Origin of the sequence: Kitasatospora sp. NPDC001527, from assembly GCF_040298605.1 — a bacterium.
GTDB lineage: Bacteria > Actinomycetota > Actinomycetes > Streptomycetales > Streptomycetaceae > Kitasatospora.
In genome coordinates, this window is the sequence record NZ_JBEPAM010000014.1 from 57,672 (window position 1) to 113,128 (window position 55,457).

General features: G+C 74.2%; 51 protein-coding genes, 1 tRNA gene, 2 pseudogenes and 1 riboswitch (2 of these 55 cut by a window edge). Of the genes and pseudogenes, 38 read left to right on the plus strand and 16 right to left on the minus strand.

From position 1 onward, the window contains the following. The 3 genes and pseudogenes from ABT238_RS16550 to ABT238_RS16560 all read left to right on the plus strand — a co-directional run. Positions 1-143: the 3' end of an FAD binding domain-containing protein gene (locus ABT238_RS16550; RefSeq protein ID WP_350545037.1), read on the plus strand. 724 nt of this gene lie to the left of the window's left edge; 143 of the gene's 867 nt are visible here — the last part of the coding sequence; its start codon lies off the left edge, out of view; it ends in the stop codon at positions 141-143. Positions 144-229: 86 nt separating this feature from the next. Continuing rightward, a pseudogene (locus ABT238_RS16555) lies at positions 230-686 on the plus strand ((2Fe-2S)-binding protein); the annotation flags it as partial. 736 nt (positions 687-1,422) lie between these two features. Beyond that, positions 1,423-3,750 (plus strand): xanthine dehydrogenase family protein molybdopterin-binding subunit, encoded by a 2,328-nt coding sequence (locus ABT238_RS16560; RefSeq protein ID WP_350760713.1) that lies wholly within the window; start codon positions 1,423-1,425, stop codon positions 3,748-3,750. 104 nt (positions 3,751-3,854) lie between these two features. Here the strand turns inward: ABT238_RS16560 and ABT238_RS16565 are convergent. After that, positions 3,855-3,926: transfer RNA gene (locus tag ABT238_RS16565), tRNA-Cys, on the minus strand. Between the two features lie 256 nt (positions 3,927-4,182). Beyond that, a riboswitch (guanidine-III (ykkC-III) riboswitch) is annotated at positions 4,183-4,248 on the plus strand. Positions 4,249-4,293: 45 nt separating this feature from the next. Between ABT238_RS16565 and ABT238_RS16570 the strand changes: the two genes are divergently transcribed. Both ABT238_RS16570 and ABT238_RS16575 read left to right on the plus strand, forming a co-directional pair. After that, complete coding sequence (locus tag ABT238_RS16570; protein WP_350564115.1) at positions 4,294-4,608, plus strand: DMT family transporter; 315 nt, start codon at positions 4,294-4,296, stop codon at positions 4,606-4,608. Positions 4,609-4,690: 82 nt separating this feature from the next. Then, positions 4,691-6,130, plus strand: coding sequence for an MFS transporter (locus ABT238_RS16575; protein ID WP_350564117.1), 1,440 nt, complete (start codon positions 4,691-4,693; stop codon positions 6,128-6,130). Between the two features lie 30 nt (positions 6,131-6,160). Here the strand turns inward: ABT238_RS16575 and ABT238_RS16580 are convergent, their stop codons facing one another. Continuing rightward, a complete protein-coding gene (locus ABT238_RS16580; RefSeq protein ID WP_350760742.1) occupies positions 6,161-7,465 on the minus strand; it encodes a polysaccharide deacetylase family protein in 1,305 nt (434 codons plus the stop codon). A 438-nt stretch (positions 7,466-7,903) separates the two neighbouring features. Between ABT238_RS16580 and ABT238_RS16585 the strand changes: the two genes are divergently transcribed. Genes ABT238_RS16585 through ABT238_RS16595 form a run of 3 tightly spaced genes read left to right on the plus strand, consistent with a single transcriptional unit; the run spans position 7,904 to position 12,494 of the window. Continuing rightward, on the plus strand, positions 7,904-8,548 hold the full coding sequence (locus ABT238_RS16585; RefSeq protein WP_350760754.1) for a class F sortase: 645 nt from the start codon (positions 7,904-7,906) through the stop codon (positions 8,546-8,548). Next, positions 8,545-9,873, plus strand: a complete 1,329-nt coding sequence (locus ABT238_RS16590; RefSeq protein ID WP_350564121.1) for an alpha/beta hydrolase — start codon at positions 8,545-8,547, stop codon at positions 9,871-9,873. Before ABT238_RS16585 ends, ABT238_RS16590 begins: the two co-directional genes overlap by 4 nt. Continuing rightward, positions 9,870-12,494 carry a bifunctional lysylphosphatidylglycerol flippase/synthetase MprF gene (locus ABT238_RS16595; RefSeq protein ID WP_350564123.1) on the plus strand — a complete coding sequence of 875 codons (2,625 nt, stop codon included), beginning with the start codon at positions 9,870-9,872 and terminating at the stop codon, positions 12,492-12,494. Before ABT238_RS16590 ends, ABT238_RS16595 begins: the two co-directional genes overlap by 4 nt. A 227-nt stretch (positions 12,495-12,721) precedes the next feature. Here ABT238_RS16595 and ABT238_RS16600 read toward each other — a convergent pair whose 3' ends face one another. Further along, on the minus strand, positions 12,722-13,156 hold the full coding sequence (locus ABT238_RS16600; protein ID WP_350760775.1) for an SsgA family sporulation/cell division regulator: 435 nt from the start codon (positions 13,154-13,156) through the stop codon (positions 12,722-12,724). 320 nt (positions 13,157-13,476) lie between these two features. On the opposite strand from ABT238_RS16600, the gene ABT238_RS16605 reads away from it, so the two are divergent. The 5 genes and pseudogenes from ABT238_RS16605 to ABT238_RS16625 all read left to right on the plus strand — a co-directional run bounded on the left by ABT238_RS16605 (position 13,477) and on the right by ABT238_RS16625 (position 18,172). Next, positions 13,477-15,309 carry a DEAD/DEAH box helicase gene (locus ABT238_RS16605; protein WP_350564252.1) on the plus strand — a complete coding sequence of 611 codons (1,833 nt, stop codon included), beginning with the start codon at positions 13,477-13,479 and terminating at the stop codon, positions 15,307-15,309. Positions 15,310-15,612: 303 nt separating this feature from the next. Beyond that, positions 15,613-15,822 (plus strand): annotated as a pseudogene (locus ABT238_RS16610) (TM2 domain-containing protein); the annotation flags it as partial. A gap of 3 nt (positions 15,823-15,825) precedes the next feature. Continuing rightward, positions 15,826-16,269: a DUF2752 domain-containing protein gene (locus tag ABT238_RS16615; RefSeq protein WP_502891437.1), complete on the plus strand. Its 444-nt coding sequence runs from the start codon at positions 15,826-15,828 to the stop codon at positions 16,267-16,269. A 367-nt stretch (positions 16,270-16,636) separates the two neighbouring features. Then, positions 16,637-17,287 carry an IclR family transcriptional regulator gene (locus ABT238_RS16620; RefSeq protein ID WP_350564128.1) on the plus strand — a complete coding sequence of 217 codons (651 nt, stop codon included), beginning with the start codon at positions 16,637-16,639 and terminating at the stop codon, positions 17,285-17,287. 78 nt (positions 17,288-17,365) lie between these two features. After that, on the plus strand, positions 17,366-18,172 hold the full coding sequence (locus tag ABT238_RS16625) for a S16 family serine protease (protein WP_350564130.1): 807 nt from the start codon (positions 17,366-17,368) through the stop codon (positions 18,170-18,172). A 43-nt stretch (positions 18,173-18,215) separates the two neighbouring features. On the opposite strand, the gene ABT238_RS16630 is transcribed toward ABT238_RS16625, so the two are convergent. Then, positions 18,216-18,791 (minus strand): Lrp/AsnC family transcriptional regulator, encoded by a 576-nt coding sequence (locus tag ABT238_RS16630; RefSeq protein ID WP_350564132.1) that lies wholly within the window; start codon positions 18,789-18,791, stop codon positions 18,216-18,218. Between the two features lie 202 nt (positions 18,792-18,993). On the opposite strand from ABT238_RS16630, the gene ABT238_RS16635 reads away from it, so the two are divergent. Then, positions 18,994-19,587, plus strand: a complete 594-nt coding sequence (locus tag ABT238_RS16635) for a VOC family protein (protein ID WP_502891438.1) — start codon at positions 18,994-18,996, stop codon at positions 19,585-19,587. A gap of 10 nt (positions 19,588-19,597) precedes the next feature. On the opposite strand, the gene ABT238_RS16640 is transcribed toward ABT238_RS16635, so the two are convergent. Continuing rightward, entirely contained in the window at positions 19,598-20,158 is a 561-nt protein-coding gene (locus tag ABT238_RS16640; protein ID WP_350564133.1) for a hypothetical protein, read from the minus strand. A gap of 154 nt (positions 20,159-20,312) precedes the next feature. On the opposite strand from ABT238_RS16640, the gene ABT238_RS16645 reads away from it, so the two are divergent. The 4 genes from ABT238_RS16645 (at position 20,313) to ABT238_RS16660 (ending at position 26,041) form a co-directional block, all read left to right on the plus strand. After that, the gene (locus ABT238_RS16645; protein WP_350564135.1) at positions 20,313-21,032 is read left to right on the plus strand and encodes a response regulator transcription factor; all 720 of its coding nucleotides are present in this window, start codon (positions 20,313-20,315) and stop codon (positions 21,030-21,032) included. Further along, positions 21,029-22,594 carry a sensor histidine kinase gene (locus ABT238_RS16650; protein WP_350564137.1) on the plus strand — a complete coding sequence of 522 codons (1,566 nt, stop codon included), beginning with the start codon at positions 21,029-21,031 and terminating at the stop codon, positions 22,592-22,594. The genes ABT238_RS16645 and ABT238_RS16650 overlap by 4 nt, the downstream gene beginning before the upstream one ends. Positions 22,595-22,828: 234 nt before the next feature. Next, the gene (locus ABT238_RS16655) at positions 22,829-24,481 is read left to right on the plus strand and encodes a glycoside hydrolase family 18 protein (RefSeq protein WP_350564138.1); all 1,653 of its coding nucleotides are present in this window, start codon (positions 22,829-22,831) and stop codon (positions 24,479-24,481) included. Between the two features lie 162 nt (positions 24,482-24,643). Then, positions 24,644-26,041: a glycosyltransferase 87 family protein gene (locus tag ABT238_RS16660; RefSeq protein ID WP_350564140.1), complete on the plus strand. Its 1,398-nt coding sequence runs from the start codon at positions 24,644-24,646 to the stop codon at positions 26,039-26,041. Between the two features lie 41 nt (positions 26,042-26,082). On the opposite strand, the gene ABT238_RS16665 is transcribed toward ABT238_RS16660, so the two are convergent. Beyond that, the gene (locus ABT238_RS16665; protein WP_350564141.1) at positions 26,083-26,499 is read right to left on the minus strand and encodes an SsgA family sporulation/cell division regulator; all 417 of its coding nucleotides are present in this window, start codon (positions 26,497-26,499) and stop codon (positions 26,083-26,085) included. A gap of 407 nt (positions 26,500-26,906) precedes the next feature. Between ABT238_RS16665 and ABT238_RS16670 the strand changes: the two genes are divergently transcribed. The 6 genes from ABT238_RS16670 to mycP all read left to right on the plus strand — a co-directional run bounded on the left by ABT238_RS16670 (position 26,907) and on the right by mycP (position 33,502). Beyond that, positions 26,907-28,367, plus strand: a complete 1,461-nt coding sequence (locus ABT238_RS16670; RefSeq protein ID WP_350760842.1) for an RDD family protein — start codon at positions 26,907-26,909, stop codon at positions 28,365-28,367. 89 nt (positions 28,368-28,456) lie between these two features. After that, entirely contained in the window at positions 28,457-29,182 is a 726-nt protein-coding gene (locus ABT238_RS16675; RefSeq protein WP_350564145.1) for an RDD family protein, read from the plus strand. A gap of 150 nt (positions 29,183-29,332) precedes the next feature. After that, positions 29,333-30,058 carry an endonuclease V gene (locus ABT238_RS16680; protein ID WP_350564146.1) on the plus strand — a complete coding sequence of 242 codons (726 nt, stop codon included), beginning with the start codon at positions 29,333-29,335 and terminating at the stop codon, positions 30,056-30,058. Between the two features lie 95 nt (positions 30,059-30,153). After that, positions 30,154-30,606, plus strand: a complete 453-nt coding sequence (locus ABT238_RS16685) for a DUF2563 family protein (RefSeq protein WP_350564148.1) — start codon at positions 30,154-30,156, stop codon at positions 30,604-30,606. A gap of 44 nt (positions 30,607-30,650) precedes the next feature. Continuing rightward, the gene (locus ABT238_RS16690; RefSeq protein WP_350760868.1) at positions 30,651-32,138 is read left to right on the plus strand and encodes a WXG100 family type VII secretion target; all 1,488 of its coding nucleotides are present in this window, start codon (positions 30,651-30,653) and stop codon (positions 32,136-32,138) included. 131 nt (positions 32,139-32,269) lie between these two features. Then, positions 32,270-33,502 carry a type VII secretion-associated serine protease mycosin gene (mycP, locus tag ABT238_RS16695; RefSeq protein ID WP_350760881.1) on the plus strand — a complete coding sequence of 411 codons (1,233 nt, stop codon included), beginning with the start codon at positions 32,270-32,272 and terminating at the stop codon, positions 33,500-33,502. Here the strand turns inward: mycP and ABT238_RS16700 are convergent. Further along, positions 33,493-34,086: a GNAT family N-acetyltransferase gene (locus ABT238_RS16700; protein ID WP_350564153.1), complete on the minus strand. Its 594-nt coding sequence runs from the start codon at positions 34,084-34,086 to the stop codon at positions 33,493-33,495. The genes mycP and ABT238_RS16700 overlap by 10 nt on opposite strands. 273 nt (positions 34,087-34,359) lie before the next feature. Between ABT238_RS16700 and ABT238_RS16705 the strand changes: the two genes are divergently transcribed. Next, positions 34,360-34,932, plus strand: a complete 573-nt coding sequence (locus ABT238_RS16705; RefSeq protein WP_350564155.1) for a DinB family protein — start codon at positions 34,360-34,362, stop codon at positions 34,930-34,932. Positions 34,933-34,981: 49 nt separating this feature from the next. Here ABT238_RS16705 and ABT238_RS16710 read toward each other — a convergent pair whose 3' ends face one another. Then, positions 34,982-35,443 carry an RNA polymerase sigma factor gene (locus ABT238_RS16710; protein WP_350564156.1) on the minus strand — a complete coding sequence of 154 codons (462 nt, stop codon included), beginning with the start codon at positions 35,441-35,443 and terminating at the stop codon, positions 34,982-34,984. 552 nt (positions 35,444-35,995) lie between these two features. After that, a complete protein-coding gene (locus ABT238_RS16715) occupies positions 35,996-36,769 on the minus strand; it encodes a hypothetical protein (protein ID WP_350564158.1) in 774 nt (257 codons plus the stop codon). A gap of 256 nt (positions 36,770-37,025) precedes the next feature. Between ABT238_RS16715 and ABT238_RS16720 the strand changes: the two genes are divergently transcribed. After that, a complete protein-coding gene (locus ABT238_RS16720; protein ID WP_350564160.1) occupies positions 37,026-38,042 on the plus strand; it encodes a hypothetical protein in 1,017 nt (338 codons plus the stop codon). Positions 38,043-38,089: 47 nt separating this feature from the next. Here ABT238_RS16720 and ABT238_RS16725 read toward each other — a convergent pair whose 3' ends face one another. After that, positions 38,090-38,680 carry an isochorismatase family protein gene (locus ABT238_RS16725; RefSeq protein ID WP_350564162.1) on the minus strand — a complete coding sequence of 197 codons (591 nt, stop codon included), beginning with the start codon at positions 38,678-38,680 and terminating at the stop codon, positions 38,090-38,092. A gap of 182 nt (positions 38,681-38,862) precedes the next feature. After that, positions 38,863-40,179: a nicotinate phosphoribosyltransferase gene (locus ABT238_RS16730; protein WP_350564163.1), complete on the minus strand. Its 1,317-nt coding sequence runs from the start codon at positions 40,177-40,179 to the stop codon at positions 38,863-38,865. 201 nt (positions 40,180-40,380) lie between these two features. Here ABT238_RS16730 and clpS point away from each other — a divergent pair, with 201 nt between their 5' ends. From clpS to ABT238_RS16775, 9 genes are all read left to right on the plus strand, one after another. Then, positions 40,381-40,674 (plus strand): ATP-dependent Clp protease adapter ClpS, encoded by a 294-nt coding sequence (gene clpS, locus ABT238_RS16735; RefSeq protein ID WP_350564165.1) that lies wholly within the window; start codon positions 40,381-40,383, stop codon positions 40,672-40,674. Between the two features lie 81 nt (positions 40,675-40,755). Further along, the gene (locus tag ABT238_RS16740; protein WP_350760932.1) at positions 40,756-41,340 is read left to right on the plus strand and encodes a DUF2017 domain-containing protein; all 585 of its coding nucleotides are present in this window, start codon (positions 40,756-40,758) and stop codon (positions 41,338-41,340) included. A 223-nt stretch (positions 41,341-41,563) separates the two neighbouring features. After that, entirely contained in the window at positions 41,564-43,021 is a 1,458-nt protein-coding gene (locus tag ABT238_RS16745) for an amino acid permease (protein ID WP_350564169.1), read from the plus strand. Between the two features lie 54 nt (positions 43,022-43,075). Next, complete coding sequence (locus ABT238_RS16750) at positions 43,076-43,507, plus strand: M67 family metallopeptidase (protein WP_350564170.1); 432 nt, start codon at positions 43,076-43,078, stop codon at positions 43,505-43,507. Positions 43,508-43,657: 150 nt separating this feature from the next. Continuing rightward, positions 43,658-43,777, plus strand: coding sequence for a putative leader peptide (locus ABT238_RS16755; protein WP_326846449.1), 120 nt, complete (start codon positions 43,658-43,660; stop codon positions 43,775-43,777). A 103-nt stretch (positions 43,778-43,880) separates the two neighbouring features. Further along, a complete protein-coding gene (locus ABT238_RS16760; protein ID WP_218200404.1) occupies positions 43,881-44,159 on the plus strand; it encodes a MoaD/ThiS family protein in 279 nt (92 codons plus the stop codon). Positions 44,160-44,256: 97 nt separating this feature from the next. Further along, positions 44,257-45,225, plus strand: a complete 969-nt coding sequence (locus tag ABT238_RS16765) for a PLP-dependent cysteine synthase family protein (protein WP_350564172.1) — start codon at positions 44,257-44,259, stop codon at positions 45,223-45,225. A gap of 152 nt (positions 45,226-45,377) precedes the next feature. After that, the gene (locus ABT238_RS16770; protein WP_350760972.1) at positions 45,378-45,569 is read left to right on the plus strand and encodes a MerR family transcriptional regulator; all 192 of its coding nucleotides are present in this window, start codon (positions 45,378-45,380) and stop codon (positions 45,567-45,569) included. 198 nt (positions 45,570-45,767) lie between these two features. After that, a complete protein-coding gene (locus tag ABT238_RS16775) occupies positions 45,768-46,514 on the plus strand; it encodes an MBL fold metallo-hydrolase (protein ID WP_350564175.1) in 747 nt (248 codons plus the stop codon). Between the two features lie 4 nt (positions 46,515-46,518). On the opposite strand, the gene ABT238_RS16780 is transcribed toward ABT238_RS16775, so the two are convergent. Next, entirely contained in the window at positions 46,519-47,436 is a 918-nt protein-coding gene (locus ABT238_RS16780) for a branched-chain amino acid transaminase (RefSeq protein ID WP_350760991.1), read from the minus strand. A 142-nt stretch (positions 47,437-47,578) separates the two neighbouring features. Between ABT238_RS16780 and ABT238_RS16785 the strand changes: the two genes are divergently transcribed. After that, positions 47,579-48,595, plus strand: coding sequence for a LuxR C-terminal-related transcriptional regulator (locus tag ABT238_RS16785; RefSeq protein ID WP_350564179.1), 1,017 nt, complete (start codon positions 47,579-47,581; stop codon positions 48,593-48,595). 37 nt (positions 48,596-48,632) lie between these two features. Here ABT238_RS16785 and ABT238_RS16790 read toward each other — a convergent pair whose 3' ends face one another. The 4 genes from ABT238_RS16790 to ABT238_RS16805 all read right to left on the minus strand — a co-directional run bounded on the left by ABT238_RS16790 (position 48,633) and on the right by ABT238_RS16805 (position 54,392). Beyond that, a complete protein-coding gene (locus ABT238_RS16790; RefSeq protein ID WP_350564181.1) occupies positions 48,633-49,922 on the minus strand; it encodes an LLM class flavin-dependent oxidoreductase in 1,290 nt (429 codons plus the stop codon). Then, positions 49,919-50,965, minus strand: coding sequence for an LLM class flavin-dependent oxidoreductase (locus tag ABT238_RS16795; protein ID WP_350564182.1), 1,047 nt, complete (start codon positions 50,963-50,965; stop codon positions 49,919-49,921). The genes ABT238_RS16790 and ABT238_RS16795 overlap by 4 nt, the downstream gene beginning before the upstream one ends. A 459-nt stretch (positions 50,966-51,424) precedes the next feature. Then, positions 51,425-52,696 (minus strand): PTS transporter subunit EIIC, encoded by a 1,272-nt coding sequence (locus tag ABT238_RS16800; RefSeq protein WP_350564183.1) that lies wholly within the window; start codon positions 52,694-52,696, stop codon positions 51,425-51,427. A 406-nt stretch (positions 52,697-53,102) separates the two neighbouring features. Further along, positions 53,103-54,392, minus strand: a complete 1,290-nt coding sequence (locus ABT238_RS16805; protein WP_350564184.1) for a PTS transporter subunit EIIC — start codon at positions 54,390-54,392, stop codon at positions 53,103-53,105. 379 nt (positions 54,393-54,771) lie between these two features. Between ABT238_RS16805 and ABT238_RS16810 the strand changes: the two genes are divergently transcribed. Continuing rightward, a complete protein-coding gene (locus ABT238_RS16810) occupies positions 54,772-55,005 on the plus strand; it encodes a PTS sugar transporter subunit IIB (RefSeq protein ID WP_063349220.1) in 234 nt (77 codons plus the stop codon). Between the two features lie 174 nt (positions 55,006-55,179). Further along, positions 55,180-55,457 carry the 5' portion of a ribonuclease PH gene (gene rph / locus ABT238_RS16815; protein ID WP_350564186.1) on the plus strand. 457 nt of this gene lie beyond the right edge of the window, so the window shows 278 of its 735 coding nt (coding positions 1-278); it begins with the start codon at positions 55,180-55,182; its stop codon lies off the right edge, out of view.

Genomic DNA, 55,457 nt, shown 5'->3' on the forward strand with positions numbered 1-55,457 from the left:
TGGCCGCCGCCTGCGTCCCCGACGGCTACGGCGCGGAGGGCGCCTGGGAGGCCGTCACCGAGGGGCCGAGCGCGGCTGCCGTCCGCTTGCGGCGTACCGTAGCCGTGCTGGCCCGCCGGGCACTGGGAAGGGCGCTCAAGTGACCACAGACCACCCCATCGAGGCCCTCGACGCGGGGCTGCTCGACCACGCGCACGACCACGCGCCGCAGGTCAGCCGCGAGCTGCGGCCGACCACCTCGTACAGCCTGCGGGTCAACGGCTTCGAACGGCCCGTCACCGACGCCTGGATCGGCGAGAGCCTGCTCTACGTGCTGCGCGAGCGGCTCGGCCTGGCCGGTGCCAAGGACGGCTGCGAGCAGGGCGAGTGCGGGGCCTGCTCGGTGCAGGTCGACGGACAGCTGGTGGCCGGCTGCCTGGTCCCCGCCGCGCTGGCGCAGGACAGCGAGATCAACACCGTCGAGGGCCTGTCGGCCGGCGGCGGCGCCAGCGACGTCCAGCAGGCGCTGGCCGAGTCCGGCGCGGTGCAGTGCGGTTACTGCGTGCCCGGCCTGGCGATGGCCGTGCACGACCTGCTCCAGCGCAACCACCGGCCCACCGAGGTCGAGGCGCGGCAGGCGCTGTGCGGCAACCTCTGCCGGTGCACCGGCTACCGGGGCGCGCTGGCCGCCGTGCAGAGCGTCGCCGACGCGCGCGCGGCACAGGCCGGGGCGGCGGACGAGGCGGCCGCCGCCGAGGAGACCGCCAAGGCCGCGTCTGCACCCGCCCCGGAGGCGGCCCCGGCGCCGGTGAGCGAGCCGGTGACCGAACCCGCGCCCGCGCCCGTCGCGGACCCCGTGGACCCGGTGAACGACACCGCCGCCGACCTGCCGGTGTACACCGACGGCGACGCCTGGACCGAGCACGTCCCGCAGCCGCCCGCCGCGCCGTACGGCGCCCCCGACGGCGCGGGCGGCTACGACAGCGGCGTGTACGACACCACCGTGCTGGCCCCGATCCGGGACGTCCCGGCCCAGCCGGCCGACGGCTCCACCGGCTTCCACCCGGTCCAGGGCCACCCCGGCGGGCAGCCGTACCCGGAGACCACCCCGGCGCACGGCACCTACCCGCCCGCGGCCGCCGGGTACCCCGACGCGGCCGGCTACCCGCAGCAGAACGGCTACGCCCCCGCGCCGGCCTACGACGGCGCGGGGTACGACGGCCCGGTGTACGAGACCCCGGCCGCCGGCACCCCGCTCCCGGGCTACGGCACCGCCGGCTACCCGCAGCAGTCCGGCCACGACGGCGGCACCCCCGCGCACGGCACGCCGTACGTCCCCACGCCCCCGCACGGCGTCCCGGCCGGGGGCACCGCCCCCGCCGGTGTCCCGTACGGCGCCACCCCCGCCCACGGCATCCGGCTCCCCGAGGACGACCACGCATCATGACGTCGCCTACCGACATCGGCGCAGCACTCCAGCAGGACGGCGACGCGGGCGGCACGACGGAGCCGTTCGGGCTGGGCAGCTCCCCGCTGCGCAGCGACGCCCTGCCCAAGGCGCTCGGCATCTACCCGTACGCCGCCGACCTGTGGGCCGAGGGCCTGCTGTGGGGCGCGGTGCTGCGCTCGCCGCACCCGCACGCGCGGATCCGCGGCATCGACACCTCGGCCGCGCTGGCCCTGCCCGGCGTGCACGCCGTGGTCACCGCCGCCGACCTGCCGGCCGGCCCGGACGGCCTGCCGGACGGCGCGCCGTCCGGACCGATCGTCGCCGACCGGCCGGTCCTCGCCGCCGGCGTGGTCCGCCACCACGGCGAGCCGGTGGCCGCGGTCGCCGCCGACCACCCCGACACCGCCCGGCTGGCGGTCGGCCTGATCACCGTCGACTACGAGGCGCTGGACGCCGTCACCGACCCCGAGCAGTCCTTCACCGCCCCGCCGCTGCACCCGGACGGCAACCTCTTCCGCCACCTGCCGCTGCGCACCGGCGACCCGGAGGCGGCCGGCGAGGTCGTCGTCGAGGGCCTGTACCAGGTGGGTCGGCAGGACCCGGCGCCGCTCGGCGCGGAGGCGGGCCTGGCCGTGCCGCGCCCGGACGGCGGGGTCGAGCTGCACCTGTCCTCCACCGACCCGCACGGGGACCGCGACCGCACCGCCGCCTGCCTGGGCCTGGAGCCGGACCGGGTCCGGCTGGTGGTCACCGGTGTGCCCGGGGCCACCGCCGACCGCGAGGACCCCTCCTTCCAGGTCACCCTGGCGCTGCTGGCGCTGCGCACCGGGCGCCCGGTGAAGATGACGCTCACCCGCGAGGAGTCCTTCCACACCCACGCCTCGCGGCACCCCGCGCTGCTGCGCTACCGTCACCACGCGGACGCCGAGGGCCGGCTGGTGAAGGTCGAGGCGCAGATCCTGCTGGACGGCGGCGCCTACGCGGACGTCTCGGCCGAGGCGCTGGCCGCCGCCACCGCCTTCTCGGTCGGCCCGTACAACTGCCCCAACGTCTTCGTGGACGCCTGGGCGGTGCGCACCAACAACCCGCCGGCCGGCCGGATGCGCGGCGAGGGCGCGCTGCAGGCGTGCTTCGCCTACGAGTCTCAGCTGGACCAGCTGGCCGCCCGGGTCGGCGTCGACCCGGTGGAGATCCGCCGCCGCAACGTGATGGCGACCGGCGACCCGCTGCCCACCGGACAGGCCGTCACCTGTCCGGCCCCGGTGAGCGCGCTGCTGGAGGCCGTCGCCGGGGAGCCGCTGCCGGCCCTGCCGGTGGACGACCCGGACGCCGAGTGGCTGCTGCCGGGCGGGCCCGGCGGCGCCGGTGACCCGGGCGCGGTGCGGCGCGGCATCGGCTACGCGCTGGGCATGGTGCACATGCTGGGCGCCGAGGGCGAGGACGAGGTCGCCACCGCGACGGTGCGGGTCAGCGGCGACCACGCCACGGTGATCTGCGCCGCGGTCGACGCCGGCCAGGGCTTCGCCACGCTGGCCCGGCAGATCGTGCAGAGCGTCCTGGGCGTCAGCGAGGTGTACATCGCCCCGGCCGACAGCGACCAGTCGGTGGCCGGTCCGTCCGCCCGGGGCCGGCACACCTGGGTCTCCGGCGGCGCGATCGAGCGGGCCGCGCTGATGGTCCGCCACCAGCTGCTCCAGCCGATCGCGGCCAACTTCGGGATGTCGGCGGAGCTGCTGCAGATCGCCGACGGCAAGATCACCTCGTACGACGGGGTGCTCGGCATGCCGGTGGCCGAGGCGCTGGAGGGCAAGGAGCTGTGGGCGACCGCGCAGTGCCGCCCGCACCCGACCGAGCCGCTGGACGAGGCGGGGCAGGGCGACGCCTTCGTCTCCATCGCGTTCTGCGCGATGCGCGCGGTGGTGGACGTGGACATCGAGCTGGGCGCCGTGCGGGTGGTCGAGGTGACGGTCGCCCAGGAGGTCGGCCGGGCGCTGAACCCGCGGCAGATCGAGGACCGGATCGAGGCCGGGGTCGCCCAGGGCGTCGGCCTGGCGCTGCTGGAGGACCTTCGCACCGAGGGCGGCCTGCTGGCCAACCCCTCGCTCACCGGCTACCGGCTGCCGACCGCGCTGGACACCCCGGAGATCCGGGTGGCCGCCCTGCTGGAGGAACGCGACGTGGTGGCTCCGTTCGGGGCCAAGGCGGTCAGCGCGGTGCCGGCGGTGACCGCGCCGGCGGCGGTGGCCGCGGCGGTCCGCGCCGCCACCGGTCTGCCGGTGGGCCGGCTGCCGATCCGCCCGGAGGACGCCGTCACCGGCTGAGCACCGGCCGGGGAATTCGGCGGGAGGGTCCGCCGAATTCCCCGGCAAATGCATGACGAATTGCCGGGCGGCGCTTTTCGCGCCGACCGGCAATTCGCTTTCGGAGGCCATGACGGGAATCGAACCCGTGTACACCGCTTTGCAGGCGGTTCCCTCAACCACTCGGGCACACGGCCATGGGGGCGGAACTGGTGACAGGCTGGACTGCGGGGGCGCCTCAGGCGCAGCGGCAGCAGCGACAGGCGCGACAACACAGGGGAGCGGGGGCGCAGGTACGGGGCGCGCGGGCCGCCGTCTTCCTGTCCATGTCCGACTCCTGTCGTCGTTCGCCGTGTTGGTGAATTCAGTTTGGCCCGGCACCCGGCGGAACGTCAATATCCTTTTGTAAATTCCGTGTGGCGGGATTTCCGGTGGGGTGTGCTACGGTCGGGGGCAGGTGGTCCCTCGTGGCCGCCCCGGACGAGCGCGTCGTACCCGGTGACGACAAGACGGCGCAGTGACAGCGGCAACCCGGCCGCTGCCGACTGCGGAGGTACGACCGTCATGGCCTGGCTCGTTCTGATCGTTTCCGGTGTCCTGGAGACCGTGTGGGCGGTGGCCCTGGAGGCCTCCAGGGGTTTCTCCCGCCTCGTCCCGACCGTGGTGTTCGGCGTGGCGCTGGCGCTCTCGATGGGCGGCCTGGCGTACGCGATGCGCTCCATCCCGATCGGCACCGGCTACGCGGTGTGGGTGGGCATCGGCGCGGTGGGCACCGCGCTGTACGGCATGGCGGTCCTGGGGGACGCGGTGACCGCGGCCCGGATCGGCTGCCTGCTGCTGATCGTCTCCGGCGTGGTGGGCCTCAAGGTGCTGCACTGACCCGGTCCTAGGTCCGGAGTCGGAGAGGAGCAGCGACCCGGGTCAGGGGCCAACGGGCCAGATGCGCCTTACGATCATACGTATGACCACAGCCTCCCCCGCCTCGGCCGACACCGCCTCCGTTCCGATACCGACCGACCCCGGGGGAGGGGTGCTGGGCGACCGCTTCCGGGCCCTCACCCTGGGGATCGTCTCGGTGGTCCTGGTGATCGCCTTCGAGGCGACGGCGGTCAACACCGCGATGCCGGTGGCCGCCCGCGAACTGGACGGGCTCGGGCTCTACGCCTTCGCCTTCTCCGGCTACTTCACCACCACGCTGTTCGCGCTGGTCGTCTCCGGCCAGTGGTGCGACCGCAGCGGCCCGCTGCAACCGCTGTTCGCCGGCATCGCGGTGTTCGGCGTGGGACTGCTGGTGGCCGGCTCGGCCCCCGGAATGTGGATCTTCGTGGGCGGCCGGGCGATCCAGGGCCTCGGTGGCGGCCTGGTGATCGTCGCGCTCTACGTGGTGGTCGGCCGGGCCTATCCCGAACGGCTGCGGCCGTCGGTGTTCGCCGCCTTCTCCTCGGCCTGGGTGCTGCCCTCGATCATCGGCCCGGTGGTCTCCGGGGCCGTCACCCAGCACCTCGGCTGGCGCTGGGTCTTCCTCGCCGTGCCGCTGCTGATCCTGCTGCCGCTCGCGGTGATGGGCCCGGCGCTGCGCCGCTCGGAGAAGGAGCAGCCGGTGCTCAGGGGCGCCGCCTTCGACCGCCGCCGCACCGGGCTGGCCGCGATGGCCGCGCTCGGCGCCGGCCTGCTGCAGTACGCGGGCCAGCGGCTGGACCTGCTCGGACTGCTGCCGGCCGTCGCCGGGGCGGCGCTGCTGGTCCCGGCGGTGCTCGGGCTGCTGCCGGCCGGGACGCTGCGGGCCGGGCGCGGGCTGCCGACGGTGATCCTGCTGCGCGGCGTCGCGGCGGGGGCGTTCTTCGCGGCCGAGGCGTTCATCCCGCTGATGATGGTGACCGAGCGCGGCCTGTCGCCGACGCTGGCCGGTCTCACCCTGACCAGCGGCGGTCTGAGCTGGGCGCTCGGCTCCTGGATCCAGGGCCGGCCGGGGGCCGAGCGGTACCGCGAGGTGATGATCCGCGGCGGCTTCGTGCTGACCGCGGTGGCCATCGCGGGGGCGGCGCTGGTACTCGTCCCGGCGGTGCCGGCCTGGGTGGCGGCGGTGGCCTGGGGCGTCGGCGGCATCGGCATGGGCCTGACGATCGCGAGCGTCAGCGTGCTGATGATGCGGCTGTCGACGCCGGAGGACGCCGGGGCGAACTCGGCCTCGCTCCAGGTGAGCGACGCGCTGGGCAACGTGCTGCTGGTGGGCCTGTCCGGGGTGCTGTTCGCGGCGCTGGGCGGCGGCTCGGTCACCGCCGCCCACGAGGGCACCGCCGGCACCGGGTCGACCGGCGCGTTCACGGTGATCTTCCTGACCATGACCGGCGTCGCCCTGCTCGGCGCCCTGGTCTCGGGCCGGGTCCGGAAGGCCGCCTGAGGTCCGGAGGGCTGCCTGAACGGGCAGGCTTCAGCCGGCGGCGCCGGGTCGGAGCGCCTCGGAGGCGAGCGGGCGGGTCTCAGTGCCGAGGAAGGTCTCCCAGCCGCCGGCGGGGGCCTGGCCGGGGCCGAGGGTCTGCAGCTTGCGCAGCACCGCCGGGTCCTGGGCGTCCAGCCAGTCGACCAGCTGGCGGAAGGACACCAGCCGCACCTCGGGCCGCCCGGCGATCTCCTTGAGCACCTCCTCGACGGCGTTCATGTAGATGCCGCCGTTCCACTCCTCGAAGTGGTTGCCGATGACGAACGGCGCGCGGTTGGTGGTGTAGGCGCGTTCGAAGCCCATCAGGTAGGAGTCCCGGGCCTGGGTCTGGAAACCGGGGCGCAGCGCCGGGTCGACCTTGGTGTTGCTGCCGCACTGGTTGAACATGATGTTGTAGTCCATCGACAGCACCTGGAAGGTGTGCCCGGGGAAGGGGATGGACTGCAGCGGGAGGTCCCAGAGCGCGCCGCCCTGGATCTTCTGCGGCCAGGTCTGGGTGCCGTTGCCGCTGCTGTCGTAGCGCCAGCCGCGCTTGACCGCGGTGGGCAGCAGGTTGCGCTGGCCCTCCAGGCAGGGGGTGCGGCTGCCGATCAGCTCCTTGCGGTAGTCGAAGGGCAGCGCCGGCAGGTCGGTGAAGCCGGTGTTGGTCCGCCAGTTCGTCACGAAGTCCATCGCCTGCTGGATCTCGCTGTCCCACTCCTCCGGCGACCACCGGCCGACGCCGGTGGCGCCGCAGAAGTGGCCGTTGAAGTGGGTGCCGATCTCGTGGCCTTCGAGCCACGCGGCGTGCACGTTCTCCAGCGTGTCGCGGATGTGCTGGTCGCTCAGGTAGCCGATGTCGGAGGCGCCGGCCTTGTGCTGCGGCGGGCGGTAGAGGTCCTTGCGGGACTCCGGCAGCAGGTAGAGGCCGCTGAGGAAGAAGGTCATCGAGGCGTTGTGCTCCCGGGCGAGCCGGCGGAAGCGCGCGAACAGGCCGTTGTCGAGCTCGCCGGCGCCGTCCCAGGAGAAGACCACGAACTGCGGGGGCCGCCCGCCGGGCCGCAGCGCGTCGGGCGCGAGCCGGCCCGGCTGCGGGCCGGTGTCGGAGGTGGAGCCGTCGCCGATCAGGGTGACCGGGGGCTTGGCCGCCTCGGTCACCGGGGCGGGCGCGTGGTCCTCGGCCGGGGTGGCCGGTGCCAGCGCCGGGGTGGTCGCCTGCCCGACGCCCGGGTCGGTCCGGGCCCCGCAGCCCGCGGCGAGGGCGGCGGCGCCGGCGGCACCCGCGGCCAACAGGGTGCGGCGGGAGAGAGCGTCCATGGTCACTCCGTTCGTGGGGCGTGCGCGGGGCGGGGCACGGCAGGCGCGGCGCACGGCCGTCCGGGCGGACCGGGGCCCGGTGGGACAAGTGCGGTGATAGGCCTGTGAACGGGGTCAGCATGGCACGCGATCGGGATCGGTCGTTGCTCCACCACGAACGGTCGGAACTCATCGCCCGAAGGATGCAACCAGGACGGTGTTCCTGAGTGTCCGATGAAGAGATCGTCGCCATTCCTGGGAACCGCCAGGTGACCGGAGGGTGGCGTGACGGTGACGTCTCACCCCATCGGACCAGGGTGTGCCCCAAGGACCCTGCCGATCGGGGGGAGTGAGTACGACCAGCGTATGAATGTGGCATAGGGTCCGATCCGGTTGCATGGTTCTCAGGAAGTTCCCAGGAACCGGCAGCGGTCGGACCGTCAGCAGAGGGGAGCGCCCGTGGGCGCCCAGCAGAGCAGGAGCCCGTGGCCGGGCACCTTGGCGGTCGGCGCCGCGCTCGTGCTGGGGGCGTGGCTGCTGCACGACGGCACGGCCGCCGTGCTCCCCCCGGCCCCCGGCACCGGGCAGGCCCTCAGCGGCTTCGCCCCGGTCTCCGTGGTGCCGCCGCTCGGACCCTCCCGGCCGACCCGGATCCGCATCCCCGCCGTCCGGCTCGACGCCCCGGTCACCGGCCTCGGCCTCGACCGGGACGGCCGCCTCCAGGCCCCGCCGCAGGAGGACCGCAACCTCGCGGGCTGGTACCGGGACGGCGCCGCCCCCGGCCAGCGCGGGACCGCGATCATCGCCGGACACGTCGACAACGACAGCGGGCCCGCCGTTTTCTACCATCTGGGCGCGCTGCACCGCGGCGACCGGATCGAGATCCTCCGCGAGGACGGCCGCACCGCCGTCTACCAGCTCTACGCCATCGAAGTGCACGACCGAAAGGACTTCCCGGACGACCGGGTGTACCGCCAGGCCGCCGACGCCCAACTCCGGGTGATCACCTGCGGCGGCGGCTACAGCGAGGAGCGCGGCTACGACGGCAACGTCGTCGCCTACGGCTTCCTCGCCGACACCACGCGGCCGGGGAAACCCGTATGACCACCCTCGCCACCACCACCGAGCTCGCCGTCCGCTGGAACCCGCTGGACTGGCCGCTCACCCACGGACCGATCCCGTACGCCGTGCTCGCCGCCGGCTGGGCCGCGCTCGCGCTGCTCGTCCTCTCCCGCGACCGGCGCTGGCTCGGCCTGCGCCCGCTCGGCGCGGTGCTGCTCGCCGCCGCCCTCACCGGCGCGGTCAAGATCGTCGTGGACGGGTGGTGGCACCCCTTCCCCGAGGGCACCCCCGACTACGTGCTCGGCTGGGTCGCCCTCGCCGTCCTCGCGCTGACCCTGGCCGGCTTCCGCGCCCCGCTGCTGCCCGGGCGGCAGCGGTTCCTGGCGGCCGGCGGCGCGGTCCTGGTGGTGCTGATGGCGGCCTCGCAGGTCAACCGCGGCTTCGACCAGTACCCGACGGCCCGCGTCATGCTGGCGCCGAGGACCCAGGCGCTGACCACCGGCAAGGCGCCCGAGGTGGTGAGCGCGCCGCCCGGCAAGGTGCTGGAGGAGGTCTGGCACGCCCCGCCCGGCCTGCCGGAGAAGGGCACCGTCTCGACCGCCCCGATCCCCGGGACCAAGTCCGGTTTCGACGCCCGCGACGCCTACGTCTACCTGCCCCCCGCCTACCAGGCGGCCCCCCGGCCGCTGCTGCCGGTGCTGGTCCTGATGGCCGGCCAGCCCGGCAACCCGTCCGACTGGGTCAACTCCGGCGGCATGCAGGAGCGGCTGGACGCCTTCGCCGCCGAGCACCAGGGGCTCGCCCCGATCGTGGTGATGGTCGACCAGATCGCGACCATGTGGGGCAACAGCCTCTGCATGGACTCCAACGTCGCCCGGGCCCAGACCTACCTGGCCGAGGACGTCCCGGACTGGATCCGCGGCCACCTCCAGACCGCCACCGGCCGCACCTCCCTCGCCATCGGCGGAGCCTCGCTCGGCGGCACCTGCGCGCTCCAACTGGCCGTCAACGCGCCGCAGGTCTACGGCTCGTTCATCGACATCTCCGGCCAGGACGAGCCCACCCTGGGCAGCCACGGCGAGACCGTCGACAAGGCCTTCGACGGGGACGAGAAGGCCTTCGAGGCCGTCGACCCGGCGCACCTGATGGCCACCCGCCAGTACCCGGACACCGCCGGCATCTTCGCCGTCGGCGCCGGCGACGGCGACTTCCGCCCGCAGCAGGAGACCATGTACGCCGCCGCGCAGAAGGCAGGGATGAAGGTGGAGTTCCAACCGATCCCCGGTGGCCACAGCTGGACGGTGTTCCGCGAGGCCCTCGACCGCAACCTGCCCTGGCTCGGCCGGCAGACCGGGATGATCCGGTGATCCGGCTCGGCGCCGCGCCCGCCCGGGCCCTGGTGGGCGAACGCGACCGGGTGGGGGAGGGCGAGCGGCCGCCGCGGCGCGACGGCGAGCAGCCGCGCCCGCGGGTGCCCGAACAGTCCCGCGGCGGGTCCGCGCCCGCCCCCGGCGCACCCGCGCCGCGCCCCCCGCAGCGCCTCGCCCGCGCCGCCCTCCTCGGCACCCGGCTGGCCGCCCGGCTCGGCGAGGCCCCGCTCACCCTGGTGCTGCTGCTGGGCCTGTGGGCCGTCGGCGCCGCCACCGGCAGCCTCGCCCGCGGCCCGTCCGCCGCCCTGCTGGAGCGGATCGGCGTCGGCACCCCGACCCTCGGCGAGGGCCGCTGGTGGACGCCCCTCACCTCGCTGTTCTGGTGCTCCGGCATCGGCGCCTACGTCTTCACCAGCCTGCTGCTGCTCCTGGTCGCTCCGGCCGCCGAGCGCCGGCTCGGCCCGCTGCGGACCCTGGGGGTGCTGGTCGCCGGGCAACTGGCCGGCACCCTGGTCGGCACCGGCCTGGTCGCGGCCGGCGCCGGGCTCGGCGAGCAGTGGACGGCCTCGATCGTCGACCAGACCGCGGTCGGCCCCGGCGTCGGCCTGTTCGCGCTGGCCGGCGTGCTCGGCTACCGGCTCACCGTGCTCTGGCGCCGCCGGCTGCACCTGCTGGTGGTGCTGGTGCCGCTGGTGATGACGCTGTACGTGGGGCACCTGCAGAGCGTGCAGCGCTTCTCCGGGGCCCTGGTGGGCCTGGCCGCCGGCGCGCTGCTCGCGCGCGGACGCCCGCACCTGCGCTCGCACCGCTCCTCGCACACCGAGACCCGGGTGCTGGTGGCGCTCTGCCTGGTCGCCGCCGCGCTCGGCCCGCTGATCGCCTCGCTGTACGACAACGCGGCCGGTCCGTTCAACACCTTCTCGGAGATCTACCTCTCGCACCGGCTCAGCCCGGAGGAGGTCGCCGACTTCTGCGCGGTCTCGGCCCACGACTGCGCCCGCGCGCACGCCGTCGAGCGGATCTTCGACACCCCGGCCCGGCTGATGGCCGCGCTCTTCCCGGCGCTGCTGCTGGTCCTCGCCGAGGGCCTGCGCCGGGGTCTGCGGCTCGCCTGGCGGATCACCGTCGCCACCGAACTGCTCTGGACCGCCATGCTGGTCTGGCTGTTCACCGAGACCGGCACCGGCTCCGGCGGGGTCGTCCAGTACTTCGTCGAGGCGCTGCTGCTGCCGCTGGTCACCGGCGGCCTGCTGCTGGTCACCCGCAAGCGCTTCCCGCTGCTGCTGCCGCGCGCGCTGCTCGGCCGGCTGGCCGCCGTGCTCGGCGGCGCGCTGGTCCTCGCGAGCGCCGCGTACACCGGGCTGGGCGTGCTGGTCGCCCGGCAGTTCGAGCCGGGCGCGACCTTCGGCGGGCTGGTCGCCGGGCTGCCGGCCCAGTTCCTGCCGCCCGCCTACAACGACCTGCTGCCCGACTACCCGGTCGCGGTCGGGCCGTTCGCCCGCGTCCTGGAGACGTACTGCGGGCTGCTCTTCTGGGCGGTCGCGCTGGGCGCGCTGCTGGTGGTCTTCCGCCGCCCGGTGGTGCACGTCGACGCCGAGGACGCCGAGCGGGCCCGCACGCTGCTCACCGAGCACGGCGGCGGGACGCTCTCCTTCCTCACCACCTGGGACGGCAACCACTACTGGTTCGACGAGGAGGGCCGGGCGGCCGTCGCCTACCGGGTGCTGAACACCGTGGCGCTGACCACCGGCGACCCGTTCGGCGACCCGCAGGCGCGCGCCCGCGCGGTGGCCGGCTTCGCCCGGTACTGCGACGCGCGCGGCTGGACGCCCTGCTTCTACAGCGTCACCCCGGAGACCCGGGCCGCCGCCGGACAGCTCGGCTGGCGCTCGCTGCAGGTCGCCGAGGACACCGTGGTCGCGCTGCCGGGCCTCGCCTTCACCGGCCGCAAGTGGCAGGACATCCGCACCGCGCTCAACAAGGCCGGCAAGCAGGGCATCACCGCCGAGTGGTGGTCCTACCACGAGGCGCCGCTCGCGCTGAAGGAGCAGATCCGGGCCATCTCGGAGGAGTGGGTCTCGGAGAAGGGGCTGCCCGAGATGGGCTTCACCCTCGGTGGCCTGGAGGAGCTCGACGACCCGGCGGTGCGGCTGCTGCTCGCCGTCGACGGGGACCGCACGGTGCACGGCCTGACCAGCTGGATGCCGGTCTACGAGAACGGCGAGCCGGTCGGCTGGACGCTGGACTTCATGCGCCGGCGCTCGGACGGCTTCCGCGGCGTGACCGAGTTCCTGATCGCCTCCGCGGCGCTCGGCTTCAAGCAGGAGGGCGCGCGCTTCGTCTCGCTCTCCGGCGCGCCGCTGGCCCGCTCGGAGCAGGAGCCGCCGACCGGGCTGCAGAAGACCCTGGACTGGCTGGGCCGGGCGCTGGAGCCGGTGTACGGCTTCCGCTCCCTGCTCGCGTTCAAGGCGAAGTTCCAGCCGGAGTACCGGCCGATGTACATGGCCTACCCCGACCCGGCCGCGCTGCCCAGCATCACCCGGGCGATCGGCAAGGCGTACCTGCCGCACCTCACGCCGGCCCAGGGCGTGCGGCTGATGCGCAAGCTCTCGGCGTAGGCGGCCCCCGCCCCGGGCCCAGCCCGCCGCGGCACGGGCCGAAGGCCCCCGCCCCGAGCCGAAGGGGCGCGCCGGTGCCGAGAGGGAGTAGCGAGGACGCCGTGACGAAGTCGCGGCGTTGGAGCGCCGACCGTCGGCGCCGGATCGGAGCGCCCTGGAGGCGAGCGGGCGACAACACGGCGCCTGCCGGGCCCGGGCGGCCGCCGACGCGTGCCCCGCCGGGGCGCTCAGCCGAGCAGCTGGGCGAGGGCGCGGTCGGCGTCCAGGTGCAGGTGCTCCTCGCCCTCGGGGACGAGCAGACGGCTGCGCCACAGGAAGCGCCGCAGGTCGGCGGTGTCGAACTGGACCATCGCGGTGCCCTCGGGCGCGCGCAGCTCGACCAGGGTGCGCCGGCCGAGCGAGGGCCGGACGTGGACGTCGCCGATGCCGGAGGGAACCTCCAGACCGGAGGCGAGCAGCCGGCGGGCGAAGACCCAGATGATGTCGGCGGCCTGCGGGCCGGTCCCGTCGCCCGGTTCGTCCAGCGAGAACTCGGCGGGGAAGCCCATCCGGACGGCCAGCGGGTCGTCCGGGAGGTAGGTCAGGGTGACCCGCAGCCGGACGGAGCGGTGGGGGGAGAGGACCAGACGGGCCTGGACGGTCTCTTCGGCGATGGCGTGCACGGCGGTTCCCTTCTCTGGGGGTGCGAGGCCGGTGACGGCTGTGGAGGGTTGGGGCGGCCTCACCCGGAAGAGAGGCGGTCGAGGGGGTTCCGCTTACCGCGTTTTCGCGACTTTTCCGCGTGATCCACGTCACATCGATTTCCGGCCGCACCCGCCGTACACAGGGCCGGTCCGGGCCTGCCGCCGCCGCCGGATCACCCCCGGGCCCGGTACGCTGGGCGGGTTGTCCGAACGCCGTCCGACCGCGGGGCGAGGCCGAAAGACCGCCTCTGACCTGCGATGATCCCCCCTCGGAGACCGTGAGTACCGCCGCCGCCTCGATGCCGCTCTTCTCCGACGCCCAGGAGCCGCAAGCGCCCGTCCGGGCCGCCGGCCATGCCGCGCCGGCCGCCTCGCACCACCTGTCCCCGGCCTTCCCCGGCCGCGCCCCCTGGGGCACCGCGGGAAAGCTCCGGGCCTGGCAGCAGGGGGCGCTGGACAAGTACATCGAGAACCAGCCGCGCGACTTCCTCGCCGTCGCGACCCCGGGCGCCGGTAAGACCACCTTCGCGCTGACCCTGGCCTCCTACCTGCTCCACAACCACCTGGTGCAGCAGGTCACCGTGGTCGCGCCGACCGAGCACCTGAAGAAGCAGTGGGCCGAGGCCGCCGCCCGGATAGGCATCCGGCTGGACCCGGCGTACTCCTCCGGGCCGCTGTCCCGGGACTACCACGGCATCGTGGTCACCTACGCGGGTGTCGGCGTGAACCCGATGCTGCACCGCAACCGGACCGAGGCCCGCAAGACGCTGGTCATCATGGACGAGATCCACCACGCCGGTGACTCGAAGTCCTGGGGCGAGGCCTGCTTCGAGGCCTTCGAGCCGGCCACCCGGCGGCTGGCGCTGACCGGTACGCCGTTCCGCTCGGACACCAACCCGATCCCCTTCGTCCAGTACGAGGCGGGCGGCGACGGCATCCGCAAGTCGGTCGCCGACTACACCTACGGCTACGGGCACGCGCTCGCCGACCACGTCGTCCGCCCGGTGATCTTCCTGTCGTACAGCGGCAACATGCGCTGGCGCACCAAGTCCGGCGACGAGCTGGAGGCCCGGCTCGGCGAGCCGATGACCAAGGACCTCATCGCCCAGGCCTGGCGCACCGCGCTCTCCCCGCAGGGCGAGTGGATCCCGGCCGTGCTGCAGGCGGCCGACCGCCGGCTCGGCGAGGTCCGCAAGGCGATCCCGGACGCCGGCGGCCTGGTGATCGCCACCGACCAGACGGTGGCCCGCGCCTACGCCAAGATGCTGCGCGAGATCTGCGGCGAGAAGGTCACCCTGGTCCTCTCCGACGAGACCGAGGCCTCCAAGCGGATCTCCGAGTACTCGGAGGGGACCTCGCGCTGGATGGTCGCGGTCCGCATGGTGTCCGAGGGCGTCGACGTGCCCCGGCTGGCCGTCGGCGTCTACGCCACCTCGATCTCCACCCCGCTGTTCTTCGCCCAGGCCGTCGGGCGCTTCGTGCGCGCCCGCAAGCGCGGCGAGACCGCCTCCGTCTTCCTGCCGACCATCCCGATGCTGCTGGGCTTCGCCAACGAGATGGAGCTCCAGCGCGACCACGTGCTGGACCGGCCGAAGAAGGAGGGCGAGGGCCTCTTCGACGAGGAGGACCGGCTGCTCGCCGAGGCCGAGCGGGCCAACGACGGCCCGGACGGCGCGGGCGGCGAGGAGTTCTCCTACGAGGCGCTGGGCTCCGACGCGGTCTTCGACCGGGTGCTGTACAACGCCATGGAGTTCGGCATGCAGGCGCACCCGGGCAGCGAGGAGGAGGAGGACTACCTCGGCATCCCGGGCCTGCTGGAGCCGGACCAGGTGCAGATGCTGCTGCAGAAGCGCCAGCACCGGCAGATCCAGCGGAGCAAGGGCAAGCCCGCCGAGGAGGCCGACCTGCTGGAGCTGCCGGCCGAGCAGCGGCCGGTGGTGACCCATCAGGAGCTGCGCGAGCTGCGCAAGGAGCTGAACGCGCTGGTGGCCGCCTGGCACCACCGCACCAGCCAGCCGCACGGCACCATCCACAACGAGCTGCGCCGCCAGTGCGGCGGTCCGCTGACCGCCCAGGCGACGGCCAATCAACTGAAGGCGCGGATCGCCAGGATCCGGGAGTGGGCGAAGTAGCGATCCGTCGGGCGGTCGGATGGCGTGACCATAAAGGTCACATGACGTTCGGATATACGCGAAGGATTTGTGGAGACAGCCGGTCAGATGATCGGCTAGTGTTCCGCGTGCCGCGCCGCCTCCGGGCCGCCGACGCCGCATGCCCCCCGTCCGGGGCCGGCCGTCGCAGCTCCCGGTGAATCCGGCCGGCACCTCACCGACCCGGGGGGATGCGACGCGCCGTCGTGCGTCCGGGCCTGTCTGTCTTTGTCAAGGAGTACACCCAACGTGTCGTACCAGCAGCCCTACGCGCAGCAGCCCGAGCTCTCCGACAAGTCGAAGGTCGTCGCGGGCGTCCTGCAGATCCTGCTCGGCGGCCTGGGTGTCGGCCGCTTCTACACCGGCCACATCGGCATGGGCATCGCCCAGCTGCTGACCTGCGGTGGCCTCGGTGTCTGGTCACTGATCGACGGCATCCTCTTCCTCACCAGCAACGACCGCACCGACGCCCAGGGCCGTCTGCTGCGCAGCTGAGCCTTGGCCACGTCCGCCAAGACGCGCCGCCGCCCCGGCCGCTCCGGCCGGGGCGGCTTCGCCGTTCCCGAGCGGCTGCGCACGGCGTGGGCACCGGCCGCGGTGCTGGCCGGCGGCGTGGCCGGCTCCGCCTACCTGTGGTCGCGCAACCCCCACCTGCCCGGGCAGGCACTGCCGTTCTGCCCCTGGCGCAAGGTCACCGGGCTGCAGTGCCCCGGCTGCGGCGGCACCCGGATGGCCTACGACCTGCTGCACGGCGACCTCGCCGCCGCCTGGCACGACAACGCGGCGCTGCTGCTCGCGCTGCCGCTGGTGGCCGTGACCTACCTGGTCTGGCTGCGGCACGGGCTGGCGGGCCGGCGCTGGCAGCCGCCGCTCGGCCGGCGCGGGACGGCCGTGCTGCTCGGTGCGGCGACGGCCTGGACCGTCCTGCGCAACCTGCTCTGACGCGGGCTCCGGCACGGCCCGCGAGGTGTGGCCCCGGTGAGACCCGATCCGTCCGGAACCCGGACTCCGGGCGGATCCGGGAACGCCTGACCGGAGCGCTCTGTGCTGGTTTGCCCGGTTTTGACGGGGCGTGCGCCATTGATCTTGACCGAATTTTGGACAAACACTTCCGCCGCCGCAATTCCTTCACTACCTTTCCCACACGCTCTCCCGCCGGGCGACCCCCCGCGAGACGGGCGCCGCAGGGCCCCAGGACGTCAAGGACGACACTCCGCGGCCCGAGCGCGGCCACCCACCTGCGCGCGACATTCCGAGTCCCGGACCGGCCCGCCGATCCGCGACCCGCCGCGGAAAGGAATTGCGTGTCGTGACTGCAGAGACCTCCCAGACCCTGGACCGCGGCGTCCGGGTCCTCAAGCTGCTCGCCGATTCGGAACGCGGGCTCACCGTGACCGAGCTGGCGGCCCGCCTCGCCGTCAACCGGACCGTCGTCTACCGGCTGCTGGCCACCCTGGAGCAGCACGGGCTGGTCCGCCGGGACATCGGCGGCCGCGCCCGGGTCGGCCTCGGGGTGCTCCGGCTCGCCCACCGGGTCCACCCGCTGCTGCGCGAGGCGGCGCTGCCCGCGCTGCGCAGCCTCGCCGAGGACCTCGGCGCCACCGCCCACCTCACCCTGGTGGACGGCAACGAGGCGCTCGCGGTGGCGGTGGTCGAACCCAGCTGGACCGACTTCCACGTCGCCTACCGGACCGGGCTGCGCCACCCGCTGGGGGAGAGCGCGGCCGGCCGGGCGATCCTGGAGGCCCGGGGCTTCCCCAGCCAGCGCCGGCCCGAACAGGGCTTCGTCATCACCCGCGCGGAGGAGCAGTCGGGGGCCTCCGGCGCGGCCGCGGCGCTGCTCGGGCTGAGCGGCATCGAGGGCAGCGTCGGTGTCGTGATGCTCAACGGGCTCGTCCCCGAGCGGGTCGGCCCCCGGGTCGTCGAGGCCGCCACCGAGGTCGCCGACGCGCTGCGCTGAGCGCCCGGTGCGGCGGGCGGGCCGTCCGGGTGGCGGCGTGCGCGCCCGCCGGACGGCGCGGTGTGTTTGGATGCCTCTGTGTCCGACACCAAGCTGCCCCCGGCCCTCACCTCCCCCCGGGCCCGCGCCCTCGCGCTCTGCGGCGTCCTGGTCGCCGCGCTGTTCGGCGTGGCCGCCTTCGTCCCGCTGCCGTACACGCTGACCTTTCCCGGCGTGACCGCGGACACCCTCGGCAGCTACCAGGACCGGCCGGTGCTCACCATCACCGGTGCGCCGGTGCGCACCACCCAGGGGCAGCTGCGGATGGTCACCATCTCGGCGACCAACCCCGGGGAGCGGACCACCCTGTGGCGTTCGCTGCAGGCCTGGTTCGACCAGGACGAGGCCGTTCGGCCCACCGACACCGTCTACCCGCAGGGCGACCCGGCCAAGGCCGAGGAGGTCACCGCCGAGCAGATGGCCGAGTCCCAGGACGCCGCCACCGCGGCCGCGCTCGCCCACCTCCAGCTGTCGCCCGCCCAGGTGAAGGTGAAGGTCGACCTCGGCGACATCGGCGGCCCGAGCGCCGGCCAGATGCTCGCGCTCGGCATCGTCGACAAGCTCGCCGGGGACGGCAAGGGCGGCGACCTCACCGGCGGGCTGACCGTCGCCGGCACCGGGACCATCGACGACCAGGGTGTGATCGGCGCGGTGGGCGGCGTGCCGCTCAAGACCCAGGCGGCGGCCCGGGACGGTGCGACCGTCTTCCTGCTGCCCAAGGACGAGTGCGCGGACGCCAGGGTGAACACGCCCGCCGGACTGCGGCTGGTGCCGGTCGGCACGCTGGAGGAGTCGCTCTCCGCGCTGGAGGGGCTGCGCACCGGCGGGGCCGTGCCCGCCTGCTGAGCCCCCGCCGCTCCGGGGCGCGGCCCCGGTCGCTCCGCGGCGGCTACTCGGCGGCGGCCTGGTCGACCAGCGGCAGGATCCGGTACGGCACCGGGTTCTCCAGCGCGATCGCCGTCGAGGACCGCACGATCCCGTCGAAGCCGACCACCCGGTCGATCACCCGCTGCAGATCGGCGTTCGACCGGGCCACGATCCGCACCATCATGTCGCCGTGCCCGGTGATGGTGTGCAGCTCCAGTACCTCCGGCACCGCCGCCAGGTGTTCGCGCACGTCCGTGCCCTGGCCCTGGGAGATCTCCAGGGTCGCGAAGGCCGTCACCGGGTAGCCCAGCGCCGCCGGGTCCACCTCCGGGCCGAAACCGCCGATCACCCCGCGCGCCTGGAGCCGGTCCAGCCGGGCCTGCACCGTGCCGCGCGCCACCTGGAGCCGGCGCGAGCACTCCAGCACGCCGATCCGCGGCTCCTCGGCGAGCAGCCGGATCAGCCGGCCGTCCAGCGCGTCGATCGCGTCGTTGGTGCTCCCGGCGGGGCCGCCCGCCGCGCCGGAATGTCCCTGTCCGGTGGGCGAGTCGGACGTTCCGGGGGCGCCCGGGGCGCCGGCGGCGTGGGCGGGGGGCATCGAGGGCTCCGTCCTCCGGTGGGCATTCTGTACAGCGGTGCGCCCGATTCTCCCGCCCCGGAGCACAGCTTGACCAGGAGGAAACGGAACAGTTGCGCGGACGTCGGCCCGGCGCCACCCTCCAGCCACAACCCCGTGCGTCCGCCCCGACCCGGCGTGCCGGGGCGACCCGTGGTCCCGTACCCCGTCCGGGAGGGCTGACATGACCGACACCGCCGCCGAACGCGTGCTGCTCGCCGCCGGCCCCGGCCCGGCCGGCCTCGGCGCGCCCGGGCCCGGCGCGGTCGGCCCGGCCACCGCCGGGGGCCCGGAGGAGCCCGGCCTGCTGCCGATGGGCCGCGCCGACGCGGTGGTCTTCGCGGTCGCCGACGCCGAGCGGGCGGCCCACCGGTACGCCGTCGCGCTCGGGCTGCGCTGCGCCGCGTACGCCGGACCCGAGACGGGCGAGCCGGAGACGGTCTCCTACGTGCTGCGGGGGCCCGGGACCAGGTTCGTGCTGACCTCGCTGGTCCAGGCGATCGGCCCGCGCGGCCGGGAACTGGCCGGGTACCTGGCCCGGCACGGCGACGGGGTGATCGACCTCGCGGTGGCGGTGCCGGACGTCTGTTACGCCTACGACTACGCCGTCGACCGGGGCGCCGCCTCGCTGGCCGAGCCCTACGAGGTGCGGGACGCGTACGGCACCGTGGTGCTCGCCGCGATCGGGGTGCCCGGCGGGACCAGGCACACCCTGGTCGACCGCTCCCGGTACCGCGGGCCCTACCTGCCGGGCTACGTGCCCTTCGAGCGCTGGTGACCGGCCCCGGTCAGCGGACGACGGTGTCGACCCTCGGGGGGTACCCGTTCCACGAGACGATCACCGAGTTGGCCTGGTCGTCCTTGGTGAAGTCCACCCGGAGCCACTGCGGGCCGTTCCAGACCTGCATCTGCCATCCCGAGTCAGGGGTGGCCGAGACCAGCGAGGCGTGGTCCGACTGGAGGTCCAGGGCGACCTTGCCGCCGGGGACGGGGTAACTGCGCACGGAGGACGTGGCGCCGGCGGCCGGCGCCGGGCGCTGCGGGCCCGACGCGCCGGCCGACGGGGCCGTGGGGGTGGCGTGGGCCGTGGGCCGGGGCGGGGCCGCCGAGGCCCGGGCGGTGGACGGCGTCGCGGTCGGCCCGGTGCGGTCGGCCGCCTGCGGCTGCGTCGCCGAGGGAGTCGGCACGGGTCTCGCCCCGTCGGCCGACGCCGGCGAGGGCAGCGGCAGTGCCTTGGGCCGTTCGAACGCGGCGCCGGTCAGCACGGCGTGCACACCGAACCAGGACAGCGCCACCGCCGCCCCGGTGGCCGCCGCCCAGGCGCCGAGCTGTACCAGTCCGTTCCGCATCGTGCGCACATCCTGCCGTATCTCCGGGTCGCGCAGACGGGCACCCCGGTACTTCCACAGGGAACTTGCACAAGTGCGGCGGACTCCCCGCAGACCGGCGCGAACCACCCCGAGGTACAGACCAATCGGGGCCGATGGCGTACCGTGCAGCCCCATGGCAACAGTGCTCGTGGTCGAGGACGACCCCTTCGTACGATCCGCCCTCATCCGCCACCTGACCGACACCGGCCACGCGGTCCGCAGCGTGGGCACGGCACTTGAGGCGCTGCGCGAGGTCGCCCAGGTCGGCTGCGACCTGGTGATCCTGGACCTCGGGCTGCCGGATCTGGACGGCAGCGAGGCGCTCAAGATGATCCGTGGCCTGACCAACGTCCCGGTCATCATCTCCACCGCCCGGGACGACGAGGCCGAGATCGTCCGGCTGCTCAACGACGGGGCCGACGACTACCTGGTGAAGCCGTTCTCCGGGGAGCACCTGAGTGCCCGGATGGCCGCCGTGCTGCGCCGGCTCGGCGGCGGGGCGGCCCCGGTCAGCCAGGTGTTGCGGGTCGGCGGGCTGGCGATCGACCTCCAGCGCCGGGAGGCCTCGCTGGACGGGCGGGGGCTGGACCTGACCCGCCGTGAATTCGACCTGCTGGCCTTCCTCGCGGCCCGGCCGGGCGTGGTCGTGCCGCGCAAGGAGATCCTGGCCGAGGTGTGGCGGCAGACCTACGGCGGCGACCAGACCATCGACGTGCACCTGTCCTGGCTGCGCCGCAAGCTCGGTGAGACCGCGTCCAACCCGCGCTACCTGCACACCGTGCGCGGGGTCGGGGTCCGGCTGGAGGCGTCCGGGCAGTCCTCCGGACCCGTCCCCGTGGAGCGCCGGACATGAGGCGGTTGCGGCACTCGCTGCGCTGGGCCCTGATCAAGGCCGCCGTGGCCGGGACCACCATGGTCGCGCTGGCCTTCCTGATCCCGCTCGGCCTGATGGTCCAGCAGACCGCCAGGGACCGGGCGTTCACGGCGGCCGAGCGGCAGGCCGCGGCGCTCGGCCCGGCGCTGGCCATCACCACCGACGAGGACGCCATCGCCCGGGCGGTGGCCTCGACGGACGCGGGTGCGCAGGAGCGGATGGCGGTGCACCTGCCGGCGAAGGAGGGCGCCGCCGGGGCCGGTGCCTCTTCCGGTGCCGGCGGCGGTGTCGCGTCCGGTCCGATCGGCGCTGCGGGCGGGGTGGCCGCAGCGCCGGGCGGGACGGGGGTGGCCGTGGGCACGGTGGCGGCGCCGGGAACGTCCGCCGCGGCCACCGGGCACGAGGCCGGTGCGACCATCGGCGAAGTCCGGGCGCTGGACGCCGACGTGGCCGTCGCCCTCGGCCAGGGGCGGTCCTTCACCGTCGAGGTGCCGGGCGGCTACGCGCTGCTCCAGCCGGTCGCGGTGGACGCCGAGCGGACCGCCGTGGTGGAGGTGTTCGTGGCCGACGGCGACCTCACCCGGGGCGTCGCCACCGCCTGGCAGGTGCTCTCGGGGGTGGCGCTCGGGCTGGTCGCCATCTCGGTGCTGGTCGCCGACCGGATGGGCGCCCGGATCGTCGGTTCGGCCCGCCGGCTCGCCGCCGCCGCGCGCTCGCTGGGCGCGGGCGACCTCGCCGTCCGGGTGCCGGTGGACGGCAAGCAGGCCGCCGGCAGCCCCGTCGAGCTGCACGAGGCCGCCCACGCGTTCAACGCGATGGCCGACCGGGTCGTCCAACTGCTCGCCGCCGAACGTGAGCTGGCCGCCGACCTGTCGCACCGGCTGCGCACCCCGCTGACCGTGCTGCGGCTGAACGCCGCCTCGCTCGGCGAGGGCGACGCGGCCGACGCCACCCGGCACGCGGTGTCGCAGCTGGAGCGCGAGGTCGACCAGATCATCCGCTCGGCCCGCCGGGCACCCGAGGACGCGCCCGCCGTCACCGTCGGCTGCGACGCCGCCGAGGTGATCCGCGATCGGGTCGGCTTCTGGTCCGCGCTCGCCGAGGACGAGGGCCGCCCCTGGCAACTGGCCGGCGCCGAGCGCGAGACGCCCGTCCCGGTCCAGCGCGGCGACCTGGCGGCGGTGGTGGACGCGCTGCTCGGCAACGTCTTCCGGCACACCGCGGTCGGCACCGCCTTCTCGGTGGACGTGCTGCTCACCGAGAGCTCGGTCATCGTGCTGGTCGGGGACGCCGGTCCGGGCTTCACCGACCCCGAGGCCGCGCTGAAGCGCGGCGAGGGCCACGGTGGCGAGGGCTCCACCGGCCTCGGCCTCGACATCGTCCGCAAGCTCGCCGAGGCCACCGGCGGCGACCTCGCGCTCGGCAGGTCGGACGTGCTCGGCGGCGCCGAGATCCGGCTGCGGCTGCGCGTCCGGCAGGACGGCACCGCCCCGGCACGGACCGGCAGACGCCGCGGCCGCGGGCCGCTGTTCCCGCGCTGACCGGGGTCGCCGCGGGCCTGTGGCGAAAGGTTTCGGCGCTTCGTCAGGGCCTCGGGCGGGGACAGAGGGCCGGGGGAGCGGCGGGGCGGGGGTGCGCTCCCCCTCTTTCTTAAGCGCGCCGTAAGGGAGTTCTACCCCTGGCTCAGCAGACGGTTTCCGGCCATTCGGCGCCGTTAGCGTCATCGGCGTCGGTCAGCCCGACCGCACACCTGCCAGCCCCGGAGGTAAGCCCCCATGACGACCCAGCAGCCCCACCGCCGCTCCAGCGGCCGCCGCCGGCGAAGCCGCAAGGGCGTGCTGCTCGGTGCCTCGGTGGTCGCCGCCGCCCTGGTCGCCGGGGGCGTCGTCGTCCTCGCCTCCTCGGCCAGCGCCGCCTCGCTCGGCGCCGTCTACAGCCGCACCAGCGCCTGGGACGCCGGCTACACCGGCCAGTACCTGGTCACCAACCCGGACGGCAGCGCCATCGAGGACTGGACGCTCACCTTCGACCTGCCGGCCGGCGCGAAGATCGACTCGCTCTGGAACGCCACCTTCACGGCCGAGGGCCAGCACATCACCGTCAAGCCGGAGGCGTGGAGCAAGCGGCTGGAGCCGGGCAAGAGCGTCGTGGTCGGCTTCGTCGCCCAGGGCTCCGGCGCCGCGCAGGCCGAGCCGGGCAACTGCCTGATCAACAAGGCGTCCTGCAAGCCGGGGGACGGCACCGCGCCCACCCCGTCCGGCCGCCCGACCACCACCGCGACGGCCTCCCCGTCCGCCTCGGCCTCGCCCACCGTCTCGGCCACCGCTTCGGCCTCGGCCACCGCGACCGCCACCGGCGCCCCGACCACCGGCGCGCCGAGCCCGACCGCCACGGCGACCCCCCGGCCCACCACCCCGGCCCCGACGGCCACCGCGACCGCCACCACCACGGCCGTCCCCACCACCCCGGCGCCCACCGCCACCGCCACCGGCACCCCCGCCCCGGCCGCCGGCGCCGGCTTCACGCCGTTCGTCGACACCTCGCTCTACCCGCCCTACGACCTGGTCGCCACCGCCAAGGCCACCGGCGTCAAGCACTTCAACCTGGCCTTCGTCGTCTCCGGCGGCGGCTGCACCCCGAAGTGGGGCGGCGTGAGCGACCTCGCCGCCGACGCGGTGGCCGCCCAGATCGGCGCCCTGCGCGCGATCGGCGGCGACGTCCGGGTCTCCTTCGGCGGCGCCAACGGCTCCGAACTGGCCCTCGCCTGCTCCTCGGCCGCCGACCTCGCCGCCGTCTACCAGAAGACCGTCGACGCCTACGGCCTCACCAAGGTGGACTTCGACGTCGAGGGCGGCGCGATCGCCAACGCCGCCGCCAACGCCCGCCGCGCCCAGGCCATCGCCCAGATCCAGAAGAACGCCGCCGCCAAGGGCAAGCCCCTGGAGGTCTCCTTCACCCTCCCGGTGCTCCCCTCCGGCCTGACCCAGGAGGGCGTCAACCTGATCGCCGACGCCAAGAACAACGGCGTGGCGATCGGCGCGGTCAACATCATGGCGATGGACTACGGCGACGGCGTCGCCCCCGACCCGCAGGGCCGGATGGGCACGTACGCCATCGCCGCGGCCACCGCCACCCAGGCCCAGGTGAAGAGCGTGCTCGGCCTCGACGACGCGGCCGCCTGGCGCAAGGTCGCGGTCACCCCGATGATCGGCGTCAACGACGTCGCCAGCGAGGTCTTCACCGTCGCCGACGCCAAGCAGCTCGCCGATTTCGCGAAGAGCAAGCACCTGGCCTGGCTGGCGATGTGGTCCGGCACCCGCGACAAGGCCTGCGAGGGCGGCGCCAAGCCGTACGCCGACGCCAGCTGCAGCTCGATCGTCCAGCAGCCGCTGGACTTCACCCGGGCCCTCGGCGCCTACACCGGCTGAGCCCGCACCACCGACTCCGGCCGTCCGTGCCCCGACCGCAACGGGGCACGGCCGGCCGGCACCACATCCCGCCCGGTCACTCTCCGTAGTTGGTCCGATCGGGGCGGGCCGCGGGGCATCGGGTATCGTCGCTGGTTGGCCGACCGGCGGACGGAGCGAAGAGTGACAGCGGTGCAAGACGAGCGCGGCGCGGTGCCCACCACACCGGACCGGGCCCCCGCCCCCCTGTCGGACCGGCTGCGCGCCGCCCTCGGCGCACCGCTGCGCGCCCTGCGCGAGGCTCCGCGCCGGCCCCTGCTGGCCGCCTCCGCGGTCGCGTTGTTCTCCCTGCTCGCCTACGCGGTGGTCCGGCACTTCGCGCACACCTCGATGGTCGACATGATCGTCTACCGGGCCGAGGGCGCCGCGGTGGCCAACGGCGAGGACCTCTACGCGCTGCGCGTCACGCAGTGGGACCTGCCCGCCACCTACCCGCCGTTCGCCGCGATGCTGTTCGTGCCGACGACCTGGTTCCCGATCCCGTTCCTGCGCGTCGCCGTCACGCTCTGCAACCTCGGCCTGCTCGCGCTGCTCACCCACCTGTCGTTCAAGCTGGTCGGCTGGCCGCGCCGGGACCTGCGCGCGATCGGCGTGATCCTGGTCACCGGCGCCGGCGTCTGGCTGGAACCCGTCTACACCACGCTGCGCTACGGCCAGATCAACCTCGCCCTGGCCTGCCTCATCCTCTGGGACCTCACCCGGCCCGACGCGCGCCGCAGCAAGGGCGTCGCGATCGGCATCGCCGCCGGCATCAAGCTCACCCCCGGCCTGTTCGCGGTCTACCTGCTGCTCACCGGCCGCGTCCGGGCCGCGTTCGTGGCCGGCGCGACCTTCCTCGGCACCTTCCTGATCGGCGCGCTCGTCCTGCCGGACGCCACCTGGGGCTTCTGGACCAAGTACCTCTACGACTCCTCCCGGGTCGGCAAGACCGAGATCGTCGACAACCAGGCGCTCAGCGGCGCCGTCGCCCGGCTGCTGCACACCGCCGAACCGGGCACCGCCGCCACCCTGGCGGCCGTCGTCGTCGCGGTGGCCGGCCTCGGCGTCGCCGCCTGGGCGGCCCGCAGCTCGCGCTGGCTCTCGCGCTCCGAGGCCTGGGGCGTCTGCTGCGCCGCCGTCACCGCCGTGCTGATCTCGCCGATCAGCTGGACCCACCACTGGGTCTGGTGCGTGCCGCTGCTCGTCCTGCTCGCCTGCGAGGCGGCGGTCGAACGGGCCCGTCCGGCCGCCGTCCGGAAGGTCCGCTGGCGGGTCGCCTTCGCCGCCACGCTGGTCGCCTTCCTGTCCTTCGCGATGTGGCTCGCCAAGCCGCAGGGCGCGCTGGTGCTGGAGCTGTCGCCGCTGCGCCAGATCCCGACCTCGATCTACCCGCTCGTCGGGATCGGCTTCCTGCTGGCCGCCGCGCTACGCGTGCGCGCCCGGCGCCTGGCGGCCGGTGGGCCGGCGGCGGCGCTGCCCGGCCAGCGCGGCGAGCGGCCGGACTCCGCGCGCGAGCGTCAGCAGGCCCCCGCGGCCCGCTGAGCCGGCCCGGTCACCCCGGGGGGAGGAGGGGGACCGGCGCGTCACGCGAGCAGCTCGGCCAGCGAGCCGTCCATGTCCAGCGCGGCCAGCTCGCTGCCCGGCGGCACCAGCCGGTGCGCCCGCTCCAGCCAGGCGGCCACCGCCGGCAGCGGCGCCTCCAGCAGCGCGTCCCCGGCCGGCGAGCTCAGCGCCAGGCAGAGCACGCTGCGCCGGCCCGAGCGGGTCGGCCAGATCCGCACGTCGCCCTGGCCGCAGGGCCGGAAGGTGCCCTCCACCAGCAGCTCCCGGGCGAACACCCAGGTCACCGGCGAGCCGGTGTCCAGGTGGAAGGTGATGTGCACGGCGAAGGGGTCGTGGCTGCCGTAGGACAGCCGGGCCGGCACGGGGACGCTGTGCTCGGGCGAGAGCACCAGGTTGAGCTCCAGCTCGTGCTCGACCACGCTCGTCGGGCGCTCCATGATCGGGTTCCTCTCTGCCTGCGGTTCGTGCCCGGTTCAGGGCCCTGTGCCTTGGGAGAGCGCGGTCAGGGAGCGCTCTTACACGGGTTTCCGGGATTTCTCGGTTTTCTTGCGGAGCTTCGACGGCGGTCGTGTGCGCAGTGGTGCGCCCGGGACGACGGGCGCGTGGCCGGGCGTTCGCGCCGTCTTCCTTACCGTGGGCGGCCCTGGCGTGTCCGGTGAATGGCCAACTTGGCGCCGCCCGCCCGCCGAGGTACTACTCTTTGTGACTGCCCGGCGACTGTCCGCCCCCTCGGCGGTACCTCCGCGCGCGCCGACGGCGGAGCCACCCCGGGTCGCCCGTGCCACCGTCGCGCACAGCTCCCCGCCGGGCGAGCCGCATCGGCCTGCCAGGAAAGCGAGCCCCCATGACGGACCGGCCCCACGCCGGCGGCAGCACGGAGACCGCCGCCGGTCCCGCGCCGGGCTACTACCCCGACCCCTCCGTCCCCGGCTTCGTCCGCTACTGGGGCGGGTCCGCCTGGGTGCCCGGCACCAGCCGGCCCGCCCCGGCGGAGGGCGAGGTGCTCGAACCGCCCCGGTACGCGACCCGCCGGCCGGGGGCCGCGGTCGGCGCGGGGCGGTACGTGCCGCCGCCGGTGGCGGACGAGCCGGCGGGGGAGCCCGCGGGGCGGCCGTCCTCCGGCGGGGACACCGGGCCGGTGTACCTGGACCAGACGGGCGGCGGCGCGTCGTTCACCTTCGCGGTGCCGGAGAACGGGCCGGTGTTCCGCCGCGGCGGGGAGCGGGCGTCCGGCGTGGAGCCGGCCGGGCGGGTGTTCCGGCGGGATCCGGAACCGGAGCCCGGGCGGGAGCCGGTACCGGGACCGGAGCCGGTCGGGGGGCGGGCGGACCACCGGGAGTGGCACGGCCCGAGGGATTCGGGAGACGCGTCGCGCTGGGTGTCCTGGGGGGTGCTGCCCGAGGCGGTGGAGGACCCGCCCGCCGAAGCGCCGGCCGCCCCGGAGCGGGCGGGCGGCTCCGAAGCGGCCGGCCCGCGGCCCGTTCCGGTGCCGTCGCCGGTGCTGTCGCCGATGCCCTCTCCGGTGCCGTCTCCGGTTCAGGCCGCGCCGCCCGCCCCGTCGCCGGTATCGGCCCCGGATCCGCTTCCGGATCCGCTCGCCGATCCGCTCCCGGCGGTGGCGGCCGTGCGGGACGCCGAACCGGCGCCGTCCGTGCAGCCCGCCCCTTTCGTGCCGGCCGCTCCTGTCGTGCCGTCCGCCGTCCGTCCGGCCGCGGCCCGTCCCGCCGCCGTCCGTTCGCCTGCCCCTGCCCCTGCCCCCGCCCCGCGCCGCCGGGTGAGGGCCGCCGGGGCGGCCCCGGCGGCGCTGCCGGCCGGGCTCGGGCGCCGCGTCGCCGCCCGCCTGGTCGACACCGCCGTGCTGGCCGTGGTCGCCGTCGCGGCGGGCGCCCCGCTCGGCCGCTCGGTCGAGGCCCACCTCCAGCGCAAGCTCGACCAGGCCCGGATGGCCAGCCGGCTCACCCACCGCCAGATCGACGTCTGGCTGGTCGACGGCACGGTGCTCGGCAAGGCCGCCGTCCTGCTCGGCATCCTGCTGTTCGTGGGCCTGCTCTACGAGGTCCTGCCGACCGCCCGCACCGGCCAGACCTTCGGCAAACGGCTCGCCCGGATCCGGGTGGTCGCGGTGGCCCGCACGGCGGCGGCCACCGCCCCCGACCGTCCGGGGATCGGTCGTTCGCTGCTCCGCTGGCTGGTCAGGCAGCTCTCGACGCTGCTGGTGGCGGGCCTGTTCTGGCCGCTGTTCGACCGGCCCGCCCGGCGCGGCTGGCACGACCGGGCGGCGCGCACCCGGGTCGTCCGGCTCTGACCTCGCCCGGCCTTCCGTCCGATGGCCATGTCGGACAAAACGGAGTCAATATCCCAAGTTCATACAAAGTGTGATGTTCTACTCGGGGCATGAGCACCTACGACCCCTCAGGCCCCGAGCCGGAGGGGGGCGGCAAGCCCTCCTTCGGCAAGCAGCCCCCGCAGTCGGGCGGCGGCACGCCGGAAGGTACGCCGTCGGACCCGTACGGCACTCCGCCCCCCGCCGGCCCGCCGCCGGACAGCGGCCCCGGCGCGTACGGCGGCACCTACGGCGGCGCTCCCGCGGGCCCGCCGTACGGCCAGAAGCCCTACGGCGGGTCGCCGTACGACCAGCCCCCGCCCGGCTACGGCCCCGCCGGGTACGGCACGCCCGGCGCCGGCCCCGTCCCCGGCATGCCGCCGCTCGGCAGCTGGCCCAACCGGATCCTCGCCCGGCTGATCGACTACCTGCTGGTGCAGGCCGTCGCCGTCCTGCTGGTCCTGCCGTTCGCCTCCCTCTCCGACCGCTCCGGCTCGGCCGGCGCCTTCTGGCTCGCCTGCGGGCTCTACCTCGTCTACGAGGGCCTGATGCTCAGCCGGGACGGGCAGACCCTCGGCAAGAAGGCCATGAAGATCCGGGTCGCCATGCTCGTCGACGGCAACTCCCCGACACAGGCGGCCGCCTGGACGAGGGCGGCCGTCTTCATCGTGCCCGCCGTGCTCTGCTGCGCCGGGCTCTGGTGGCTGATCGACGGCCTGTTCGGTGTCTTCGACAAGCCCTACCGGCAGTGCATCCACGACAAGTCCGCGAAGACGGTGGTGGTCTCCACCGCCTGAACCGTCCGGCCCCCGCTCGTACCCGCCGACCGGCGCGCGGTGCTCCGCGCGCCGGTCGGCGGGTACGGGACCGGCGGCTCCGCCCGTCCGACCCGCTCGGTACCGTGGGCGCGACCGCACCACCGCTCCGCGCACCCAGGGGGAACCGCCGTGCCCATCCCCGCCGACTGGCCCACCACCGAGGCCGAGGCGCTCGCCGAACAGGAGCGCCTGCGCCCGCTCGTCCGGCCGGCCGGCGCCATCGGAGCCACCGCGGGCGATGGCACCGACGCCGGCGACGACCGGCTGATCGCCGGCGTCGACGTCGCCTACGACGACGCCCGCGACCTCGTCGTCGCGGCCGCCGTGGTCCTCGACCGCGCCACCCTCGCCGTCGTCGAGGAGGCCACCGCCACCGGACGCATCGCCTTCCCCTACGTTCCCGGCCTGCTCGCCTTCCGCGAACTCCCCGCCGTCCTCGACGCCCTCGCGGCCCTCACCCACCGCCCCGGCACCGTCGTCTGCGACGGCTACGGCCTCGCCCACCCGCGCCGCCTCGGCCTCGCCAGCCACCTCGGCGTCCTCACCGGCCTGCGCACCCTCGGCGTCGCCAAGACCCCGTTCACCTTCGACCACCGCGAACCCGGCCCCGCCCGCGGCGACTCGACCCCGCTCACCGACCCGGCCACCGGCGAGGAGGTCGGCCGCGCCCTGCGCACCCGTCCCGGCGTCAAGCCCGTCTTCGTCTCCGTCGGCCACCGCATCGGCCTCGCCGAGGCCGTCGAGGCCACCCTCGCCCTCGCCCCCCGCTACCGCCTCCCCGAGACCACCCGGCACGCCGACTCGCTCTGCCGCCGCGCCCTCGCCGCCGCGAGCCGGACGCCGGACGCGGACTGACGGCCCACCAGAGCACCGGCCCGTGTGTTAGACATGACTGGCTCACCAGAACCGTCAACGACACACTGCCCGGACGCACGGGGGAGGCGCCGCACGTGGCAACGGGGAACGGAACCGGATCGACCGGCGGGGCAGGACGCGGCTACCGCGTCGAGGTCGAGCAGCTGCACGCCTTCGCCGCCCAAGTACGCCTGCTGCTGGCCGAGTTCCAGCGTCATGCCGACGGCAACGCGACACACGGCCGCAGCGGCATCGGACCCAGCTCGCTCGGCACCTTCGCCGAGGCCACCGACCTGCACGGCCGCTACCAGACCATGCGCGACGGCCTGCGCGACGTCCTCAACCAGCTCCAGGACGCGGTCGACGAGGCCCAGAAGAAGGCCGAACTCACCGCCACCAACTACGAGGAGCAGGAACACCGGACCAAGACGAAGCTGAAACTCGGCGACGACGGCTGGTCCGTGGCCAACCCCTCCGCCACCAGCACCGCCGCCTACGCCGCGACCACCGCCCCGGCCCGGCACGACGACGGGAAGGGGGTCCGGTGACGTACACCGACTTCGGCGCCTACAGCCACGCCGAACTCCGCAAGATGGTCCAGGCCCTCAACCCCGGTGAGGTGATGGCCGCCGCCGACCCCTGGCGCCGCGCCGCGGACACCCTCAAGGCCATCCGCGCCACCCTCACCCGCGCCAGCACCGAGGCCGCCACCTCCTGGGAGGGCAGCACCAGCGACGCCTTCCACGCCCGCATGCTCCACCTCGCCACCACCATCAACACCACCGCCTCCTACGCCAACGACGCGGCCAACACCCTCAAGGCGATCTCCGAGGCGATGGCCAAGGCCAAGCGCGACATGCCCGAGGAGCCCAGCGGCTGGGCCCAGTTCAAGGACGGCGTCGGCGACACCTTCTCCTCCCTCTTCGGCGCCGACGACGAGGACGCCCGCACCGACATCGCCAACCAGAAGAAGTCCGAAGCCGCCACCGTCCTGCAGACCCTCGCGATGCACTACCGCACGGCCAGTCCGATGCTGAAGCCCCCACCACCCCCGGGGCCACCGGGCAAGGGCAGGGGCAAGGACGAATTCACGGAAGGCCCGGCCGACGACGCGGGCTCCAGCGGCTACGCCGCTGTGGGTGGCTTTCTCGGTGGGGTCGGTGTCGGCAACGTCGGCCCCGGCGCGGCGCCGGTGTACCGCCCGCGCGAGGGAGCGGTGGCGGATCCCCGGACGGTCGGCGCGGGACGCGCGAACCCGCAAGGGACGAGCCCGTCGTTCTCGAAGGCGCCGTCGGCTCCCTCCGACCCCGGTGTCAAGGGCGGCGTTGCCATGCCGCCACCCAAGGCCGCGCCGGCGAAGTTCGGCGCCGGGACCGTCGTGGACGGCGCGGCCGCCGTTCCCACGCCGTCGACATCCGGCGGGCCGCTGCCGTCCGGGGGGAGCGGTACGTCGATCCTTGGTTCGCCGGGGAACGGCGGAAACCAGACCCTGCCCAACAGCCCGGTCACGCAGCCCGTCGCGCCGCAGGGCGGCAACGGCGCAGGTAATTCCCACCCGAGCGGGATCCCGCAGTCCTTCGGCCCGGCTGTCAGGCAGGGACAAGGGCCCGGCGCCGGGTGGAACGGGCAGGTCGCTTCGGAAGCCGCGCGCGGTGGCCGCGAAGGGACTCCGGGGAGGTTCGGGGCCGGCCGCAGCGGTGTGGTCTTCGGGGCCGAGGGCATGCCAGGGGCGAGTGGTGGCGGCAGCGTCGGCGCGGGCGCCGACCGTGGCAGGGGCACCGTCGAGGGCAAGGCCGGTCGAGTCGGTGGCGCGATTGTCGGTGCCGAGGACCACTCAGGCAGGAGCGGCGGTGGCAAGCAGGCCTTCACCGAGGGCGGTTCGGGCGTGGGAGCGCGCGGACGGATCCGGCCGGAGACCGGTGCGGGCAGCCCGCTTGCGCAGACGCCCATGGTTCCGCTGGGTGGCGTCGACCGGGGCCGGAGGGACGACGAGAGGAAGCGGAGCCGTCCCGACTACCTCGTCGAGGACGAGGAGACCTGGGCGTCGGACGACCCGGTCAATCCGAACGTGGTGGAATGACGCCCGGCCTGCGGGTCTTGGGCCGATCGATCGGGTGCCCTGCGGCCGTCCAGGCTGCAGGGCGGCCTCTGTGCTGAGTGGGGTGGCGGGACTTGAGGAGCTGGCGTCTTGGCCGCAGGGCGGCTGTGCTGATGGCCGGCGCACTGCTGGCGGCCGTGGGCACGGGTCCTGTCCATGCCGAGAATGTGCGCGATGCGCAGTGGCCCCTTGTGACCTACCGGGCGGAATCGGCGATCTGGCCCGTCTCGCAGGGAGAAGGTGTCACGGTTGCCGTCGTCGACAGCGGCGTGCTGAAGGAGCACCAGGACTTGACGGGGCAGGTCCTGGCCGGAGTGGACCTCACCGGGGAGAAGACCGACGGGACGGTGGACACCAACGGCCACGGCACCGGGATGGCGAGTCTCATCGCGGGCCACGGCCACGCTACCGGGGCCGGCATCGTGGGCCTGGCACCCAAGGCCAAGATCCTTCCGATTCGGATCGATCTGACTCAGGAGTCACCCTCGGACCAGTCGGACATCGCCAGGGCGATCCGCTATGCCGTTGACCACGGTGCGAAGGTCGTCAATATGTCCATCGGAGGGCCTTCCGGGGCCGACCCCGACGAGCGTGCGGCGGTGAAGTACGCGATGGACAAGGACGTTGTCCTGGTGGCGAGTACGGGCAACGACGGGGACAAGGGCGCTTCCGTGGACTATCCGGCCGCCTTCCCCGGGGTCATGGCGGTCGGCGCGGTGGACCGCAACGGGCTGATCTGGAGCAAGTCGAGCTCCGGTCCCGAGACGACCCTGGTGGCGCCGGGCGCGGAGATCCCCCGGGCAGGTGCCAAGTCGACGAGTTCGCAGGGCGTCGCCAACGGCACCTCCGACGCCACCGCCTACGTCTCCGCCACCGCCGCGTTGATCCGGGCGAAGTACCCGGAGCTCTCCGCCGGGCAGGTCATCAACCGGATGATCAAGAGCGCCACCCCGCCCGCCGACGGATCGGCGGTGCCGAGCGAGCGGTACGGGTACGGGGTGCTGTCGCCGGCGAAGGCGCTGGAGGTGAATCCGGCGGTGGACGGGGGGCCGCGGGAGAATCCGCTGGCCGGGCGGGCGGAGGCGAAGGGGGGCGTGACCGCCTCGCCGAGCGAGGAGGAGTGGGAGTCGCCGCCTCCCGTGACGGTGCCGGTGACCGCGGAGAACCGCGGCGTGAAGTGGGTGCTGATGGGCACCGCGGTGGTCGCCGGAGTGGTGCTGGTGGGCGTCGTGGTGGCGGTGCTGCTGGTGGTGCGCGGGCGGCGCCGGCGGGCGCGGGCCGCCGCGGCGGCGGCGCACCAGGCCTATCCGCCGCCGCCGCAGCAGTGGCCGCCCTATCAGGGGTGAGCGGCGAGCCACTCGGGGCGCAGGGCGGCCATCTGCAGGACGTCGTGGTACGCGCCGCCCCAGAAGTGGGCCTGGCGGGCCCGGCCCTCGTGGCGGAAACCGGCCTTCTCGTAGGCGCGGACGGCGCGCGGGTTGTAGGCGTAGACCTCCAGTTGGACGCGGTGCAGGCGGACCGTCCCGAAGGCGTGGCGCAGCAGCAGCACGGTGGCCTCGGTGCCGATGCCGCGGCCGGTGCTGCCGGGGGCGAGGGCGATCCGGAAGTGGGCGGAGGCGTTGTCGGGGTCGACGTCGTTGAGCGCGAGTTCGCCGAGGAAGCGGCCGGTGGCCCGGTCCTCGACGGCGAGGTCGAGGCGGTCGGGCTGCTCGGGGCGGGTGGCGCACCAGTCGCGGATCTCGTCCTCGGTGAAGACCCGGCGGGTGCCGGTGAGGCGGTTGGTCTCCTCGTCGTCGGTGGACTCCCACATGGGGCCGGCGTGCCGGGCGGAGAGCGGGACGAGGGTGACGGTGGCGCCGGGCAGGGTCGGCTTGCGGGCGAGCGCGCCGGGGTCGAAGGCGGCGTGGGGATCACGGGCGGAGGTCGGCATGCCGGTCAGGATGGACCGGAGCGCTCCGTTCCCGCCAGTGAATTCGCCCGCCCTTCCCGGGGCCGCAGGTGCCGCTGCCGGCCGAGTCGGGCCGGTCGACGGGACCGGACGGCGTTATCAGCCGAACGGAGTACGCGGAGAGCCCCCCAAGGGTGGATGACGTGTTGACGCCGCCCGCCGGGCCGCCGGGGGCGGCGGGGCTGGCAGGATTTCGGCGACCGCTGGCGCTGACGCCGCTGGTGGGGGGCGGTCCCGGGCGGCCATCCTGGGCGCATGAGCACTTCCGAGCACATCAGCGGCACGGCCGGCGACGACGCGATCGTCCCCGACACCAAGGACTGGACGTGGGTGCTGGAGCGCCCCTGCGCGGACTGCGGGCTGGACGCCGGGGCGATCGGCCGCGAGGACGTGGCCGGGATGATCCGGGCCAACGCGGCGGCCTGGGCGGGGGTGCTGGCCGGCGATCCGGCGGCGCTGCGCCGCCGGCCGCGGCCGGAGATCTGGTCCGACCTCGAATACGCGTGCCACGTCCGGGACGTCTTCCGGCTGTTCCAGGTCCGGCTGGCCCTGATGCTGGACCGGGACGACCCGCTGTTCGCCAACTGGGACCAGGACGAGACGGCCGTCGCCGAGCGGTACGGCGAGCAGGATCCGGCCGTGGTGGCGGGGGAGTTGACGCAGGCCGCGGAGGTGCTGGCGGCGGCGTTCGAAGGGGTGACGGGCGCGGGGTGGGAGCGCACCGGCAACCGCAGCGACGGGGCGCGCTTCACGGTGGAGTCGTTCTCCCGCTACCTGGTGCACGATCCGGTCCACCACCTGTACGACGTCACCGGTGAGCGGGTCTGAGGGGGCCGGCGAGGGTGGTCACCGGCTCACGGGCGCGCGCTCGTGCGGCTCACCAGCCGGAGGCCTCACGCAGCATGGTGCGGCGCAGGCGGCCGGCCACGCTGGCGGTGTCGGTGCCGATGACGTCGGCGATCTCGGGCGCGGCGAGACCGACGACGTAGTGCAGGATGGCCAGGTCGTCGTCGGCCGGGCGGGCCGGGCGGTCCTGGGTGTCGGGACGGCCGGAGGGCAGCCCGTTCTGCCGGGTGTGGTCGCCGACGGTATCGCGCAGGATCTGCCAGGCGTGCGCGGTGGGGTTGGAGCTTCCCAGCAACTCGCGCCACTGCACGGCGATTTCGGCGAAGGCCTGTTGGACGGCGCCGGCCGCGCGGTCCGGGTCGGGCAGCCAGACCCGGGCATAGCTGAGGTACCGCGGTCGGTGCAGCTCGCAGAACGCCGCGAACTCCAGCGGTACGGCGGGTTCGCCGGGCCCCGGAGGCGGCTCGGCGGTGCTGTCATGACGTTGGGTCATCTCGGCTTCTCGGCAAGTGAGATGGGCTTCTGACGGTCGATCATCTGTGCTCACTCTACGGTAGGCGCTCGGTGCGCTGGGTTACCAATCGGCTGGATTGCCCGGAAGGCGCCGCCGCGCGGCCGGTTCCGGCGGTGGCCGGGTGGGGGGTCGGCGGGCGGTGCGGCGGTGGCGGACGGGCGGGGAGTGGTGCGCAGTGGTGTCAGAGGCGTGGACGCGGAGCTCCGTGGCCGGTCAGCGGGGTGATCCGGCCGGTGGTGGCAGCCGTTCGGCGCGCCACCGCAGAGGGTGTGATGTGCCACCGTAGGCGGTTCGGCGGTTCTCGTCCACGCCTGCGGCGCGAAGCCGCGCCCGCACCACCGGGCGCACCACCGTGCACGCGCCGCCCGGTCCTCGCCGGACCGTGCCGGGCTGCGGCGATGCCGCGAGCGGGCCGTTCGGCGGCGCCCCCGGGCGGGGGGCGGGGTGGTGGGCCGGCCCCGTCGCACGCGTCCCGCGTGCCCGGCCCTTCGTCGGCGGATCGCCGTGTACGAGACGAAAGTTGACGAACTGTCAGGAACTCGCCCGGCGGCTCTCCGCCGGGACGGCCCGGTCGTCCGGTGTGGTGCCGCGGGCGAGCTGGGCGGGGAAGGCCTCGACCGCCCGGCGGCGGGCGAGTCGCGCGGCCGCCGCAGCCGCGGCCCCTGCGGCCCCGGCCGCCTCCGTGGCGGCGGTCAGCCGCTCCCGCTCGTGCTCGCGGCCCCGGGCGTTCGCGCCCTCGTGCGGCGCGGTCGCGTGCTCCACGTCCTCGCGCCCGGCGTCCTGCCGGATTCCCTCGATCGTCTGGACTTCCCCGGTCTCCTCGGCCTTCTCGATCTCCTGGGTCTGTTGGGCCAGTTGGGCCTCCTGTTCCTCGTGGGCCGTCTGGTGGGCCGCTTCCTGCGCGGCCTCGTGCGCGGCCTCGTGTGCGGCTTTGGTGGCGCTGCGGAGGCGGGCCGCTCCGGAGCCCCGCCGGGCCCGCCCGTCGGCCGTGCGCGCCGCGTGCTCCTCGGCCACCTGTCTAGCCGCCAGGTAGGCCTGGACGGCCGCCATCCCGTAGACGGGCTGGATCAACTGGTGGCCCTTGAAGAAGGGGCGGGCGGGGGCGAACCCGGCGGCGACCACGAGGTCGCGGATCTCCGCTATCTCCGCCTCGCTGCGCGCGGTGAAGCGGACCTCCCAGCCCTTCTTGTAGGTATGGCCCTGTGCGCCGCTGCGGCGGGCCGGGTCCGGCCGGCGGACGTATCCGGGCAGGCGTCCGAGCCGGAGCTGGGCCGCGCGGAGGCCGGCGGTCTCGTCACGTGACATGTACTAAGGGTAGGCAATCCGGCGGGCTGGAGTGACGCCCGGAGGTGACTTCGCCGTATGTGCTTGATCACGCAGGGTCAGACGGCCTGGTGGCTGATCAATGATGATGGAGTATGACAAGCGACTGATCGCCCATTCCTCCGAATGGGTGAGGGTATGAGGACTTTAGTGCGGCCTGATCCCGGTTTCGCGACGGTTGGGTAACAGTGCGTCAGGCGGCCGCGACTCGTTCCGGGCCGTTGGGGATGGTGTCGGCATGAGCTACCGGATTCCCACGCCGCCGCCGTCCCTGGAGGAACTGGCGCGCCGTCAGCAGAACGTCCTCACCGCCGGCCAGCTGCGCGCCCGTGGTGTGCCGGCCCGGATCATCAGCGAGCACTGCCGCCGCGGCGGTCCCTGGCAGCGGCTGCTGCCCCGGGTCTACCTGCTGCAGTCCGGCGACCCCTCGCCGGAGCAGCGGATGTGGGCCGCGCTGCTGTACGCGGCGCGGAACGGCCGGGAGGGCGGCCGCGCCGAGGGCGCGGTGATCACCGGGGCGGCCGCGCTCGCGCTGTACGGCTTCGCCGCGGTGCCCCGGCTGCCCGCCGTCACCGGGGTGGACGTGCTGGTGCCCCGCCAGCGGCGGCTCAAGGACGCCGGCGAGGTGCGGATCCGGCGCACCGAGCGGGAGCTGGTGGCGCGCTCGGTGCACGGGCTGGCCTGCGCGCCGGTCGCCAGGGCGGTCGCCGACGCGCTGCACGAGTGGACCTCCGAAGGCGCGGCCGGCGGGCCGGCCCCGGTCCGGGAGGTGCTCGGCGAGGCCGTCCGCCGCCCCGACCTGCGCTGCACGGTGCGCGAGCTGGCCGCCGAGCTGGCCGAGTCCGGACTGGTTTCCGACCTGCGGGTGCGGGCCGTGCTGGACGGCCTGCTGGCCGCCGAGCGGGACCGCTCGCTGGAGCGGATCGGCGAGCTGGTCGACGAGTGGCTGCTGCCCGTCCCGCTGACCGGCCCGGAACTGCGGATGCGCGGCGGCACCTACGTCGCCGTCCCGGACCTCTACTGGCCGCGGGCGGGTGTCGCGGTCGAGGTCGACTCGGAGCTGCGCAGCGTCAGCGAGGGCGAGGCGGCCTGGATGCGCGGCGGCCAGCACCGGATGGAGTACCTGGGGGTGCGGGTGGTGTACGTCTCCGGCGCGCGGCTGGCCGAGGACCCGGACGCGGTCGGCGCCGAACTGCGCGAGGCGTTCCGGCTGGGCGGGACCGACGTGGTGGAGCTGCTGGTCACCGAGCACTGAGCGTCCGGAACGGCGGGCACCGCCCAGGACGGTGCCGGCGCCCGGGCTCAGCCCCCGACGACCGGCGTGCCGACCAGCTCGACCCCGGCCGCCCGCAGCTCGTCCAGGGCGGCGGCGGTGGTCGGCGCGGCCACCCCGGCGGTGAGGTCGAGCAGCACCCGGGTGGTGAACCCGGCCCGCACCGCGTCCAGCGCGGTGGCCCTGACGCAGTGGTCGGTGGCGATGCCGACCACGTCCACCTCGGTGACCTGCCGCTCGCGCAGCCACTCGGCCGGCCCGCGGCTGTTCTCGTCGACGCCCTCGAAGCCGCTGTACGCCGCCGCGTAGGCGCCCTTGTCGAAGACCGCCTCGATCGCGCCGGAGGTGACGGACGGGGCGAAGTTGGGGTGGAAACCGACCCCCTCGGTGCCCGCGACGCAGTGCACCGGCCAGCTGTGCACGTAGTCCGGCTCGTCGGAGAAGTGGTCGCCCGGGTCGATGTGGTTGTCGCGGGTGGCGAGGATGTGCCGGTAGCCGGGCGCGGACTCGGCGATGAGGTCGGTGATCGCGGCGGCCACCTCGGCCCCGCCGGCGACGGCCAGGCTGCCGCCCTCGCAGAAGTCGTTCTGCACGTCGACGACGATCAGTGCCCGGTGCATGGCTGGCATTCCTCGGTCTGGTGGGGTCCTGCGGAGGACGGGGGGAGACGGTGTGAGGGGGCCTCACGTCCGTACGGGGGAACTCTACGGTCGACTGTAGGCAGTGGCATCCGGAGGCGGAAGGCCCGGGGCGCGCCCGGGGCCTTCCCCCGTCCACGAACCGTCACGGGGCCGGTGGGGCGTCACACGTGCAGCTCGGTCGCCAGCACCGGGTCGCCCTTGGAGAGCTGGGTGGCCGACAGCGGCAGCGCCGCCCGGGCCCGGGTGTGCCGCTCGCGCGCGGCCTCCAGCGGCTCCCGGCCGATCACCTCGCCGGCCTTGATCAGCGGCACCTGCACCAGGTGCGGCGCCAGGGCGTCCGGGACGGTCCCGGTGCCGACGACCTCGGCCTCGGCGACGCCGTCCGCGTCCGGCCGCCGGGCCGCCCACTTGCGCCCGCCGATGCTGGTCTTGCCGCCGGCCGCGCGCTTGGCGACCGGGACCAGCGGGCCGTCCGGCCCGGCGGCGCGGGCGACCAGCTTGTAGACCATCGCGCAGGTCGGGTCCCCGCTGCCGGTGACCAGGCTGGTGCCGACGCCGTAGCCGTCCACCGGGGCGGCGGCCAGCGCGGCGATCGCGTACTCGTCGAGGTCGGAGGTGACGATGATCCGGGCCCCGGTGGCGCCGAGCTCGTCGAGCTGGCGGCGGACCCGGTGGGCGAGCAGGGTGAGGTCGCCCGAGTCGATCCGTACGGCGCCCAGCTCGGGGCCGGCCACCTCGACGGCGGTGCGCACCGCCTCGCGCAGGTCGAAGGTGTCGACCAGCAGGGTGGTGCCCCGGCCCATCGAGTCGATCTGCGCCCGGAAGGCGTCCCGCTCGCTGTCGTGGACGAGGGTGAAGGCGTGCGCGGCGGTCCCGGTGGTCGGGATGCCGTAGGTGAAGCCGGCCTCCAGGTCGGAGGTGGCGGCGAAGCCGGCCACGTACGCGGCGCGGGCGGCGGCGACGGCGGCCCGCTCGTGCGCGCGCCGGGCGCCCATCTCGATCACCGGCCGGCCACCGGCCGCCGAGGTCATCCGGGAGGCGGCGGCGGCGATCGCCGAGTCGTAGTTGAGGATCGAGAGGATCACCGTCTCCAGGATCACCGCCTCGGCGAAGCTGCCCTCGACGGTCAGCAGCGGCGAGCCGGGGAAGTAGACCTCGCCCTCCGGGTAGCCGTGGATGTCGCCGGTGAACCGGTAGTCGGCGAGGAAGCGCAGGGTCTCCTCGTCGACCACGTCCTGGTCGGCGAGCCAGTCGAGCTGGGCGGAGGTGAAGCGGAAGCTCTCCACGGCGTCCAGGACCCGGCCGGTGCCCGCCATCACGCCGTAGCGCCGGCCGGCGGGCAGCCGACGGGTGAACACCTCGAAGACGGAGCGGCGGTGCGCCGCCCCGCTGCGCAGGGCGGCCTGCAGCATGGTGAGCTCGTAGCGGTCGGTGAGCAGCGCGGTCGAGCCGGCCGCGGGCACGGAAGTGGCGTCCATGCGGATGATGCTACTACCCCTTAGCGTCAATGTGACGATTTCTCGGCGCGGTGATCCGTCCAGCGCGTCGCGGGCACGGGGGCGGAATCGCCCGCAGGTCCCCCGGATGGCAGCATGGGGCTGGAGGGGCACGTGGAGACCACGTGACGGCCGGGTGGGAGCCACCCGGGAACCGAACTGAGCGGCAGGAGGGAACCGGCGGTGAGTGTCGCGCCCGTGGAGATCGAGCGCCCGGAAGTCGAGGGCGTACCCGTGACGGAGCCGGACACCCCGTGGGTCACCATCGTCCACAACGATCCGGTCAACCTGATGAGCTACGTCCAGTACGTCTTCCAGGCCTACTTCGGCTATCCGCGGGAGAAGGCCCGGAAGCTGATGATGGAGGTGCACACCAAGGGCCGGGCGGTGGTCTCCAGCGGCTCGCGCGAGGAGATGGAGCGCGACGTGCAGGCGATGCACGGCTACGGCCTCTGGGCGACCCTGCAGCACGACTGACCGCACGACCGGCCGCGCGGGCGGCCGAGCGGCCGATGCCGCGGACCACTGGAACCGACGAGGACGGGCTGACCGATACCGATGGCTGGGTTGTTCGAGAGTGCCGGCGGCGGGGGCGCGGTGCTCGCGCTGGACGAGCTGGAGGCCTCCATCCTGCGCTCGCTGGAAGTGCAGATGCTGGAGCTGATCGGCCCCGGTCCGGGCGGTGAGGGCGACGGGTCCGGCGACCCGCTGGCGGCGCTGTTCGCCGAGGGGCCGAGCAAGGCGCCCGACGACCCGGCGCTGGCCCGGCTCTTCCCGGACGCCTACGGGGACCCGGCCCGCCCGGCCGACGAGGAGTCCCGGGAGGCCGCCGGGGAGTTCCGCCGTTACACCGAGCTGGACCTGCGGGCCCGCAAGCGCGAGGACGCCCTGCAGGTCGTCCGGGCGCTGGACGGCCTGGGCGGCGAGGGCGGCCTGGTCAACCTGGACGCCGCCGCGTGCCTGCGCTGGCTGGGCGCGCTCAACGACCTGCGGCTGACCCTGGGCGTGCGGCTGGAGGTCACCGAGGACGACGAACAGGGGCTGTACGACCTGCCGGACACCGACGAGCGCAAGCCCCTGGTGATGGCCTACCTGTGGCTCGGCGCCCTGCAGGAGTCGCTGCTGGAGGCGCTCACCGACTGACGCCGGGGCCCGTTCCCGGACCGAGTCTCCCCCGTTCGGGGCAGGCCCCGGCCCCTCGTCCGCATGCCGGACGAGCGGCCGGGGCCTTTTCGTCCAAAACGGGCGAAACCCCATCAGGGCATGCTCAAATATCGCTCAGATGGACACCGGTATCCGGACCGTGCGTGGTACGACTGCTCCCCCGCGAGTCCCATCCGCGACATCCCCTCCAGGACGGTGCAGCATGACCGAACAGCTCTACGACGAGGTCGTCGACGCCAGGCCGGACGAGGAGGGCTACCACCGGGGCCTGGGCAGCCGCCAGATCCAGATGATCGCGATCGGCGGCGCCATCGGCACCGGCCTCTTCCTCGGCGCGGGAACCGCCATATCCAAGTCCGGCCCCAGCCTGATCCTGTCCTACGCCGTGGCCGGCGTGGTGATCTTCGCGATCATGCGGGCGCTCGGCGAACTGCTCACCTACCGGCCGGTGGCCGGCAGCTTCGCCGAGTACGCGCGGGAGTTCCTCGGGCCCTTCGCCGGCTTCGTGACCGGCTGGACGTACTGGCTCTTCTGGGTTGTCACGGGCATGGCGGAAACCACCGCCGCGGCCGTCTACGTGAAGTTCTGGGCACCCGAGATCCCGCAGTGGCTCTGCGCGCTCTGCTTCCTGCTGCTCCTCTACGGGGCCAACCTGATCTCGGTGAAGATCTTCGGCGAGATCGAGTTCTGGTTCTCCATGGTCAAGGTCACCGCGATCATCGGCATGATCCTGATCGGCGTCGGAGTGCTCACCCTCGGCTTCAGCGACGCCGGCGACACCGCGTCGGTCACCCACCTCTGGCAGGACGGCGGCTTCTTCCCCAAAGGCATCGGCGCCACCGTGATGACCCTGCAGATCGTCATGTTCGCCTACCTGGGCGTGGAACTCGTCGGCGTCACCGCGGGCGAGAGCGAGAACCCGAAGAAGACCCTCCCGCGCGCCATCAACACCCTGCCGTGGCGGATCGCGCTGTTCTACATCGGCGCCCTGGTCGTCATCCTCTCGCTGGTGCCGTGGACCGAGTTCCAGCCCGGCGTCAGCCCGTTCGTCGCCACCTTCGGCAAGATCGGCATCCCCGCCGCCGCCGGCATCATCAACTTCGTGGTGCTCACCGCCGCGCTCTCCTCCTGCAACTCCGGCATGTACTCCACCGGCCGCATGCTGCGCGACCTCGCCCTGCGCGGCCAGGCCCCCGGGCGGCTCACCCGGCTCAACGGCCACCGCACCCCGGCCGCCGCGATCACCGTCTCCACGCTGCTGATGGGCGTCGGCGTGGTGCTCAACTACCTCGTCCCGGCCAAGGCCTTCGAGTACATCACCTCGGTCGCCACCGTCTGCGGCCTGTGGACCTGGGCGATGATCCTCGTCTGCCAGATCCGCTACCGCAGGGCCTGGCAGGCCGGCCACCTGCCGCCGCCCAGCTTCAAGGCCCCCGCCGGCGTCTGGAGCAGCTGGGCCGCGCTCGCCTTCCTGGCGCTGGTGGTCGTGCTGATCGGCCTGGACGCCGACAACCGGATCTCGCTGTACGTCTTCCCGGTCTGGGCCGTGCTGCTGGTCGCCGGCTACCGGGGGCTCGGACGCCGCGCCCCCGAGGCGGTGCACGCGGTCGCCCACGACCACCTGCACGTGCCGGACGGCGGCGGCAGCGACCCCCGCTGACCGCCCCCCGGACGCCCCGGCGGCCCGCCGCCGGGGCGTGGCTATCCTGGCGCCATGCTGACCATCACCCGAGAACTGCGCGACGCGATCGTCGCCCACGCCCGCGCCGACCACCCGGACGAGGCCTGCGGCGTGGTCGCCGGACCGGAGGGCAGCGGCCGCCCCGAGCGGTTCATCCCGATGCTCAACGCCGCCCGCTCGCCCACCTTCTACGAGTTCGACTCGGGCGACCTGCTCAAGCTCTACCGCGAGATGGACGACCGCGACGAGGAGCCGGTGATCGTCTACCACTCGCACACCGCCACCGAGGCCTACCCCTCGCGCACCGACGTGAGCTACGCCTCCGAGCCGAACGCCCACTACGTCCTGGTCTCGACCGCCGAGGGCAACGGCCCCGACGACCCGTACCAGTTCCGCTCGTTCCGCATCGTGGACGGCGTGATCACGGAGGAAGACGTCCAGGTCGTCGAGGCCTACCCGGCCTGACCCGCACCCACCTGGGCGGGGCCCGCCGACCGTCCGCGAGCGGTCGGCGGGCCACTGCCGTTTCCGGGCGGTCTCGACATGGGGGACGGACTCATCCGCATCCCGAGACGGGCATGGAGGAGCGGGGCCGGGAATCTATACGATGAGCCCATGCGTTCCGTCGATGTGAGCACTCAGGCCCCGGGCACCCGCCTCGTGGCGCGCCTGCACATCGACCTGTGCCGGCTCGCCAGCGCGATCTGTCCCGGCACGCCGGCGCGCTCGCGCTGAGCCGCCCGCCGCGGCCCGCAGCGGAGATCCCCGCCCCGGGCCGCAACGCCCTGCCGCGCCCGCTGCGGCCCACCCACCTCACGACTCGCACAGGAGCGCACCCATGGCCATCGAGGTCCGCATCCCGACCATCCTCCGCACCTACACCGACGGCGCCAAGGCCGTCGAGGGCACCGGCAGCAACCTCGGGGAACTCTTCACCGACCTCGACGCCCGTCACCCGGGCATCGCCGCCCGCCTGCTGGAGGGCGGCGAGCTGCGCCGCTTCGTCAACGTCTACCTGAACGACGAGGACGTCCGCTTCCTGGAGGGCATCTCCACCGCCGTCGCCGACGGCGACAGCGTCACCATCCTGCCCGCCGTGGCCGGCGGCGCCCGGTAGGGCCCGGCCCCGCCACCCGCCGCCCCGTCCCGCGCACCGCCCGGGACGGGGCGGGTCCGCCCGTACCGATCCCGACCGCCGCCCGCCGGAGGACCCCTTGCGCTACGACAGCCCGCTCGAAGCCGTCGGCAACACCCCGCTGGTGCGCCTGCCCCGGCTGTCCGCCGCGGTGCCCGGGAACACCGAGGGCCTGGTCACCCTCTGGGCCAAGCTGGAGGACCGCAACCCCACGGGCTCCATCAAGGACCGCCCGGCGCTGCACATGATCGAGCGCGCCGAGGCCGGCGGCCGGCTCACCCCCGGCTGCACGATCCTCGAACCCACCAGCGGCAACACCGGCATCTCGCTGGCCATGGCGGCCAAGCTCAAGGGCTACCGGATGGTCTGCGTGATGCCCGAGAACACCAGCGAGGAACGGCGCGAGCTGCTCCGCATGTGGGGCGCCGAGATCATCTCCTCACCCGCCGCCGGCGGCTCCAACACCGCCGTGCGCATCGCCAAGGAGATCGCCGCCGAGCACCCCGACTGGGTGATGCTCTACCAGTACGGCAACCCCGACAACGCCGGCGCCCACTACACCGGCACCGGCCCCGAGATCCTCGCCGACCTGCCCACCGTCACCCACTTCGTGGCCGGCCTCGGCACCACCGGCACCCTGATGGGCGTCGGCCGCTACCTGCGCGAGAAGGTCCCCGGCGTGCGGATCGTCGCCGCCGAGCCGCGCTACGACGACCTCGTCTACGGCCTGCGCAACCTCGACGAGGGCTTCGTCCCCGAGCTGTACGACGCCGAGGTGCTCACCACCCGCTTCTCGGTCGGCTCCGCCGACGCCGTCCGGCGCACCCGCGAACTCCTCCAGGAGGAGGGCATCTTCGCCGGCGTCTCCACCGGCGCGATCCTGCACGCGGCGATCGGGGTGGGCCGCAAGGCCGCGCAGGCCGGCGAGCGCGCCGACATCGTCTTCGTGGTCGCCGACGGCGGCTGGAAGTACCTGTCCACCGGCATCTACACCGCCGAGTCCACCGAGGCCGCCGTCGAGGCGCTGCAGGGCCAGCTCTGGGCCTGAGGCCCCCGCCGGGCGGCGGGGGCCGGGGATTTGTCCGCACCGTGCTCCCGGTTCGTCACGGTACGACCACGGTGTCCGGTCCGGGGCCGGGATCGCCCGGCGCCCGGAAAGGCTGGCCACGAACGTCCCCCACGCACCAGCGGAGGTGACCCGTGAGCCGCAGCGCCAACCTGTGGTCGTACACCGAGATCGCCCGCCACATCAACGTCCAGCCGGAGACCGTGCGCACCTACCGGCGGCACGGCCTGCTGCCCGAACCGGACCTGCTCGACGCCGCCGGACACCCCCGCTGGTACCCCGACACCATCCGCGCCTGGGCCCGCCGGCGCCCCGGCCGCCGCTGACCCGCCCACCGCGGCGCGCCCGCCCCCGTCTCCCCGGCGTTCTGGTGATTCCAGCCACAGCACGGCACGGAGACGGGGGCAAAGTGCCGGTCCGCCCTTACCCTCGACAACACGCGCAGGGCAGCGCCTCCGGCCGGTACTCCCGGCCCGCTGTCATGACCAGCGGCAGCCAGGACGTGTCGGGGCGGAGGGGCTCGGATGAAACTGACCGTGGTGGGGTGCTCGGGGAGCTTCCCGTCGGCCGACTCGCCGTGCTCCAGCTACCTGGTGGAGGCCGACGGCTACCGCGTCGTGCTCGACCTCGGCAACGGGGCGCTCGGCGCCCTGCAGAAGTACGTCTCGATCTACGACGTCGACGCCGTCCTGCTCAGCCACCTGCACGCCGACCACTGCGTCGACCTGTGCGCCTACTGGGTCGCCCGCAACTACCGGGCCGAGGGCTGCCCCGATCCGATGCCCGTCTACGGCCCGGCCGGCACCGCCGCCCGGATGGCCCGCGCCTACGACATGCCGGAGAACCCGGGGATGAAGGAGGTGTTCGAGTTCCGCACCCTCACCCCCGGCCGCTTCGACCTCGGCCCGCTGCGGATCGACGTCGCCCAGGTCAACCACCCCGTGGACGCCTTCGCCTTCCGGCTGGAACACGACGGCCGCAGCCTCGTCTACTCCGGCGACACCGGTGAGAGCGCCGAACTCGTCGAACTGGCCCGGGACACCGACCTCTTCCTGTGCGAGGCCGCCTACCTCGACGGCCGCGACACCTACCGGGCGGTCCACCTCAACGGCCGCGAGGCCGGCGAGCACGCCACCGCGGCCGGCGCCCGCCGGCTCGTCCTCACCCACATCCCGCCGTGGACGGACGCCGAGGTGAACCGGCGGGACGCGGCCGCCGCCTACGCGGGACCGGTCGACATCGCCCGGGCCGGCGCGGTCTACGAGGTCTGACCGCTCACTCCACGTACGTCAGCCAGTGCCGGTAGCGCCCGTCCGCGCCGCTCACCGCCGCTTCGTAGGACGCCCGCAGCCGATCCGTCAGCGGTCCCGGGGCCGCCGGAAGCTCCCGGTCGTCCAGCGAGCCCACCGCCACCACCCCGGCCGCCGTGCCGCACACGAACACCTCGTCCGCCGCGTACAGGTCGGAACGCAGCAGCGCCTCCACCCGCACCGGCACACCCAGGTCGCGCGCCAGCGTCAGCACGGTGTCCCGGGTGATCCCCTCCAGGGCGCCCGCACTCGTGGGAGGCGTGCGCAGCACCCCGTCGCGCACGACGAACACGTTCTCCCCGGTGCACTCGCTCACCGCGCCGTCCGGGCCGAGCAGCAGCGCCTCGTCGTACCCCGCGTCGGTCGCCTCCCGGCGGGCCAGCACCGAGTTCAGGTACGGCCCGGTCGCCTTCGCGGCCGGCGGCACCGCGTTCGGGTCGGTGCGCCGCCAGCTGCTCGTCTTCAGCCTGATCCCGCCCCGCCCGTCCGGCAGCTGGGAGTGCCACTCCCAGCTCGCGATCGCCGTGACGGTCGGCGAGGACCGCATGTCCAGGCCCATCGCGCCGTAGCCCAGGAAGGCGAAGTGCCGCAGGTAGCAGGACCGGTGACCGTTGGCCCGCACCAGGTCGACCGTGGCCTTCGCCAACTCGTCCACACCGTGGGGGAGTTCCATGCGCAGCATGCGCGCACTGCGGTCCAGCCGGCGAAGGTGCTCGGGCAGCCGGAACACGGCCGGGCCGTCCGCCGTGGCGAACGCCCGGGTGCCCTCCAGCACCCCGGTGCCGTAGTGCAGGCCATGGGTGAGGACGTGCGTGGTCGCCGAGTGCCAAGGCACCAGCGCACCGTCCAGCCAGATCGTCGAAGCTTCGGGAAGAGCCGTCATGTCCGCCATCCTGACCACCCGACCGCCTCCGGTCAGCGCCGCGGCCACTGCCGGAACCGGCCATGACCAGGAGCGGAAGCGACCCGTCTCGCAGGGTGGAAGCCCCGCACGGATCCGCGCCGGGCGTCAGTAGGCTGCGCCGATGGAGAGCCCCGCAGACCCGGACGCCACCCGGCTCTACGCCCGCCTGCTCGCCGAACCCGGCCGCCCACCCGGCGAGTTGTTTCCCGACTGGGACGAACGGAGGCTCGCCGCCGCCACCGCCGAACTCCTCGGCCTCGGCCTGCTCCAGCCCGCCGCGGGCGGCCCCGCCCCAGGGCCCGCCCCAGGGCCCGGTCCCGGCCACGCCGCGGTGTCCGTGGACACCGCCGTCCGGCAACTGCTGTTCGACGCCGACCGGCAGGTCGCCGACCTCGTCGGGGCCCTGGACCGGGCCCGCGAGGCGGTCGACCGGCTGCACACCGGCTACCTGCCCGTGCAGGAGCGCCACCGCGCCGGCAGCGCGCTGGAGGTCGTCCGCGGCGCCGACCGGATCGCCGCCCTGCTGGAGGACGCCGCCCGCGGCGCCCGCGGCGAGGCACTCTCGCTGCGCCCCGGACAGGACCTCTCCGGCCCGGCCCTCGCCGGCAAACTCGCCCGCGAACGCCTCGCCCTCGCGCACGGCGCGGCCCTGCGCGCCGTCCACCCGGCGGCCGCGCTGCGCCGCCCTGCCGTGCTCGGTCACCTCCGGGAGCTGACGGAGGCCGGGGCCCGGATCAGGGTGGCCCATTCGCTGCCGCTCTGGCTCATCGTGGTGGACGCCCGGCTGGCGATCCTGCCCGCCCCGGGGGCCGGGCCCGGCGGGGACGCCCCGGTCGCGGAGGCGGCCGTGGTGGTGCGCGAGCCGACCCTGGTCGCCCTGGTCGCCGAACTGTTCGAGTACTTCTGGTCGGCGGCCTGGACGCCGGCCGAGCTCCTGTCCGGCGGGACGGGGACGCCCGGCCGGCACGCCGAGGTGCTGCGACTGCTGGCGGCCGGGCGGACCGACGCGGCGATCGCCCGCAAGCTGGAGCTCTCCGAGCGCACGGTGCGCCGGCTGGTCGCCGAACTGACCGCCGACCTGGGCGCGGAGAGCCGCTTCCAGGCCGGCGTGCACGCCGCCCGGCTGGGCCGGGTCTGACGGCGGGGCACGCCGGCCGCGGCGGTGTGGGGTGGTGTCAGGGCCGGCCGGGGACCGGCAGGCCGAGGTGGTCGCGCAGCGTCGTCCCGGTGTACTCGGTGCGGAACACCCCGCGCTCCTGGAGCAGCGGCACCACCCGGTCGACGAAGTCGTCCAGGCCGCCGGGGGTGAGGTGCGGGACGAGGATGAAGCCGTCCGCGGCGTCGCTCTGCACGTGGTGGTCGAGCTGGGCGGCGACGCTCGCCGGGGTGCCGATGAAGCTCTGCCGGCCGGTCACCTCGATCACCAGCTCGCGGCTGCTGAGCCCCTTCTCGGCGGCCACCGCACGCCACTTGGCCGCGACCTCCAGCGGGTCGCCGAGCGAGGTGCGGCCCTGGACGAGGCCCGAGTCGCGCACCGGGTCGACGGCCGGCAGCGGGCCGTCCACGTCGTGGCCGGAGAGGTCGACGCCCCAGATCTGCTCCAGGTAGTTGATCGCGGTGGCCGGGCTCACCTGGGCCCGGCGGATCGCGGCGGCGCGCTCGACGGCCTCCTCCTCGGTGTCGCCCAGCACATAGGTGACCCCCGGCATGATCTTCAGCTCGTCGGGCTTGCGCCCGTACGCGGCCAGCCGCCGTTTGACGTCGGCGTGGAAGGCCTGGCCGGCGGCCAGTGTGGAGTGCCGGCTGAAGACCACGTCGGCGGTGGCGGCGGCGAACTCGCGGCCCTCGTCGGAGTCGCCGGCCTGGATCACCACCGGGTGGCCCTGCGGTGGGCGCGGCACCGAGAGGGTGCCCTCGACGTCGAACTGCGGGCCCTGGTGGCGGACCGTTGCGGTGCCCGCGGCGTCCCAGAACTCCCGGGCGAGCGCGACCGTCTCGGCGGCCCGGGTGTAGCGGTCGGCCCGGTCGAGGTAGCCGCCGCGGCGGAAGTTCTCGCCGGTGAAGGCGTCGGAGGAGGTGACCACGTTCCAGGCGGCGCGCCCGCCGGAGAGGTGGTCCAGGGAGGCGAACCGGCGGGCCAGTTCGTAGGGCTCGTTGAAGGTGGCGTTGACGGTGGCGGCCAGCCCCAGGTGGGTGGTGACGGCGGCGAGCGCGCCCAGCACGGTGATCGACTCGGGGCGGCCGACCACGTCCAGGTCGTGGATCCGGCCCTTGACCTCGCGCAGCCGCAGGCCCTCGGCGAGGAAGAAGAAGTCGAAGCGGCCGCGTTCGGCGGTCGCGGCGAGGTGGCGGAAGGAGTCGAAGGCGATCTGGCTGCCGGAGGCCGGGTCGCTCCACACGGTGGTGTTGTTGACGCCGGGGAAGTGCGCGGCGAGGTGGATCTGCTTGAGCGGACGGTCCGTCATCGGGTCACCTCGGCGTGGGCGGCGGGGGCGGGGGCGGCGATGGTCGCGGCGAGCGCGTAGCGGCTGGCGGGGCGGGCCAGGCCGAGGTGCTCGCGCAGAGTGCGGCCGGTGTAGCCGGTGCGGAACAGTCCGCGCTCGCGCAGGGCCGGCACGACGCGGTCGGCGAGCGCGGCGAGGTCGCGGGCCGGATCGGCGGGCACCAGGTGGAAGCCGTCCACCCCGCCGCCGCCCTCGGTGATCTCGCCGAGCAGGGCGTCCGCCGCCGGTTCGTCGGGGAGCGCGGCCGGGATCCGGGCCAGGATCCGCAGCGCCTCGCCGCCGCGCAGCCGCAGTTCGGTGGCGGCGGTGAGCCGGGTGGCCCGGTCGGGGGCGTCGAGCAGGACGACGTCGGCGTAGCGGGCCGCGGTGTCGACCCGGGCGCGCCCGCCGGGGGCGGCGTCCGGCGCGAGGTCGGCGGCGGCGACGCCGACCGCGACGACCGGGCGGCCCTGCGGCGGGCGGGGGGTGATGGAGGGGCCGCGCACGGAGAAGTGCGGGCCCTCGAAGTCGATGTGGTGGAGCTTGGCGCGGTCGACGAAGCGGCCGGTGGCGGTGTCGCGGATCTCGGCGTCGTCCTCCCAGCTGTCCCAGAGCCGGACGGCCACCTCGGCGGCGTCGGCGGCCTCGGCCCAGAGCTCGTCGGCCGGGGCGGTGCCCTTGCGGCCGAAGGCCCGGGCCTCGGCCTCGGTGTCGGAGACGCCGACCAGCCAGCCGGCCCGGCCCTCGCTGACCCAGTCCAGGGTGTTGACCGAGATCGAGGTGTGGAACGGCTCGGTGTGGGTGGTGGTGACGGTCGGGACCAGGCCGAGGCCGCGGGTGACCGGGGCGAGCCGGGCGAAGGTGGCGAGCGCGTCCAGCCGGCGCGGTTCGGGGGTGTAGGAGTCGTCGAGGGTGACGAAGTCGAGTGCGGCCCGTTCGGCGAGCCGGGCGAGGGCGGTGAAGTGGGCGGCGTCGACGTGGCCGGGGCTGTCGAGGGCGGCGGAAAGGTGCAGCTGGCGGGGCATGGGTGGCCTTGACTTTCCTGGGACGGAAGCGGTGCGTGCGGCGCTCGCGCACCGGCCCGTGCCCCCGTTGTCCCCGGGCGGGGACGGGGCGGGCGGGTGCGCGCGGGCACGGGCCGGCCCGCCCGGGACGCGGGCGGGCGCGGGTGACGGGGTGGTGCGGGGGCCGGGGCGCGGCGGGGACGTCAGCCGGGCGGCGGCGGGAACGCTCGGGTCAGCCGCGACACGCCGCGGACCACACGCGACCGAAGTCGATGTGGCTGCGGGTCACCAGCAGGCGGGGGGCGTTCACCGCTTCAGTTGACCAGCGCGTCCGTGTGTTCGTCAACCACCGTCTCAGCGGGCGGCCGCCGCCGCGGACACCCGGACGGGCACGCCCGGGCACGCGAACGGCCCCGCCCCGCCACCCGGGGAGCGGGTGGCGGGGCGGGGCCGTGAGCGGCGTGCGGTGGTCTTCGGGCGTCAGGCCTTGGTGACGTCCTCGATCTCGTCGTCGTCCTCGCGACCGGGGGTCTTGATGTCGAACTTGATGATCGCGAAGCGGAAGAGGAAGAAGTACAGGGCGGAGAACGCGAGGCCGATCGGGATGATCAGCCACGGGTCGGTGGCCAGGTTCCAGTTGAGCAGGTAGTCGATCAGGCCCGCCGAGAAGCCGAAGCCGTCGTGCACGCCGAGGGCCCAGGTGACGGCCATCGACAGACCGGTGAGGACGGCGTGGATCACGTACAGCACCGGGGCGATGAACATGAAGGAGAACTCGATGGGCTCGGTGACGCCGGTCACGAAGCTGGTCAGGCCGACCGAGATCATCATGCCGAGGACGGCCTTGCGGCGCTCGGGGCGGGCGCAGTAGGCGATGGCCAGGGCGGCGGCCGGCAGGCCGAACATCATGATCGGGAAGAAGCCGGACATGAACTGGCCGGCGGTCGGGTCACCGTGGAAGAAGCGCGGGATGTCGCCGGTCCAGGTGGTGCCGGAGGCGTCGGTGAAGCTGCCGACCTGCTGCTGGAAGAAGGTGTTCAGGAACTGGTGCATGCCGACCGGGATCAGCAGGCGGTTGGCGACACCGTAGATGCCGGCGCCACCGGCGCCGAGGCCGGTCAGCCAGTCGCTCGCGTTGGTCAGGCCGGTACCGATCGGGCCCCAGACCAGGCCGAACACGACACCGAGCAGGGTGCCGACGAAGGCCATGATGATCGGCACCAGGCGGCGGCCGTTGAAGAAGCCGAGCCAGTCGACCAGCTTGGTGCGGTGGTACTTCTGCCAGATCACGGCGCTGAGCAGGCCGACCACGATGCCGCCGAAGACGCCCGGGTCCTGCGGCTTGCCCTTGGGCAGGGCGGCGGTGACGGAGCCGTCCATCGGGAAGGCGGTGAGCACGTTCTTGTAGACCAGGAAGCCGACCAGGGCGGCCAGCGCGGTCGAGCCGTCGGCCTTCTTGGCGAAGCCGATCGCCACACCGACGCAGAACAGCAGCGCGAGGTTGGTGAAGACGGCGTCACCGGCGGTGGCGAACACCGTGGCGACCTTCCCCCAGCCGAGGCCGTCCTTGCCGAAGACGTCGTCCTGGCCGAGGCGCAGCAGGATGCCGGCGGCGGGCAGCACGGCGACCGGCAGCTGGAGGCTGCGGCCGATCTTCTGCAGACCCTGGAGCGTGTTCTGGCCGAACTTCTTTGCGGGGCTGGGTGTGGCCGGAGCCGTGGCGGGCGCCGGTGCCTGCGCAGACTGACTCATGGGGGTGGGTTCCTAACGGCAAGGGCGGATCGGTCGGGGGAAGGTGCACAGGGGGCCGAACCGCGAACTGGTCTACACCACACGTGGTGTAGACCAGTTTTGTAGCACGGGCGGAGGAGGCGGGGAACCCTCGAAAGCGCCGCAGATGGGAAGCGCTATGAAATCGAAACCTACTTGCGGATCAACGATCTTGATTACCCGTCGTGATTGGGATTTTGGCTATTTGCGCAACAAAAAGCCGGGGCGGCCGAGGACTCCCCGGCAGGTCACCGGCGGGGTGCCGTCGGCTCGTCACGCGCCCGGCTCCGGCGTTCGCACCGGGACCAACGACCCGCCCCGGATATGCCGAAGACCCCCGGACCGGGGGTCCGGGGGTCTTTTCGGATTCGCCGTGGTGACGCTGGGTTTATGCCTTGGTCACGTCCTCGACCTCGCTCTCGTCCTCGCGTCCGGGCGTTTTCAGGTCGAATTTCACGATGATGAAGCGGAACAGCGCGTAGTACACGGCGGCGAAGCCGAGGCCGATCGGAATGATCATCCAGGGCTTGGTGGCCAGGCCCCAGTTGATCACGTAGTCGATCAGGCCGGCCGAGAAGCTGAAGCCGTCGTGCACCCCGAGCCCCCAGGTGACCGCCATCGACGCGCCGGTCAGCAGGGCGTGCACGCCGTACAGCGCCGGGGCGATGTAGGCGAAGGAGTACTCGATCGGCTCGGTGACGCCGGTCACGAAGGAGGTCAGGCCGACCGAGAGCATCAGGCCGTAGATCTCCTTGCGCCGGTGCGGCTTCGCCGCGTGGGCGATGGCCAGCGCGGCGGCCGGCAGGGCGAACATCATGATCGGGAAGAAGCCCGACTGGAACTGTCCGGCGGTCGGGTCGCCGCCCAGGAAGCGCGGGATGTCGCCGTGCACGACGGTGCCGTCGGGCTTGGTGAACTCGCCGAACTGGAACCAGACGAAGGTGTTCAGCAGCTGGTGCATGCCGATCAGCAGCAGGGCCCGGTTGAACACGCCGAAGATGCCCGCGCCGGCCGCGCCCAGGTCGGCGAGGTTCTGGCTGAACGAGTTCAGGCCGCGGCCGATCGGCGGCCAGGCCCAGACCGCCACGACGGCCAGCAGCATGCCGACCAGGGCGGTGATCATCGGCACCAGGCGGCGGCCGTTGAAGAAGCCCAGCCAGTCGACCAGCTTGGTGCGGTGGAAGCGCACCCAGAGCCAGGCCGACATCAGGCCGAGCAGGATGCCGCCCAGCACGCCCGGGTTCTGGTACGTCGCGGCCGCCGCCTTCGCCGAGGTGTAGTCCACGCACTGGTCGCTCACCAGCACGGTCGGCGGCTTGCAGTCTTCCGGGAAGGCGTGCACCACCTTGTAGTAGACGAGGAAGCCCACCACCGCGGCCAGCGCCGTCGAGCCGTCGGCCTTCTTCGCCATGCCGATCGCCACACCGACGCAGAACAGCATGGGCAGGCCGAGCGAGGAGTCCAGCAGCGCGCCGCCGGCCGCCGCGAACACCTTGGCGACATTGTCCCAGCCCAGGCCGTCCTTGCCGAAGACGTCGTCCTGCCCCAGACGGTTGAGGATGCCGGCGGCGGGCAGCACCGCCACCGGCAGCTGGAGCGAGCGGCCCATCTTCTGGAGGCCGCCGTAGAAGGTGTGCCACCACGTGGTCCGCGGTGCTGTGGCGCCTGCCGAACTCATCCTTCGCCCTCCGGGTGCAGTGGCCGGCCGCCGGCCCCCGCCGGGAGCCTCGGGCGGGGACCGGGAACACCCGGGGCCCTTCCTGCGTTCATCGGGGTACACCTATATTGGTGTAGACCACTTTGGGACGCAGGCGGCGCGCCGGGAGACGGCCCCACTGCTCGTCATCCTCGGACGCCGATCCGCGGCATGCGCGCCGGAGTGGGCCAAAAGTGGACTAACGTGGCATATCGGTCCGGCTCGGGTCATGCTGGTCGCGCTGCTCCGGCAGCGTGCCACGGCACGACCGACCACTGACCCCGCGTCACCGCGACCGAGGTCACCGCGCAGGACGGCACCCGGCAGAGCAGCCGACGGGCCGAGACAGAGGGAGAAAGCAATGGCCAGCAAGGCTGAGAAGATCGTCGCCGGTCTGGGCGGCATCGACAACATCGAAGAGGTCGAGGGCTGCATCACCCGCCTGCGCACCGAGGTCAAGGACGCCTCCCTGGTCAACGAGGCCGCGCTGAAGGCCGCCGGCGCCCACGGCGTCGTGAAGATGGGAACCGCGATCCAGGTCGTCATCGGCACCGACGCCGACCCGATCGCCGCCGACATCGAGGACATGATGTGAGCTGAGCCCACCGGGCTCGCGCACCCCGGCCCGCCGACCCCTCCGGTCGGCGGGCCGCGGCACGTCCGGGCACCGGCGGCGGCCCGTCCGGGCAGACCCGGACGCCTCGGGACGCCCCAGGACGCCTCGGGGCGTACCCGGACCACCCGCCGCAACCGACTACGCTCGGTGCCTATGTCACGCATCGACGGCCGCACCCCCGACCAGCTCCGTCCCGTCACCATCGAACGGGGCTGGAGCAAGCACGCCGAAGGCTCCGTCCTCATCTCCTACGGCGACACCAAGGTGCTGTGCACCGCCAGCGTCACCGAGGGCGTCCCGCGCTGGCGCAAGGGCAGCGGCGAAGGCTGGGTCACCGCCGAGTACTCCATGCTCCCGCGCGCCACCAACACCCGCGGCGACCGCGAGTCCGTCAAGGGCCGCCTCGGCGGCCGCACCCACGAGATCAGCCG

Coding starts and splice junctions, on each gene's coding strand:
- ABT238_RS16560 (WP_350760713.1), top strand. CDS start 1,423: ATGACGTCGCCTACCGACATCGGCGCAGCACTCCAGCAGGACGGCGAC.
- ABT238_RS16570 (WP_350564115.1), top strand. CDS start 4,294: ATGGCCTGGCTCGTTCTGATCGTTTCCGGTGTCCTGGAGACCGTGTGG.
- ABT238_RS16575 (WP_350564117.1), top strand. CDS start 4,691: ATGACCACAGCCTCCCCCGCCTCGGCCGACACCGCCTCCGTTCCGATA.
- ABT238_RS16580 (WP_350760742.1), bottom strand. CDS start 7,465: ATGGACGCTCTCTCCCGCCGCACCCTGTTGGCCGCGGGTGCCGCCGGC.
- ABT238_RS16590 (WP_350564121.1), top strand. CDS start 8,545: ATGACCACCCTCGCCACCACCACCGAGCTCGCCGTCCGCTGGAACCCG.
- ABT238_RS16605 (WP_350564252.1), top strand. CDS start 13,477: ATGCCGCTCTTCTCCGACGCCCAGGAGCCGCAAGCGCCCGTCCGGGCC.
- ABT238_RS16630 (WP_350564132.1), bottom strand. CDS start 18,791: ATGCCCCCCGCCCACGCCGCCGGCGCCCCGGGCGCCCCCGGAACGTCC.
- ABT238_RS16635 (WP_502891438.1), top strand. CDS start 18,994: ATGACCGACACCGCCGCCGAACGCGTGCTGCTCGCCGCCGGCCCCGGC.
- ABT238_RS16640 (WP_350564133.1), bottom strand. CDS start 20,158: ATGCGGAACGGACTGGTACAGCTCGGCGCCTGGGCGGCGGCCACCGGG.
- ABT238_RS16645 (WP_350564135.1), top strand. CDS start 20,313: ATGGCAACAGTGCTCGTGGTCGAGGACGACCCCTTCGTACGATCCGCC.
- ABT238_RS16650 (WP_350564137.1), top strand. CDS start 21,029: ATGAGGCGGTTGCGGCACTCGCTGCGCTGGGCCCTGATCAAGGCCGCC.
- ABT238_RS16655 (WP_350564138.1), top strand. CDS start 22,829: ATGACGACCCAGCAGCCCCACCGCCGCTCCAGCGGCCGCCGCCGGCGA.
- ABT238_RS16665 (WP_350564141.1), bottom strand. CDS start 26,499: ATGGAGCGCCCGACGAGCGTGGTCGAGCACGAGCTGGAGCTCAACCTG.
- ABT238_RS16670 (WP_350760842.1), top strand. CDS start 26,907: ATGACGGACCGGCCCCACGCCGGCGGCAGCACGGAGACCGCCGCCGGT.
- ABT238_RS16675 (WP_350564145.1), top strand. CDS start 28,457: ATGAGCACCTACGACCCCTCAGGCCCCGAGCCGGAGGGGGGCGGCAAG.
- ABT238_RS16690 (WP_350760868.1), top strand. CDS start 30,651: ATGGTCCAGGCCCTCAACCCCGGTGAGGTGATGGCCGCCGCCGACCCC.
- mycP (WP_350760881.1), top strand. CDS start 32,270: ATGGCCGGCGCACTGCTGGCGGCCGTGGGCACGGGTCCTGTCCATGCC.
- ABT238_RS16700 (WP_350564153.1), bottom strand. CDS start 34,086: ATGCCGACCTCCGCCCGTGATCCCCACGCCGCCTTCGACCCCGGCGCG.
- ABT238_RS16705 (WP_350564155.1), top strand. CDS start 34,360: ATGAGCACTTCCGAGCACATCAGCGGCACGGCCGGCGACGACGCGATC.
- ABT238_RS16710 (WP_350564156.1), bottom strand. CDS start 35,443: ATGACCCAACGTCATGACAGCACCGCCGAGCCGCCTCCGGGGCCCGGC.
- ABT238_RS16715 (WP_350564158.1), bottom strand. CDS start 36,769: ATGTCACGTGACGAGACCGCCGGCCTCCGCGCGGCCCAGCTCCGGCTC.
- ABT238_RS16720 (WP_350564160.1), top strand. CDS start 37,026: ATGAGCTACCGGATTCCCACGCCGCCGCCGTCCCTGGAGGAACTGGCG.
- ABT238_RS16725 (WP_350564162.1), bottom strand. CDS start 38,680: ATGCACCGGGCACTGATCGTCGTCGACGTGCAGAACGACTTCTGCGAG.
- ABT238_RS16730 (WP_350564163.1), bottom strand. CDS start 40,179: ATGGACGCCACTTCCGTGCCCGCGGCCGGCTCGACCGCGCTGCTCACC.
- ABT238_RS16740 (WP_350760932.1), top strand. CDS start 40,756: ATGGCTGGGTTGTTCGAGAGTGCCGGCGGCGGGGGCGCGGTGCTCGCG.
- ABT238_RS16745 (WP_350564169.1), top strand. CDS start 41,564: ATGACCGAACAGCTCTACGACGAGGTCGTCGACGCCAGGCCGGACGAG.
- ABT238_RS16750 (WP_350564170.1), top strand. CDS start 43,076: ATGCTGACCATCACCCGAGAACTGCGCGACGCGATCGTCGCCCACGCC.
- ABT238_RS16755 (WP_326846449.1), top strand. CDS start 43,658: ATGCGTTCCGTCGATGTGAGCACTCAGGCCCCGGGCACCCGCCTCGTG.
- ABT238_RS16760 (WP_218200404.1), top strand. CDS start 43,881: ATGGCCATCGAGGTCCGCATCCCGACCATCCTCCGCACCTACACCGAC.
- ABT238_RS16775 (WP_350564175.1), top strand. CDS start 45,768: ATGAAACTGACCGTGGTGGGGTGCTCGGGGAGCTTCCCGTCGGCCGAC.
- ABT238_RS16780 (WP_350760991.1), bottom strand. CDS start 47,436: ATGACGGCTCTTCCCGAAGCTTCGACGATCTGGCTGGACGGTGCGCTG.
- ABT238_RS16785 (WP_350564179.1), top strand. CDS start 47,579: ATGGAGAGCCCCGCAGACCCGGACGCCACCCGGCTCTACGCCCGCCTG.
- ABT238_RS16790 (WP_350564181.1), bottom strand. CDS start 49,922: ATGACGGACCGTCCGCTCAAGCAGATCCACCTCGCCGCGCACTTCCCC.
- ABT238_RS16795 (WP_350564182.1), bottom strand. CDS start 50,965: ATGCCCCGCCAGCTGCACCTTTCCGCCGCCCTCGACAGCCCCGGCCAC.
- ABT238_RS16800 (WP_350564183.1), bottom strand. CDS start 52,696: ATGAGTCAGTCTGCGCAGGCACCGGCGCCCGCCACGGCTCCGGCCACA.
- ABT238_RS16805 (WP_350564184.1), bottom strand. CDS start 54,392: ATGAGTTCGGCAGGCGCCACAGCACCGCGGACCACGTGGTGGCACACC.
- ABT238_RS16810 (WP_063349220.1), top strand. CDS start 54,772: ATGGCCAGCAAGGCTGAGAAGATCGTCGCCGGTCTGGGCGGCATCGAC.